Source organism: Bacillus sp. MC1252 (assembly GCF_056838025.1).
On the sequence record NZ_CM166369.1, the window covers coordinates 2,352,323 to 2,409,993 of the forward strand.

The 57,671-nt window shown below is 41.8% G+C and carries 60 protein-coding genes, 1 other RNA gene, 1 pseudogene and 2 other annotated features (2 of these 64 running past the window's edge); of the genes and pseudogenes, 8 read left to right on the forward strand and 54 right to left on the reverse strand.

Going from position 1 to position 57,671, the window contains the following annotated elements; genetic code table 11:
* The 18 genes and pseudogenes from hxlB to ACYH0L_RS12190 form a co-directional block, all read right to left on the reverse strand.
* On the reverse strand, positions 1–305 hold the 5' portion of the coding sequence (hxlB, locus tag ACYH0L_RS12105; RefSeq protein ID WP_099727712.1) for a 6-phospho-3-hexuloisomerase. Its footprint begins 253 nt before the window's first position; 305 of the gene's 558 nt are visible here — the first part of the coding sequence; it begins with the start codon at positions 303–305; the stop codon falls past the left edge of the window.
* Complete coding sequence (gene hxlA, locus ACYH0L_RS12110) at positions 302–934, reverse strand: 3-hexulose-6-phosphate synthase (RefSeq protein WP_099727713.1); 633 nt, start codon at positions 932–934, stop codon at positions 302–304. Before hxlA ends, hxlB begins: the two co-directional genes overlap by 4 nt.
* A gap of 303 nt (positions 935–1,237) precedes the next feature.
* Positions 1,238–1,594, reverse strand: coding sequence for a transcriptional activator HxlR (gene hxlR / locus ACYH0L_RS12115; RefSeq protein WP_029708013.1), 357 nt, complete (start codon positions 1,592–1,594; stop codon positions 1,238–1,240).
* Between the two features lie 75 nt (positions 1,595–1,669).
* Complete coding sequence (locus ACYH0L_RS12120) at positions 1,670–2,539, reverse strand: alpha/beta hydrolase (RefSeq protein WP_099727714.1); 870 nt, start codon at positions 2,537–2,539, stop codon at positions 1,670–1,672.
* 248 nt (positions 2,540–2,787) lie between these two features.
* Positions 2,788–3,135 carry a YxiJ family protein gene (locus tag ACYH0L_RS12125; protein WP_099727715.1) on the reverse strand — a complete coding sequence of 116 codons (348 nt, stop codon included), beginning with the start codon at positions 3,133–3,135 and terminating at the stop codon, positions 2,788–2,790.
* A 191-nt stretch (positions 3,136–3,326) separates the two neighbouring features.
* Positions 3,327–3,797 (reverse strand): hypothetical protein, encoded by a 471-nt coding sequence (locus ACYH0L_RS12130; protein ID WP_099727716.1) that lies wholly within the window; start codon positions 3,795–3,797, stop codon positions 3,327–3,329.
* A gap of 85 nt (positions 3,798–3,882) precedes the next feature.
* Positions 3,883–4,506 (reverse strand): hypothetical protein, encoded by a 624-nt coding sequence (locus ACYH0L_RS12135; protein ID WP_099727717.1) that lies wholly within the window; start codon positions 4,504–4,506, stop codon positions 3,883–3,885.
* Positions 4,507–4,617: 111 nt separating this feature from the next.
* Positions 4,618–5,406, reverse strand: coding sequence for a BPU family class D beta-lactamase (gene blaBPU, locus ACYH0L_RS12140; protein WP_099727718.1), 789 nt, complete (start codon positions 5,404–5,406; stop codon positions 4,618–4,620).
* Positions 5,407–5,530: 124 nt separating this feature from the next.
* A complete protein-coding gene (locus ACYH0L_RS12145; RefSeq protein ID WP_099727719.1) occupies positions 5,531–6,694 on the reverse strand; it encodes an acyl-CoA dehydrogenase family protein in 1,164 nt (387 codons plus the stop codon).
* A gap of 282 nt (positions 6,695–6,976) precedes the next feature.
* Positions 6,977–7,807, reverse strand: a complete 831-nt coding sequence (locus ACYH0L_RS12150) for a manganese catalase (RefSeq protein WP_099727804.1) — start codon at positions 7,805–7,807, stop codon at positions 6,977–6,979.
* A 122-nt stretch (positions 7,808–7,929) separates the two neighbouring features.
* Positions 7,930–8,973, reverse strand: a complete 1,044-nt coding sequence (locus tag ACYH0L_RS12155; protein ID WP_099727720.1) for a 2,3-butanediol dehydrogenase — start codon at positions 8,971–8,973, stop codon at positions 7,930–7,932.
* A 70-nt stretch (positions 8,974–9,043) separates the two neighbouring features.
* On the reverse strand, positions 9,044–10,264 hold the full coding sequence (locus ACYH0L_RS12160; RefSeq protein WP_482354074.1) for an MFS transporter: 1,221 nt from the start codon (positions 10,262–10,264) through the stop codon (positions 9,044–9,046).
* Between the two features lie 373 nt (positions 10,265–10,637).
* The gene (locus tag ACYH0L_RS12165) at positions 10,638–11,387 is read right to left on the reverse strand and encodes a glucose 1-dehydrogenase (protein ID WP_482354075.1); all 750 of its coding nucleotides are present in this window, start codon (positions 11,385–11,387) and stop codon (positions 10,638–10,640) included.
* Positions 11,388–11,690: 303 nt separating this feature from the next.
* Entirely contained in the window at positions 11,691–12,848 is a 1,158-nt protein-coding gene (locus ACYH0L_RS12170; RefSeq protein WP_482354076.1) for an iron-containing alcohol dehydrogenase, read from the reverse strand.
* Positions 12,848–13,827, reverse strand: a pseudogene (locus ACYH0L_RS12175) (alanine/glycine:cation symporter family protein); the annotation flags it as partial. The gene ACYH0L_RS12170 and the pseudogene ACYH0L_RS12175, both read right to left, overlap by 1 nt.
* Complete coding sequence (locus tag ACYH0L_RS12180) at positions 13,805–14,641, reverse strand: ABC transporter ATP-binding protein (protein ID WP_482354077.1); 837 nt, start codon at positions 14,639–14,641, stop codon at positions 13,805–13,807. The pseudogene ACYH0L_RS12175 and the gene ACYH0L_RS12180, both read right to left, overlap by 23 nt.
* Positions 14,642–14,846: 205 nt before the next feature.
* Positions 14,847–16,061: a formaldehyde dehydrogenase, glutathione-independent gene (gene fdhA, locus ACYH0L_RS12185; RefSeq protein WP_099727725.1), complete on the reverse strand. Its 1,215-nt coding sequence runs from the start codon at positions 16,059–16,061 to the stop codon at positions 14,847–14,849.
* Between the two features lie 628 nt (positions 16,062–16,689).
* Positions 16,690–17,292 (reverse strand): class I SAM-dependent methyltransferase, encoded by a 603-nt coding sequence (locus ACYH0L_RS12190; RefSeq protein WP_326839039.1) that lies wholly within the window; start codon positions 17,290–17,292, stop codon positions 16,690–16,692.
* A 267-nt stretch (positions 17,293–17,559) separates the two neighbouring features.
* Between ACYH0L_RS12190 and ACYH0L_RS12195 the strand changes: the two genes are divergently transcribed.
* Entirely contained in the window at positions 17,560–17,685 is a 126-nt protein-coding gene (locus ACYH0L_RS12195; protein ID WP_099727727.1) for a YjcZ family sporulation protein, read from the forward strand.
* Between the two features lie 43 nt (positions 17,686–17,728).
* Here the strand turns inward: ACYH0L_RS12195 and ACYH0L_RS12200 are convergent, their stop codons facing one another.
* The 7 genes from ACYH0L_RS12200 to ACYH0L_RS12230 all read right to left on the reverse strand — a co-directional run bounded on the left by ACYH0L_RS12200 (position 17,729) and on the right by ACYH0L_RS12230 (position 22,410).
* On the reverse strand, positions 17,729–17,896 hold the full coding sequence (locus tag ACYH0L_RS12200) for a hypothetical protein (RefSeq protein ID WP_180275522.1): 168 nt from the start codon (positions 17,894–17,896) through the stop codon (positions 17,729–17,731).
* A gap of 159 nt (positions 17,897–18,055) precedes the next feature.
* Positions 18,056–18,190: a YrzI family small protein gene (locus tag ACYH0L_RS12205; RefSeq protein ID WP_008342648.1), complete on the reverse strand. Its 135-nt coding sequence runs from the start codon at positions 18,188–18,190 to the stop codon at positions 18,056–18,058.
* A 445-nt stretch (positions 18,191–18,635) separates the two neighbouring features.
* Positions 18,636–18,866 carry a YrhC family protein gene (locus ACYH0L_RS12210; RefSeq protein ID WP_099727728.1) on the reverse strand — a complete coding sequence of 77 codons (231 nt, stop codon included), beginning with the start codon at positions 18,864–18,866 and terminating at the stop codon, positions 18,636–18,638.
* 72 nt (positions 18,867–18,938) lie between these two features.
* Entirely contained in the window at positions 18,939–20,087 is a 1,149-nt protein-coding gene (locus ACYH0L_RS12215) for a bifunctional cystathionine gamma-lyase/homocysteine desulfhydrase (protein ID WP_482354078.1), read from the reverse strand.
* Position 20,088: 1 nt separating this feature from the next.
* Positions 20,089–21,012 (reverse strand): PLP-dependent cysteine synthase family protein, encoded by a 924-nt coding sequence (locus ACYH0L_RS12220; protein WP_249705022.1) that lies wholly within the window; start codon positions 21,010–21,012, stop codon positions 20,089–20,091.
* Positions 21,013–21,057: 45 nt separating this feature from the next.
* Positions 21,058–21,753, reverse strand: coding sequence for a 5'-methylthioadenosine/S-adenosylhomocysteine nucleosidase (gene mtnN / locus ACYH0L_RS12225; RefSeq protein WP_099727731.1), 696 nt, complete (start codon positions 21,751–21,753; stop codon positions 21,058–21,060).
* Positions 21,754–21,768: 15 nt separating this feature from the next.
* Complete coding sequence (locus ACYH0L_RS12230; protein ID WP_249705021.1) at positions 21,769–22,410, reverse strand: class I SAM-dependent DNA methyltransferase; 642 nt, start codon at positions 22,408–22,410, stop codon at positions 21,769–21,771.
* A gap of 186 nt (positions 22,411–22,596) precedes the next feature.
* On the opposite strand from ACYH0L_RS12230, the gene ACYH0L_RS12235 reads away from it, so the two are divergent.
* Positions 22,597–22,800, forward strand: coding sequence for a YrzA family protein (locus ACYH0L_RS12235; RefSeq protein WP_008358500.1), 204 nt, complete (start codon positions 22,597–22,599; stop codon positions 22,798–22,800).
* A 90-nt stretch (positions 22,801–22,890) separates the two neighbouring features.
* Here ACYH0L_RS12235 and ACYH0L_RS12240 read toward each other — a convergent pair whose 3' ends face one another.
* From ACYH0L_RS12240 to ACYH0L_RS12315, 16 genes are all read right to left on the reverse strand, one after another.
* A complete protein-coding gene (locus ACYH0L_RS12240; RefSeq protein ID WP_099727733.1) occupies positions 22,891–23,556 on the reverse strand; it encodes a YrrS family protein in 666 nt (221 codons plus the stop codon).
* A 67-nt stretch (positions 23,557–23,623) separates the two neighbouring features.
* Positions 23,624–25,366, reverse strand: coding sequence for a peptidoglycan D,D-transpeptidase FtsI family protein (locus ACYH0L_RS12245; protein WP_099727734.1), 1,743 nt, complete (start codon positions 25,364–25,366; stop codon positions 23,624–23,626).
* Between the two features lie 50 nt (positions 25,367–25,416).
* Complete coding sequence (gene greA, locus ACYH0L_RS12250) at positions 25,417–25,890, reverse strand: transcription elongation factor GreA (RefSeq protein ID WP_099727735.1); 474 nt, start codon at positions 25,888–25,890, stop codon at positions 25,417–25,419.
* 639 nt (positions 25,891–26,529) lie between these two features.
* Positions 26,530–27,162, reverse strand: a complete 633-nt coding sequence (udk, locus tag ACYH0L_RS12255; RefSeq protein ID WP_249705020.1) for a uridine kinase — start codon at positions 27,160–27,162, stop codon at positions 26,530–26,532.
* A gap of 7 nt (positions 27,163–27,169) precedes the next feature.
* The gene (locus ACYH0L_RS12260; protein WP_482354079.1) at positions 27,170–28,438 is read right to left on the reverse strand and encodes a peptidase U32 family protein; all 1,269 of its coding nucleotides are present in this window, start codon (positions 28,436–28,438) and stop codon (positions 27,170–27,172) included.
* Between the two features lie 20 nt (positions 28,439–28,458).
* Positions 28,459–29,388, reverse strand: a complete 930-nt coding sequence (locus ACYH0L_RS12265; protein ID WP_099727738.1) for a peptidase U32 family protein — start codon at positions 29,386–29,388, stop codon at positions 28,459–28,461.
* On the reverse strand, positions 29,385–30,050 hold the full coding sequence (locus tag ACYH0L_RS12270) for an O-methyltransferase (RefSeq protein WP_099727739.1): 666 nt from the start codon (positions 30,048–30,050) through the stop codon (positions 29,385–29,387). Before ACYH0L_RS12270 ends, ACYH0L_RS12265 begins: the two co-directional genes overlap by 4 nt.
* Before the next feature lie 216 nt (positions 30,051–30,266).
* Positions 30,267–31,349, reverse strand: coding sequence for an endolytic transglycosylase MltG (gene mltG / locus ACYH0L_RS12275; protein ID WP_099727740.1), 1,083 nt, complete (start codon positions 31,347–31,349; stop codon positions 30,267–30,269).
* A gap of 73 nt (positions 31,350–31,422) precedes the next feature.
* A complete protein-coding gene (locus ACYH0L_RS12280; RefSeq protein ID WP_327925172.1) occupies positions 31,423–32,508 on the reverse strand; it encodes an acetyl-CoA C-acyltransferase in 1,086 nt (361 codons plus the stop codon).
* Positions 32,493–33,953, reverse strand: coding sequence for an acyl-CoA synthetase (locus ACYH0L_RS12285; RefSeq protein WP_249705071.1), 1,461 nt, complete (start codon positions 33,951–33,953; stop codon positions 32,493–32,495). Before ACYH0L_RS12285 ends, ACYH0L_RS12280 begins: the two co-directional genes overlap by 16 nt.
* Positions 33,953–34,522, reverse strand: a complete 570-nt coding sequence (locus ACYH0L_RS12290; RefSeq protein ID WP_230030503.1) for a biotin transporter BioY — start codon at positions 34,520–34,522, stop codon at positions 33,953–33,955. Before ACYH0L_RS12290 ends, ACYH0L_RS12285 begins: the two co-directional genes overlap by 1 nt.
* A 152-nt stretch (positions 34,523–34,674) precedes the next feature.
* Positions 34,675–34,956, reverse strand: a complete 282-nt coding sequence (locus ACYH0L_RS12295) for a DUF1292 domain-containing protein (RefSeq protein ID WP_099727744.1) — start codon at positions 34,954–34,956, stop codon at positions 34,675–34,677.
* A gap of 15 nt (positions 34,957–34,971) precedes the next feature.
* Positions 34,972–35,388 (reverse strand): Holliday junction resolvase RuvX, encoded by a 417-nt coding sequence (gene ruvX, locus ACYH0L_RS12300; protein WP_099727745.1) that lies wholly within the window; start codon positions 35,386–35,388, stop codon positions 34,972–34,974.
* 3 nt (positions 35,389–35,391) lie between these two features.
* Complete coding sequence (locus tag ACYH0L_RS12305) at positions 35,392–35,658, reverse strand: IreB family regulatory phosphoprotein (RefSeq protein WP_024718370.1); 267 nt, start codon at positions 35,656–35,658, stop codon at positions 35,392–35,394.
* An 89-nt stretch (positions 35,659–35,747) separates the two neighbouring features.
* Complete coding sequence (gene alaS, locus ACYH0L_RS12310; RefSeq protein ID WP_230030504.1) at positions 35,748–38,384, reverse strand: alanine--tRNA ligase; 2,637 nt, start codon at positions 38,382–38,384, stop codon at positions 35,748–35,750.
* An 80-nt stretch (positions 38,385–38,464) separates the two neighbouring features.
* Positions 38,465–38,673: a binding site (T-box leader), on the reverse strand.
* 43 nt (positions 38,674–38,716) lie between these two features.
* Entirely contained in the window at positions 38,717–39,781 is a 1,065-nt protein-coding gene (locus ACYH0L_RS12315; protein ID WP_099727747.1) for an AI-2E family transporter, read from the reverse strand.
* A 224-nt stretch (positions 39,782–40,005) separates the two neighbouring features.
* Between ACYH0L_RS12315 and ACYH0L_RS12320 the strand changes: the two genes are divergently transcribed.
* The 4 genes from ACYH0L_RS12320 (at position 40,006) to ACYH0L_RS12335 (ending at position 42,957) form a co-directional block, all read left to right on the forward strand.
* Positions 40,006–40,734: an amino acid ABC transporter ATP-binding protein gene (locus ACYH0L_RS12320; protein ID WP_099727748.1), complete on the forward strand. Its 729-nt coding sequence runs from the start codon at positions 40,006–40,008 to the stop codon at positions 40,732–40,734.
* A gap of 13 nt (positions 40,735–40,747) precedes the next feature.
* Positions 40,748–41,557: a transporter substrate-binding domain-containing protein gene (locus ACYH0L_RS12325; protein ID WP_283775112.1), complete on the forward strand. Its 810-nt coding sequence runs from the start codon at positions 40,748–40,750 to the stop codon at positions 41,555–41,557.
* An 80-nt stretch (positions 41,558–41,637) separates the two neighbouring features.
* Complete coding sequence (locus tag ACYH0L_RS12330; RefSeq protein ID WP_099727750.1) at positions 41,638–42,291, forward strand: amino acid ABC transporter permease; 654 nt, start codon at positions 41,638–41,640, stop codon at positions 42,289–42,291.
* A 15-nt stretch (positions 42,292–42,306) separates the two neighbouring features.
* Positions 42,307–42,957, forward strand: coding sequence for an amino acid ABC transporter permease (locus tag ACYH0L_RS12335; RefSeq protein ID WP_099727751.1), 651 nt, complete (start codon positions 42,307–42,309; stop codon positions 42,955–42,957).
* A 36-nt stretch (positions 42,958–42,993) separates the two neighbouring features.
* Here the strand turns inward: ACYH0L_RS12335 and ACYH0L_RS12340 are convergent, their stop codons facing one another.
* The 8 genes from ACYH0L_RS12340 to cymR all read right to left on the reverse strand — a co-directional run bounded on the left by ACYH0L_RS12340 (position 42,994) and on the right by cymR (position 49,815).
* On the reverse strand, positions 42,994–43,125 hold the full coding sequence (locus tag ACYH0L_RS12340) for a YrzQ family protein (protein ID WP_078061693.1): 132 nt from the start codon (positions 43,123–43,125) through the stop codon (positions 42,994–42,996).
* Positions 43,126–43,145: 20 nt separating this feature from the next.
* On the reverse strand, positions 43,146–43,337 hold the full coding sequence (locus tag ACYH0L_RS12345) for a hypothetical protein (protein WP_003216308.1): 192 nt from the start codon (positions 43,335–43,337) through the stop codon (positions 43,146–43,148).
* Positions 43,338–43,350: 13 nt separating this feature from the next.
* Positions 43,351–43,809 carry a PRC-barrel domain-containing protein gene (locus ACYH0L_RS12350; protein ID WP_230030506.1) on the reverse strand — a complete coding sequence of 153 codons (459 nt, stop codon included), beginning with the start codon at positions 43,807–43,809 and terminating at the stop codon, positions 43,351–43,353.
* A gap of 91 nt (positions 43,810–43,900) precedes the next feature.
* Positions 43,901–46,285, reverse strand: coding sequence for an SF1B family DNA helicase RecD2 (gene recD2, locus ACYH0L_RS12355; RefSeq protein ID WP_099727752.1), 2,385 nt, complete (start codon positions 46,283–46,285; stop codon positions 43,901–43,903).
* 19 nt (positions 46,286–46,304) lie between these two features.
* Positions 46,305–46,958 (reverse strand): tetratricopeptide repeat protein, encoded by a 654-nt coding sequence (locus ACYH0L_RS12360; RefSeq protein WP_230030507.1) that lies wholly within the window; start codon positions 46,956–46,958, stop codon positions 46,305–46,307.
* A gap of 62 nt (positions 46,959–47,020) precedes the next feature.
* Positions 47,021–48,139 carry a tRNA 2-thiouridine(34) synthase MnmA gene (gene mnmA, locus ACYH0L_RS12365; protein ID WP_230030508.1) on the reverse strand — a complete coding sequence of 373 codons (1,119 nt, stop codon included), beginning with the start codon at positions 48,137–48,139 and terminating at the stop codon, positions 47,021–47,023.
* A gap of 95 nt (positions 48,140–48,234) precedes the next feature.
* Positions 48,235–49,377 carry a cysteine desulfurase family protein gene (locus tag ACYH0L_RS12370; protein ID WP_099727755.1) on the reverse strand — a complete coding sequence of 381 codons (1,143 nt, stop codon included), beginning with the start codon at positions 49,375–49,377 and terminating at the stop codon, positions 48,235–48,237.
* 18 nt (positions 49,378–49,395) lie between these two features.
* Positions 49,396–49,815 carry a cysteine metabolism transcriptional regulator CymR gene (gene cymR / locus ACYH0L_RS12375; protein ID WP_099727806.1) on the reverse strand — a complete coding sequence of 140 codons (420 nt, stop codon included), beginning with the start codon at positions 49,813–49,815 and terminating at the stop codon, positions 49,396–49,398.
* Positions 49,816–50,022: 207 nt separating this feature from the next.
* On the opposite strand from cymR, the gene ACYH0L_RS12380 reads away from it, so the two are divergent.
* Positions 50,023–51,288 (forward strand): replication-associated recombination protein A, encoded by a 1,266-nt coding sequence (locus ACYH0L_RS12380; protein WP_099727756.1) that lies wholly within the window; start codon positions 50,023–50,025, stop codon positions 51,286–51,288.
* Between the two features lie 32 nt (positions 51,289–51,320).
* Here the strand turns inward: ACYH0L_RS12380 and ACYH0L_RS12385 are convergent, their stop codons facing one another.
* The 5 genes from ACYH0L_RS12385 to ACYH0L_RS12405 form a co-directional block, all read right to left on the reverse strand.
* Entirely contained in the window at positions 51,321–52,085 is a 765-nt protein-coding gene (locus ACYH0L_RS12385; RefSeq protein ID WP_099727757.1) for a tRNA threonylcarbamoyladenosine dehydratase, read from the reverse strand.
* A 92-nt stretch (positions 52,086–52,177) separates the two neighbouring features.
* A non-coding RNA gene (gene ssrS / locus ACYH0L_RS12390) (6S RNA) lies at positions 52,178–52,358 on the reverse strand.
* A gap of 77 nt (positions 52,359–52,435) precedes the next feature.
* A complete protein-coding gene (gene aspS, locus ACYH0L_RS12395) occupies positions 52,436–54,214 on the reverse strand; it encodes an aspartate--tRNA ligase (protein ID WP_099727807.1) in 1,779 nt (592 codons plus the stop codon).
* A gap of 18 nt (positions 54,215–54,232) precedes the next feature.
* Positions 54,233–55,507 carry a histidine--tRNA ligase gene (hisS, locus tag ACYH0L_RS12400; RefSeq protein WP_099727758.1) on the reverse strand — a complete coding sequence of 425 codons (1,275 nt, stop codon included), beginning with the start codon at positions 55,505–55,507 and terminating at the stop codon, positions 54,233–54,235.
* Positions 55,508–55,580: 73 nt separating this feature from the next.
* Positions 55,581–55,820 (reverse strand) — a binding site (T-box leader).
* Positions 55,821–55,878: 58 nt separating this feature from the next.
* Positions 55,879–56,049, reverse strand: coding sequence for a YrzK family protein (locus ACYH0L_RS12405; protein WP_180275524.1), 171 nt, complete (start codon positions 56,047–56,049; stop codon positions 55,879–55,881).
* Positions 56,050–56,210: 161 nt separating this feature from the next.
* Here ACYH0L_RS12405 and ACYH0L_RS12410 point away from each other — a divergent pair, with 161 nt between their 5' ends.
* Positions 56,211–57,671, forward strand: the 5' portion of a protein-coding gene (locus ACYH0L_RS12410) for an N-acetylmuramoyl-L-alanine amidase family protein (RefSeq protein WP_482354487.1). It continues 99 nt past the right edge of the window; the window shows 1,461 of its 1,560 coding nt (coding positions 1–1,461); the start codon lies at positions 56,211–56,213; its stop codon lies beyond the right edge, outside the window.

Genomic DNA, 57,671 nt, shown 5'->3' on the forward strand with positions numbered 1-57,671 from the left:
CTTGCCTTTTTTGTGAGCACAAGCAATGTCTCTGTTCGACCAGAGCCAGTTCCGACAATCAAGAGATCCTCTTTTGTAAAGGAAGGCGTATTCGTTTCGCCGATGACATAGGCACGGATGCCAATATGAGTGAGTCTCATGGCAAATGATTTCCCCATCAAACCGGACCTGCCTGCCCCTGCCACAAAGACCTTTCGTGCAGCTAAAATGCTTGTGACAAGCCGATCTGCTTGTTCGTCTTGAATGGCTGACGAGGACTCAGAAAGCTCACTCAAAATGGCTTTCACATAGTCACTTGTGTTCATGATTGCCAGATCAACTGCTTCATTTGTGCAGCCACTTCTGCTTTATTGTCCTGGCTTGCGATACCGCCGCCGACAATGATCAAATCAGGGTTTAATTTCACGACTTCAGATAAAGTATCAAGCTTAATACCGCCTGCAATCGCTGTTTTCGCCTGTTTGACGACTTGTTTAATGGTCATGAGGTCAGCAAATGAGTTTTGACCAACCGCTTGCAGGTCATAGCCTGTGTGCACACAAATATAATCTACTCCAAGCTCATCCAGCTCTTTTGCACGGCCTGCGATATCTTTAATGCCAATCATATCGACTAAAATTTCTTTGCCTCTTGCTTTCGCTTCTTTCACCGCTCCTTGAATGGACATATCTTCTGCCGCTGCAAGAATGGTGACGATATCCGCTCCAGCTTCGGATGCCTGCTGCACTTCATAACCGGCAGCATCCATGATTTTCAGGTCAGCGAGTACACGTAAATTCGGAAACGCCTGTTTGACTTCTTTTACAGCACGCAAGCCTTCATTGATCACAACAGGTGTCCCAATTTCGACCACATCAATGGATGCTTCTACTTCTTTGATCAGCTCAATCGCTTCCGGTATATTCACTAAATCTAATGCTAATTGTAATTTCATCAACTTTCACTCCCGTTTTTTCATCTCATCTTCAAGAGCTCCGCGGATGGTGCTTCTTGAACGATGAAATGAGTATAACAACAGGATTGAAGCAATCCAAGTACGCACTTTTTTTTTACATACTATACTTTTTTGCATATGGTTACAAAAAAGATACTGTCTTTCGGCCAGTATCTCAGCTGTCACATTCGCTCCGCTCCAGTACTCGTCCTTCCTAGACTGCAAAGGTTTTCTATCACGCTGAAAAGAAGACAAAGGGCTAAAATAAAGTTCATTTTAGCCCTTTGTCTATCGTAGGTATTTCTATTTATCATCCTTTAAAAAATTGCTGTCGAGATATTGTTTTCCCCAATCATACATCGCCTCTAAAATCGGCATTAAGCTTTCTCCTAGTTCTGTGAGAGAATACTCAACCTTTGGAGGAACGACAGGATAAACCTCCCGATGCACAATGTGATCTTCCTCTAATTCTCTTAGCTGATTGACAAGCATTCTTTGCGTAATCCCAGGCATTAACGACTTTAGCTCACCAAATCGTTTTGTCCCTTCTCTGCCAAGGTGCCATAAAATCAGCATTTTCCACTTACCGCCGATAATATTCAGCGTCAGCTCTTTTTCGCAATTGAACACTTTATTTTCCATACGTGATGACAACAACATACACTCCTTTGATTACAAACCATTTACGCATTATCATATACTGCGGCAAAAGGAATGCCTAGCATACGGTCTTCGTTATTGATTTTGTTTTTTGACAAAAGCCATTACAGTTCTTGTCATATCTTGCGCTTCTTTTGGCGCCCTGTCTGATCCAAACCATTTATTCAAGTCACTGTGGCTCAGCGAATGAACCCGAAAAACAAACCGAGCGCCTTTATCATGATTCAGTTTTTCAGCAAATCGGTACACCTCTGGATTTTCCCAGCCTGTGACCAAAAAAACAGGCGGTACATTCGCTTGATTCATATAAGTGACAGGTGATGCCTTTGTCCAGTTCTTCTCTTGTTTGCCAAATACTTTTTTATACGATGGAATGGCTTGTATAAATTGATTGAGGTTTAAAGGACCATCTAAAATCACGATGGAATTGATCGTTTTTGGCGACAGCCCCACACGTTTTAAGTAGGTCGAATCTGTGGCAACCAATGCCGTCAAATGACCGCCCGCTGAGTGACCCATGACATTAATTTTTGATGAATCGATTTGATATTCATCCGCATGATCCTTGACCCATTTAATAGCGTTTGCCGTATCATCTGCCATCTGCTCATAGTTGGCATTAGGGTGAAGCCTGTAATTCATTGAAACAAACACATACCCTTGACCTGTAAAATAATCAGCCTTTGAAGCGACTCTATTCTTATCGCCGCCTGTCCATCCGCCGCCATGGAGATAGATCATCACTGGATGCTTCTTCTTTTTGTCTTCATCTTTGCCCTTCGGCATATACATATCGAGTGTTTGCTGTTTGTTTTGTGTGTCTGCATAATGGATGTTTGTCGTCGGCTTAGGCTGGTTTAAACGGAACACAAAGAATGCGCAAACCAATAAGCCAGCGATGACCGCCGCAAATAAGAGCCATTTCAAGATTCGATTCAATGTCATTGCACCTTTCTATGTTGGGATGGGGAAGTATGAGTAGCAGATATGTAGGGAAACTAGCAAGATTCATTCGATACTAAATTCATATGGGATGTGCACGAGCAAAACAATTGGTCAAGTCGTCATATTCATTATACTCCTTAAAGTAGTGAAATTCATTGATTTGCTTTAGATGGTTGATATCGAAATCAGGGAATTGCTTCTGGATTTTTTCATCTAAAAACCATGTCATTGTTTGTCCTCCAAGAGAATTATTGTATAAATGCAATGATTCGTTTTCTTGTTTCTTCATGGTACTGGATATAGGAATGTAATAAAGGATACGATTCAAGGATATGTTGATATGTTTTGATTTGTGGATATTGCTCTTCAAATGACTGACGTAGCACGTTTAACTGTTTTTTTGGTATTCGTTTATTATCGATCACATAACTTAAGCTGCCTGTCACAAGTGTGAAAAACATATAAAAATCTCCGGAGTACATTCTGGTTTCTTCCTCAAAAGAGGCGATATCATCTGGATAAGCGGAATGAAATAAGTATTGATAGCGCTGCTTCAAATCATTGATTAAGCCTTGTTTATCTTGGCTGAACTTCATGGATCTTTCCCCTTTCTCTCATTGTTTTTAAATTCTCATCTAGACTTTTATGTTAAATAGAAAATTTGCATTTACATCAAATTCTTCAAGTAGTTCATTGTTCAAGTGCCATATCTCATGAGGATGGTAGCTACATTCGCCCCATCTTTCTAAACTACTAAACATCTCATTCAATCTCCTAACGAATCATGTCACGGAGTTTGTAAATATTCTTCAAATGAAATAAAGTCCGCTTTTTTTCGAAATTCACTTAAGATTTTCTGATCTCCTGTAAAAATAATATCTGTCGAATCAAAAAAACCGATTTCAAACACAGCTTGAGGAATAACGGGTGTATAATTTACGTTCCAATATTGTTCATTATCTTCAATTTGAGGTATTGAGTTGATATTCAAATGATGTACATGACGAGGCAATGCGGTCAAAACAGCGAATATAAATGAATAACAATAGTCTTTTAAGAATTTTTTGAAATGTTCACCCTTTAGAAATAAAAAATCCGTATAATCCGGCATTACTTCTGAATGGAATTGATTTTGTCGATCATGAAGCATTGTGAGTGTCACATCGCTTATGACCCAGTTATACTCTTCTACGTTTAAATTGATTTTCTTTATTAATTCATTTGCTTGAAATAAATCTTCAGCTAATACGATTCTCATATACTTTCTCCATCTCATGAAATGATAAATTTTAAAAATAGTGTAAATTCCCATAAATATGTGTTACCTTCTTCAGTAAAAATCTTCACTCTAAGTCGGAATAATTAGATTGAAATTGAGAGAAATATCCATTAGATAATTTCTCTTGATTAAATAACAGTTCTAACCAATTTGCTAAAACAGGGTGATCCAGTGGCTTCCATCCTTCTTCTAATAAAATATTTTGGGGACAATCTTTTTTTGATACCATACCTATTATACAAATTTCCATATCTCTATCTGCCCAAATCGCCCACTGCAAAGAACGGGATAACCAAACCACAATGTTTGAGTTCGTAATTATATTATCAGCTATAGAACCTTTTGGGTTCGTCCATAGTGCATTTACATAATCCTCACCTGAAATGCTCACACTCGCTTTCAGCCAATTGTAATAACCAAACTCCTTCAAATAGTAATCAACTGGATCTGGCTTAAGGACTGCGGTCAAAAATTCTCTATCACTTGTTGAATTTAATAAATCCTTGATTGTAGGTAAAATATCATCACTTAATGCCCACTCAAACTCTTGAAACAAAAAACAATCAAAATTCTTACGGAAGACTTGTTGTGGCAGCCTTTTATTTTGATCAAATACATGATCCACTAAATCCTGATAGAACCTGTATTCTTTTTCTGAGCGAACAAATAAGTGCTCAGACTGGTTCAAGCAAAAGCCCCCTTTCTACAACACTCATGTGATTTCACTTTAATTTTCCTAAAACTAACCCATATATCATCAACTTATCAATATATCCCCTTTTTTATATAAAAAAGCACCCTAAACGGATGCTTCAATCAAATGATATTTTTTCAATATACGATAGGTGATTTCTTTTGCTTCTAGTCCGGTGCCTTCGATATTTGTGGCGAAGATGTAGGTTTTGTTTTCATGTTTGATAAAGCCTACATACCAGCCGATGCCTGAGCCAGATCCTGTTTTTCCGTATAGGGTGGCATATTTCTCTTCTTCTTGTATCATCATTCGTTTGACCGTTCTCATGACAGATAGGTCAAATGGGAGCCTTTCTTCATATAGCTGTTTGAGAAAATGGACTTGTTCTACTGGAGAAATGCGCAACGAACTGCTTAACCAAAATTGATCGATTCCGCCAGATATGTCTTCATTCCCATAATGAATGGCTTTCACCCAATGATTCATGCGTTCTTCTCCGATGTCACGTGCCATGGCTTGATAGTACCAGACGACTGAATCTCTCATGCCAGAGCCCAGTGTATGATCCTTATTCCAGTTATCAATTTCTCTTTTTATTCCGTCCCAATATTTGATGTCATATTCATCTCTCACCGCGCCTGTTTGGAGGCCGATGAGGGCATTTGCCACTTTAAATGTTGATTGTGGGGCAAAGCGCTTGTTCGCTCTTTTTTTGTTATATACCCATGGCGATTTTTCTTTTACCTCTTGAATCACAAATGTGCCTTCCCGGTCTTTCATGAATTCATCTACTGACCACGCTGGAGATGTTCCCTCACTTGATGAAGGCTGGCCGATACAAAATGCTAACAGCATGATAGTGCAAAACAGCCATTTTATATGATTTTTCTTCAAAAAAATCGCTCCTTTTCCCATGATTTATATTGATTGTAGCATGTTGGGCGATGAGACATAAGGTACGCTTGTCCTCTTTTCTACCAAATAAAAAAAGCCGGTTTCATCCGGCTTTCTGATCATATTAGCTTTCTTTTTTCTCTTCAATGGCCTGCTTCGCGATTTTGGAAATCGTCATATCGTCCATTGGCGGGTTATGAAGTCCAGCACGAATGTCTCGATAGTAACGCTGAAGCGGGCAACCAAGGCTTAAGCTTTTTGCGCCGACTAACCGCATGGCTTTATCGACAATTTGCAGACTATGATTGACGACTATATGCTTCACAGCGCCGAACTCATTGGATAAAAGCGCTCTTTTCTCTGGCTGCTCATACAATTTAGTCGTTGAATAAATGACGTGACGCGCTTGTTTTAACAGTAAATCGATTTCGCCAATGAGAGTTTGAACATTTGGCAGATCACTAATGGTTCCGCTGATGCTGTTCGGTGAATGTGTGATGGCATACTGAACAGCATAGTCTCTTGCCGCTTGCGCAATCCCTAAATAGCAGGAAGGGATATGAGCGATCCAAGGATTTAACGTACCGCCTCGAGGCCCCTTTTGTACTTCAACGAGCATGTCATCTGAGACTTCAACCTGATCCAAAATCAAATCATGGCTTTCTGTTCCTCTCATGCCAACAACATCCCACGTTTCTTCTATAGAAACACCTTTTGTATCACGATGAATTAAAAAGAAGCCGAGCGCTTCTTTTTCTTCGATCCACACACCAACTAAAAAGTATGTGAGCGCTGGTGACATCGTTGTGAAAATTTTGCGTCCATTGATCACCCATTGATCACCTGATTTAGTTGCTGTTGTCCCGGGTTTGCCCCCTCTTGTTGGACTGCCTGTCTGCGTCTCACTCACAGCCCGGTTGACAAGGGCACCCTTCTTCACTTCTTCAGCAAAAAATTGCAGCTGCTTTTCACTCCATTGTTTCTTTTCATAAATTTCGCCTACAACCCCTTGGTGCCAGCCGATCGATAAGGCAGTCGCTCCATCCATGCTGCCGAGCGTCTCTTGAAATAGAACCATATCCGTCACAGATTGACCTCCGCCTCCATATTCAACAGGCAGAGACAAGGCCGTATACCCCATTTCCACTAAGGCTTCGATATTCTTTTTGGGGAAATGAGCACCTTCATCGTGTTCTTTTGCAGTTTGTTCTATCGATTGACGAAGTGATTCCAATTGATTGAGCCATGTTTTTTGAAAGTCTGTATCAACAAATAATGCTTTAGACAAAACATTCCATCTCCTCTGTTTCTCTCTATCTATGACATGCTTATTTTTACATCAATAAAACACACTTTACTTATAGGATTTAATGCGTTAAATTTTATCAATAGTCAGTACATATGTCAAAAGAACGTGCTCCTCCTATCATCGCAGCTACTAACCCTTCAAAGATGGCAGACGCATACTCGCTTTTGCTATCTTAGAAAAAACGATTGAGCGTGCGGAAGATCTCTTTGACGATAAAAAAGTCGAACAGGCACGAGCACCTGATCGACTTTTCTCATTCATTTACTCACTTTTTTTCGGTGTGTTAAACAGTTCCTTTGGTGCCGGTTTCAGTTTTGGTGCAGAGCCGAACACGACAGGTGCAGAAATATATCTGAACTCTCCCTTTCCATCCATGCTTCGGCCATGTGCCCATCTGCCTTCCTTGCTTTCTTCCCCTCTTGAGAAGTTAAACAGATCATAGGATACTTGCTGTTTTTCTAGTGAGCGCGGGAAGGTCGTTGGTACAACAACATCGCCTTCTCTTTCCTCTAATTCTTTAATTGCCGCAATCCACATATTTTGATGATATGTATCACGAGCAATGAGAAAGGAGAGCATATCCTTAACCCCGCGGTCATCGGTCATTTCATATAGCCTTGTAACCTGAAGTCTCCCTTGTGACTCTGCATTCAAATTCGCCCGGAAATCAGCCATTAAATTTCCGCTTGCAATGATATATTTTGCATTCCACGGATATCCTTGACTATCCGCTGCCATTGCTCCTAAGCCTGCAACAATTGCATGTTGAGGGTTCATTCCCCCCATGACAGCTGCAAGTGCTGGATCACTTTGATACGCCTGTTCTTGTTCTTTGACCGGTGCTTTATCAAGTAATCGTGCAATCATCGTCGCCAGCATCTCGACATGACCAATTTCCTCTGTTCCAATGTCAAACAATAAGTCTCTATATTTTTGATCCGCTCGGCAATTAAAGCCTTGAAATAAATATTGCATCATCACGCTGATCTCTCCATATTGACCGCCTAATACCTCTTGCAATTTTTTCGCATAAAGTGGATCAGGCTTAGAGGGCTTTGCTTCATATTGCAGTTCTTTGATGTGATAAAACATGATGTCATCTCCCTTATTTAAAAACATCTTTTCAATTATCACTATTCAAATGTACCCCTCTTTATGAAAACGGACAGATCATATAAAAAAAGGGAATAGCTTATGCCATTCCCTTCGGTGTCTTATGATTCAGCACTGACTAAAATTTTCACTTGATCTTTTTCATTGATTAATGCATGGAAGCCATCCTCGATCACATCGTCCAGCTTGATTTTTTTCGTGACGAGTGTATCTGCGGAGAAATAGCCTTTTCTCATTAAGTTTAATACAGATGGGAATACGTCTCTGTAGCCGATAATTCCTTTGACTGTACGTTCTTTAATGACAATGTCATTCGGCAGAATCTCTGCGCCTTTTTCCCAAATGCTTACAATGACAGTTTCACCTGAAATTCTAGTTGATTGGATTGCTTGCTTCAATACAACAGGTACACCTGTCACTTCAAAAGAAACATCGACCCCGCCGTTTGTACGGCGTGCGATTTCTTGTACAACATCTTCATACTGAGAAGGATCAACAATGATCGCTCCAAGCTCTTTTGCTTTTTCTTGGCGTTCTTTTGATAATTCAACTGCGTAAATATCTGTAGCGCCAGCTGCTTTTAAAGCTTCAATGACAAGTAAGCCAATTGGTCCGCAGCCAAACACAGCCGCTGTATCTCCAGCTTGTACTTTACTAGAACGAACAGCATATAAAGCAACTGCAGAAGGCTCTACAAGAGCGCCTTGCTCATATGATATTTCGTCTGGTAATAAATGAAGTAATTCTTCATCGACTGATACATATTCAGAGAATCCACCGCCGCCTCCGGCAAGTCCTAAAAAGCCCATGTTTTCATCTAAGTTATAAGCACCTTGATGCCCGTGAGTCGCGAAAATAGGTTCTACAACCACTCGATCGCCTACTTTGTAATGGCTCACACCTTCTCCTACCTCAACAACCTCACCAGAAAATTCATGTCCCAGTGTAACGGGTGCCTTTTCTTTTGTCAGTGGATGAGGCTCATTCACTGGAATGAAGATAGGTCCTCCTAGATATTCATGTAAATCACTACCACAAATGCCGCACCATTTTACTTTTAGTTTCACTTTTCCTGGAGCAACTGTTGGTTCGTCAATTTCCTCTAGTCGAATGTCCTTTTGATCGTGCCAGCGTAGTGCTTTCATTTGTAAGTCTCCTTTTTTCATCAATTTAATTAACTTACTTAAATAATGATAACATAATTTTTTTAATTTTCTAAGTACGACGCACTATTTTGTTGACAGTCAATGGACGAAAAATGACAAAACATAGAAATAGACAAACTAGAAGCATACACATACTCCCTAATATGACGGACGTTCGTATAGATAGAACATGTGCTAAAACGCCAAAGATGCCTGTCATGCCAATCGTCAGAACGGCTTCGCACAATGCATAAAAGCTTGCAACTCTCCCCATGACCTCTACCGGGATATTCGTTTGATAGAACGTCATAAAACCTGTATTGGCAAACGCTAAAAAGAATGCAAGAACAAAAAAACCAATAGCCGCTGCGGTCAATGTGCTAGAAAAAGCATAGATGAGATAGCCAAAAGTGACAAACAGACTGCCGATCGCTAGCATGATGAAAACAGGCAGCCTCTCGACAATAGCCGAATTGAGACTTGCGCCTGCAATAATTCCCGCTCCAGCCATACTGACAAGAAGTCCATATTCTGTATCAGTCAGCATCAGCACTTCTTTGGCAAAAGCTGCTTCAAGTGAGTCAATAGCAGTAGGCAGTACCGTCATGGCAGCACTAAATAACAAATACACAGCCATCACATGGCGTGACGTCAGACTAAATCGAAGAACAAGCTTCGCATCCTCTTTTAACATTGAAAGGGATAAGCCCTTTTGCTCAGCATCTTGTTTTAGCAAATTTGGTAAATACATCGTCAAAAAAGCAGAGATCAAAAGGCAAATCGCATTTACATAAATTGAAAAATCAGGTGTGCCGATTAGAAAAAGCAGACCTGCGACTGCGGGTCCAAGTAAAAATCCACCCGATTGTAGTAAAGACCTTATGGCATTAAACCGTTTGCGGTGACCCGCCGGAACCAGCCCTGTCATATACACCATCGACGCTGGATGAAATATTGCTTGTGCCATATGAATGACAAACACTATGACATATACGATCAGCAAATGTCCTGAAAATAAGGCAAAGGGTATACATGCAATCAGAATCGCGCGGGTTATATCTAAACTGATCATCACATTTCGCTGATTCAGCCTATCGATCAAACTGCCAGACCAACTATTTGTCAAAAGAGCAGCGGCTGGTCTTAGCATATAGACAGCTGTTATAGCAAGCACAGAGCCTGTTTCTTGAAAAATGAGCAGATGGAGGGCAATCATATAAATCCATTCTCCTATGTTCGCAATGCCGATGGCTCCAAGTAAAATACTCATATCCCGCCAATGTTTTTTCATCATTGTCCCCCCAATTTGTCATCAAAAAAATCCCGCCCCCAAGACATTTCTGTCTTGAGGACGGGATTTACTCCGCGTTGCCACCTCAGTTCATTCATCTGTTGCCAGATGAACCTTAGCAGGTCACATGAACCCTTCTCTGTAACGTGAGAATATCGCTACACCACCATCCGAAGGAATCCGGTGCAGAGCTAAGAGGCTTGGTTCCATAACGCTCCCCAGCTCCTTCTCAGCTCAACGGAGTTCTCTGTGTGAGGCAGTGATTATGTACTCTTCTCTATTTGCGCTTTGTTTTCTTTTTTTACACGATCTTCAGCTGAATTGTTACATATTATACTGCGGCTGAACCAAAGCGTCAATGTTTTTTTCATATTTAATCAGCATATATCATCTTTCTTGTCATGCCGCCATCAACGACTAAATCTGTGCCCGTCACAAATTGATTGTCCTCATCGGTTAAATAAAAGCAAGCCTTCACAATATCCTTTGGCGTGCCGACTCGATTGGAAAGATGCTGCTGGTGATCGATCTCTCGAAGATTCTCCTCATCCTTCGTTTCAATCCATCCAGGGGAAATGCTATTCACCTTTATGTGATCCTGACTAAAGGAAGCAGCCAGGGCATGAGTAAGCGCTGATATCCCGCCTTTTGATGCCGCATACGCTTCTGCATCAGGTTCTGACATTGTCGCGCGAGTGGATGAAATGTTCACAATCGAACCGCCTTTTTGATTCTCTTTTATATAACGTGCCGCCTCCCTTGCACATAAAAAAGCACCTCTTAGATTCGTATGTAACACATGATCAAACTCATCGACCGTTAATTCATAAGGGGATTTTGTACACATGACACCAGCATTATTGATCAGAATATCTATCGTTTTGTAACGCTCCACGGCAAACGACATTAAACTTTGAATATCCTTCTCTTGTTTTACATCCGTTTTTTTAAAATAGGCTTCATAGGACCCCTTTCTTAGCTGCTCTTCCAAATACTTGCCTTTCTCTTCATCGATATCCGCAAGCACCACACGTGCTCCTTCTTTCGCATAACCGTATGCGATTGCTTCACCAATTCCATTTGCTGCGCCGGTGATGATGACTGTTTTATGCTGAAAGTTCATCGTTTATCAAACCCTTTCTACATGAGATGTTGTCGTCTATCATACCACTTTGATGAGATAACATGTATAGACTATACCTAGTCAAATGGGACATACAAGAACACCCTCCTAATGAACACTTAGGAGGGTGGATTATTTGTGTCTCATTCTGCCGTGTCAGACTAGCCCCATAAATCATGTCGAACTTCTACATCACTATTGTCGTTTGCTTTTTATATAAAGTCTGTAAAAGACTCGTGTTTGTATTCTCTATTAGTAGAACTGATGTGTCATTCTATTATTCTCTTTTTCTGTATCGTTATTTTAAAAAGCAGTCTTTAAAATTTCTAAGTAGTCAGCTTTCGTAACAGGACGAACATTGCTTGGTGTAGAGTTGTTTTGTTCTGCTAATTCAGCCATTTTGTCAAAATCCTCTTCTTTTACATAAGATAATTCTTTTAGTGTTGGAATGCCTAAATTCTTTGTAAATGTATAGATCCCATCAATCAATTTTTGAATCGCCACATCATCTGAATCCGTTTTATCTGCAAAGCTCATCATTTTTGCAAGTTCTGCGTGTAATGACTCGTTTTCAACTGCATTAAATTGCATCACATATGGTAAAAATACAGCGTTTGCGATACCATGTGGTGTGTCATAAAGACTGCCAAGCGCTTCTGCTAAACAATGTATGGCTGCTACATCGGCTGAACCGAAACATAAGCCAGCAAGTAAACTACCTTCCTGCATTTTATATCTTGCTTCTAAATCAGCTCCGTTTTCATATGCCTTCGGTAAGTATTTCACAATTGTTTCCATTGCACTTGCACCCATTGCTTTCGAAATAGGGTTTGTTACTTTACATGTATAGCCTTCAATAGCATGCACCAATGCATCAACGCCTGTTGCGGCTGTTATGCTTTTTGGCACTGTCGCTGTAAGAGCAGGGTCTAAAATCGCAATGGTTGGTCGAAGCAAGGTATGTTTTAATGTGATTTTTTTATGTGAAGCAGCTAACGTAATGACAGATGAACGCGTCACCTCAGAGCCAGTGCCAGCCGTTGTTGGAATACAAATTAATGGCGCTATATTTGTATACGCCTTCTTTCCTGCTATATAATCTTCAGGATTGCCGCCATTTGGACCTAATAACGTAATGGCTTTTGCTGTATCCATTGGACTTCCTCCACCAATAGCAATAACCGCTGATACTTGTTCTTTTCTAAAGAGCTCTGCACCAGTTAGACATTCAGTATCTCTAGGGTTTGGAGATACTTGGTCAAATACGATAACGGAATAACCAGCTTCTTGTAAATGCGTTTCAATAGGCGTAACTAATCCTGCGTTTTTCACACCAGAGTCAGTCACAATCATAACTGTTGCACTAGGCACTACAATGTCCTCTAGTATAGATGCAATTTCTTTTGATTTGCCAGTCCCCATCATCATTTTTGTATTACAAACATATTCAAAATTCATCATTATTTTTCTACTCCTTCATTTGTATTTGTTGAGTTAGTAGCTTGTTTTTCTGCTCCCCACCATTCTATTTCTATTAAACCTGGTATGGTAGAGGCATAAAAAATAGGATTTTTACCTAACATTCTTTGTCCAATGTAATCATCTAAAGCTGTAAAAGCAAATTTGCCTAGAATCGCAATCGCAATCAAGTTTACAATAGCCATAATGACCATCGACAAGTCGGCTAAAGTCCACACAACTTGTAAGTTGGCTACAGCACCAAACATCATCATGATTAATACAGTCATTCGATACACTAATAAAGCTGCTGCACTGTTATGAATAAAACCGATATTGGCTTCACCATAATAGTAGCCACCTACAATAGAGCTAAATGCAAAGTAAATATGGCAAAAGCTAAGAAAATACTAGCCCAAGAGCCGAAATGCTGCGCCATCGCAGCTTGTGTAATTTCGATACCAGATAATTCACCTGTTGTTTCTACTGTCGATAGCATAATAATAAATGCCGTACAGCTACAAACAACTAATGTATCAAAAAACACTCCTAATAATTGAACAAATCCTTGTTTTACTGGGTGCGAAACATTGGCGGCAGCAGCGGTATTTGGGGCACTTCCCATTCCTGCTTCATTGGAAAATAACCCACGTTTTACACCGTTCATAATCGCAGCACCTATGCCGCCTCCAACGATTTGCTCTAATCCAAACGCACCTTTTATAATACTTGCTAATGCTGCGGGTACATCAGCGATATTTGTGACAATCACATAAAGTGCTAAGGCAATATAAAACGCTGACATAACTGGGACAATGATTTGTGTAAAGTTAGCAATTCGCTTTACACCACCAAAAATAATGAAAGCAGTAAGAATTGTTACAAATACCCCCATGCCAATCGGACTGATACCAAATGAATAATGAAAGGCATTTGTAATTGTATTCGTTTGCACAGCATTAAAAATTAGACAACTGCTGAGGGTGTTGATCGAATATTTTGATTTGATTTCCTTGAACCACAATTTCCTTTATCGGGTCATATTCATGTATGTATTGACGCACTCGATCTATTTCGTTTTGTCCATGTTCACATTTGATGGTGAAAATAATCTCTCTTTGATTTTCGACAAGTTCACTTAATTCACGTTGATCCCCCATAGCAATGATAGAGCCATGATCCATAATGGCCATTCTTTCGCATAAATATTCGACTTCCTCCATGTAATGACTAGTATAAATTATTGTCATTCCTTCACTATTTAGCGTTTTGACAGTTTCTAGTATATGATTTCTAGATTGGGGATCTATACCTACAGTGGGCTCATCCATGATTAATAGTTTCGGTCGATGCAAAATGGCACATCCGATATTCACTCTTCTTTTCATCCCTCCTGAGAATACTTTCACTTTATCATTCGCTCTATCTTCAAGACCGATTAACTCAAGCGTTTCTTGTACTCTGCTTTTTAACTCCTTTCCTTTGAGTCCGTACATTCTCCCCCAAAACATTAAATTTTCCTTTGCTGTCAAATGTAAATATAAAGCGATCTCTTGCGGAACAATGCCAATCAATTGCTGCGCATGTTTTGTTTCTTTGTTTAAATCTTTACCTCCAATCGTCACAGTGCCGCTTGCTGCACGAATAAGCCCTGTCATAATGCCAATTAATGTAGATTTCCCTGCACCATTTGGTCCTAATAACCCAAACGTTTCTCCTTTTTTTAACTGAAAGGACACCCCTTTTAGTACCTGTTTATCCTCATAATTTTTTTTGATGTCATTTACTATAAGCAATGATTTCTCTCCCCTATTTTTCCTATAGTCAAGCAGAATATATGGTATGACCTTCAACTAAAGAATAATATTTCCAATTCATTCATTTTAACATGTTACAAAATGCAGGAGAATAGTACAGGTCTGTTTAAATTTGAAAACACAAAAAAACTTACAGGATCTGCTTTCCTGTAAGTTATTTCTCCAGCTTATTTTAAATGGATCATTATTTTGAAATCATCCCATGCGGGTCAATCACAAATTTCTTCGCCACACCCGAATCAAAATCACTATATCCTTTAGGCGCTTGATCGAGGTCAATGACGGTTGCATTGACGGCTTTGGCGATTTGTGCCCTTCCACTTAAAATGGATTTCATGAGACTGCGGTGATATTGCATGACAGGGGTTTGGCCTGTCACAAAGGTGTGCGCTTTGGCCCAGCCAAGTCCAATTCGTACTTTAAGAGAACCAACTTTTGCATCCTCATCCACTGCACCTGGATCTTCTGTGACGTAAAGCCCTGGGATTCCAAGTTTACCGCCAACTTTTGTAATATCCATAATGGTATTTAAAACGGTCGCAGGTGCTTCTCCCTGATCTCCATGACCTGAAGCTTCAAAGCCGACACAATCGACGGCACAGTCGACTTCTGGCTCTCCTAAGATATTCGTGATTTGTTCGCCGATTCGATCATGCTTTCGTAAATTGATCGTCTCGCAGCCAAAGCTTCTGGCCTGCTCCAGCCTTTGCTCATTCAGATCGCCAACGATCACAGCAGAGGCGCCAAGGAGCTGAGCGGAATGTGCTGCTGCAAGACCTACTGGCCCTGCACCAGCAATATATACGGTAGAGCCCGGCTTTACTCCAGCCGTATAAGCACCATGAAAACCTGTCGGGAAAATATCAGAAAGCATCGTCAAATCCAGTATTTTTTCCATTGCCTGATCTTTGTCCGGGAATTTGAGCAGCTGGAAATCTGCATATGGAACCATGACGTACTCGGATTGACCGCCAACCCAGCCGCCCATATCCACATATCCATAGGCGGAGCCAGGACGATCCGGGTTTACATTTAAGCACACATGGGTTTTTTGTTCCTTACACATGACGCAGCGTCCGCAAGCAATATTAAACGGAACTGACACGAGATCACCTTTTTGAATAAACTCCACATCTCGTCCAACCTCAACGACTTCACCTGTAATTTCATGACCAAGGACAAGTCCCTCAGGTGCAGTGGTACGCCCTCTCACCATGTGCTGGTCACTTCCGCAAATGTTTGTTGTCACCACTTTTAAAATGACGCCATGCTCACATTTGCGCCCAACATTGGCTTTAGGTACACCCGGGCCATCCTTTAAGACCAAATCAGGGTATCCAATATCCTCAACTGCTACATTTCCTGCCCCTTTATAAACGACACCTTTGTTTCCCGACATGTTTCCATTCCTCCCTTTTTGTTTAAAAATGAAGTCTCTACAATTTTCTCTATTTCTCGAGCAATTCCCTTCTTCAAACCGCACATTGACTCAAAAAGAAGGAACCAAATGTCTATCAGGGAGAGAAAGATGTATCTTCCAGTCAAATAAAAAAGAAAATATTGAAAAAAAAGCTAAACTTTTGCAGAACGGTGTCGATATAAGGAATAAGCCAGACAGGTATCCTTAATCGACAAACAAATTCCTTATATATACTATCATTCCTTACACACCTGGCTGGCCCCTTTATATGAAATGAATGCAAAAGGCTCAGGCTCTTCTCATGAAGAGCCTTTATTTGTTGACAAAGGGCTAAAATGATCTTTATTTTAGCCCTTTGTCTTCTTTTCAGCGTGATAGAAAACCTTTGAAGTCTAGGAAGAACGAGCACTGGCGCGGAGTGAATTTGACATTCGTGAGCACCAGCGCGCAGGACTGACAACGAATGCGAGGGTTTGTCTACACGCTGCAGGCTCTTCTCATGAAGAGCCTTTATTTGTTGACACTGTCGCCTTCACACGCAAAGAGGCTCCTCTGACGAAGAGCCTCTTTTTTGAAGTGCTTGTTCATTACCTGGGAAATATTTTCATCATTTTAAGGCTTTGATACAGATGTATGTATCATAGTGATAAACCGAGACGTCTCTAAAGTGATACGCTGAAAATAGGCGGCTGATCTCTTGTTCACTGTACGATGAGAAAGACTGTGACCGTTTTTGTTCCTTCATCAGCTCCTGTTTTTGAAAAGATAAGAATACTTCTCCATCCACTTGAAGGACGCGGTACACTTCCTTCATCACCTGTTCGATATCCGGCAAGTAATAAATGGTCTGCACCGTAAATAATTTATTGAATGATCTGTCTTCAAAAGGTAAATGCTCAGCCTTACCAAAAGTAATGACGGCTTTGTCCTGTTCCACAAGCTTCTTATTTTTTCTTTTTGCATATTTGATCATATGACGAGAGGCGTCCACTCCGTACACTTTTCCTCGGTCGAGTTTTTCTGCTACTTTTGATAATGTCATGCCTCTTCCGGTACCGATTTCTAAAATTCGGTCATTTTCTTGTATATTTAAGAGTTGAATCGTCCATTGATTGATATTATGATGATTTTTTTCCATATAGCGGGCAACCCATTTTGAGAACAAGCCTTTTGGTTCTCTCATTTGTTTTCCAATCCAGCTTTGAATCAATGTTAACACCTGCTTTACACCAGTAAATAAAACTATTTACGAATTTTCTTACTTTTCATATCGGTTCTCACCTAACAAAAGTTAAGACCTAGTCCTAATTTATTTGTCCTTTATTAGACGGCACCTTTTCAGAAAATGTTTCGCATGACTTAAAAAATATTTGATTGAATAGGCGTTTTCATTAATTGTGCAAAGATTGCTTTCGTTTTCTGCATGAGCTGCATATTTTATGAATGTATCTTGATTAGATAAAGGTGGTGCTAGATTATGGGCTTTGGCGGTTATTCTGGAGGCAACTGCGGTGGCTACGGTGGCGGTTTTGCAGGCGGATTCGCATTGCTTGTTGTACTCTTCATTTTGTTGATCATCATCGGTGCAAGCTGGATTTGCTAATGTAAAAGGAGCAGGAAACGTCATTGTTTCCTGCTCCTTTTCTTTAATACCAATAAGTTGGATAATTGTAATTGTACATATAGCGTCTGAGCATTTCTTGCTGCTCTCTTTGCATTCGGTATGGATTGCCGTACCCGTGCTTTAAGGAATGCGGAATGGACGCATACCCGTGCCCCACTGACGGAAACCTCATATATGGTGACATCGACATTCATTGATCACCTCACAATCTCCTTTTACGGTTATCATATGTGCAGGTGATCAATGTGGAGCGTGTCTAAACCTGGTCCTTCTCCCTTGTATAACAATCAAGCATTGCAAGCATCATAAACATGTCAATCTCCTCCTTTTCATCTTTTTTCTTTTCCTTTTAGTTCATATACTTTAGTTGTTTCTGCTTCATTTCTTCATAAAAAGTTTCGACTTGCTGTTCATAAAGAACGGTTTCAATGTCTTTGTATTTACGCTGAATAGTCAATGTAATAAAAAATAAATGGATTGTCATCTACGCTCACCTCCCTTCAGTTCGCAACACGCGAAATAGCCCGCAGATCTTCTTTATCAGTTGACCTGCGGGCACACAAAAATGCAGATCAAAAGACAGTGTCTTTCAACCTGCGATGGATGATGCGTGAAAAATCCTCGTTTACTTAAACAGTTTTGAAGCGTGCACCGTAATAGGTAAAGGAAGGACACGAGCTCTTCCACAGGCTGATGACATGATGAAATTGTTTGTTGAATTGATCACAAGTAGATACGAATAACATATTCTTCAGCCTCCTTTACATTTTTTAATTACTTTGTAAGTATATCCAGCAAGCACCATTTTGTAAACCTGTTTTTAGTCATTTAGGTGTTTTTTGTGTTTTTAACTAAATTTCTACAGTCATTCTTGTCCCTTTGTCCAATCAATAAAAAAGCCCCCTCATCACATGAGGAGACTTTTCGAATTAATCTTCATCTAGTTCTTGCAGTTTCTTTTGAAAAAAGATCGCACGTTTTACACAAAGAAAAGCTGCTAATAAGAACATACAATCTACTGCCATCATCAGCATTTTTGGAGATGCTTCGATGTGCTGGTTAGGTAAGATCGTACCAATATATAAAAAGGTGCTGACAGCAAGCAAAATAAAAGCGTACTGCTTGTAATCTGTCACTAAACCACTCCACTTTTTCTTCACTTGTTTCACCTTCCCGTATTCAATGTCTATTCATAGCTTAACATAGTGAAAGAAAGCGAGGAGCATGTAAATCTATCCATTCGCTAGTGCGTCAAGCCCTTGTTCGATATCATGCAGTAAATCATCAACATCTTCAATGCCGACTGAAATACGAATTAAACCATCTGTGATGCCAAGCTCTTCTCGTCGATCTTTTGGAATGGACGCATGGGTCATTCGAGCAGGGACAGAAATTAAGCTTTCAACCGCTCCAAGGCTTTCTGCTATTGTAAACAGCTTAAGCTGGCTTAAAAACTCATCAACATTTTCTTCTTTTCCAATATCAAAAGAGATCATTCCGCCGAAGCCTGTTGCTTGTGCTTTCGCCAGTTCATGACCTGGATGAGTGCTCAGACCTGGATAATAGACACGTGTGATCGCTGGATGTTGTTCTAAAAATTCGGCGATTTTCTGCGCATTTTGTTGATGTGCTTCCATTCTTAGTCCAAGCGTTTTCATCCCTCTCATGAGAAGCCACGAATCCTGCGGTCCAAGAATACCGCCTGTCGAGTTTTGAACAAAGTGCAGTTCTTCTCCAAGCTCTTTCGTTGCTGTCACGACAAGTCCGCCCACAACATCACTATGGCCGCCTAAATATTTTGTGGCACTGTGCAGGACAATGTCAGCCCCATATTCAATTGGCTTTTGGACATACGGCGTGAAAAATGTATTATCCACAATCATCAAAATGTTGGCTTCTTTTGTGATGTGGCTGATGGCTTTTAGATCGGTCATTTTGAGTAAAGGATTAGTCGGCGATTCAATGTAAACGGCTTTTGTTTCAGGTAAAATCGCTTTTTTCACCGCTTCAGGATCACTTGTATCAACAAAGGTAGCCTCAATGCCAATACGATTGAGCACCTTCGTGATCACGCGGTAGGTCCCGCCGTACACGTCGTCTGTCAGAACAATGTGATCCCCGCTGTTAAACAGCATCATCACTGCTGTAATAGCAGCCATCCCGGAACCGAATGCGTAGCCGTTTGCTCCTCCTTCAAGTTCATTTATGACTGTTTCCAGTGCTGTTCTTGTTGGGTTCGCTGTTCTGGAATATTCATATCCTGTATGTTCGCCTGCTTTCGGCTGCTTATAGGTGCTCACTTGGTAAATGGGTACAGACACGGCGCCTGTTTTTTCATCACCAGTTGTTCCGCTGTGAATCATCATTGTTTTTGGTTTCATTCTATTTTCCTCCCTCATAAATTCCTTTACTTAAATACCGCTCACTGCTGTCAGGAAAAATGGTGACAATGACTGTGCCAGGTGCTGCCTTTTTGGCTTCTTCTAAAGCGGCAAATAACGCGGCGCCAGAAGAGCTTCCTAGCAGAATGCCTTCTTTTTCAGCGGCTTCCTTTACCATTCGGAACGCATCATCGTCACTGACGGTGTAAATCTCATCAAATAAAGACGATTCCATATAATCTGGAATAAATTCAAGGCCAATTCCTTCCGTTCTATGGGGACCTGGCTTTCCGCCATTTAAAATGGATCCTTCTGGCTCAACAATAACCGTTTTTAACGCCTGATGTTGCTCTTTTAAATAGGCGGCACATCCTTGAAAAGTCCCTCCAGATCCTGCTCCTGCCACGAAAACATCGATGTTCCCTTGTAAGTCAGACCATAATTCTGGTCCGAGCGTTCTGTAGTAAGTCAATGGATTTACTTGGTTTTTAAATTGTAAAACACAATAGGCATTGTCAAGGCTTGCCTCTAGTTCAAGGGCTCGATTAATCGCACCTTTCATGCCCTCTTTTCTTGGTGTATGAATAATGTCTGCACCAAGCGCCTTCATCAGCTGTTGTTTTTCTTGACTAAAATGTTCTGGTACACAAAAAATGGTGCGCAATTGATGCTTCCTTGCGTTTAAGGCAAGCCCAATTCCTGTATTTCCAGCAGTTGCTTCAATAATAGTTCCGCCTGGCCGCAATTTGCCAGATGCCAACGCCTCTCTTATAAGCATGTCGCCTAAACGATCCTTAATACTTCCACCTGGATTCATCATTTCAAGCTTTGCATACACGTCAACACCTGCCGGAACCCCAATCCCTGACAACTTTAGAAGTGGTGTGTGACCAATTAATTCTGTAATATCCTTTATGACAGCCATATGTTTCCCTTCCTTTGCATGGAAAAGAAGGGGGAACCCCTTCTTTTATTGTGTTTGCTTTATCATACGCAGGACAAGATCTGTTGAGTGAATCGCTGCTTGCTCAAGAAATTGATCAAAGGAGATATTGGATTCTTTCCCCGCAATATCCGATAGCGCACGAACGACAACAAATGGCGTTCCAAAGAGCTGGCATACTTGTGCAACGGCCGCTGCCTCCATTTCCACCGCATATAGCTCTGGAAACTTCTCTCTCACAAACGCTACACGATTCGGATCATTCATAAACGAATCTCCTGTTGCAATCGTTCCTTTTGCCACTTGAATATGATCGATCTCTAAAGCAGATTCCTCTGCCAGTTTCACAAGCTTTTCATCTGCGACAAAAGCAGCTGGCAATCCTGGCACTTGTCCGTATTCGTAATCAAAGATTGTGACATCTACATCATGATGTCTGACATCTGTAGATATGACAATATCACCTACATTTAATGAGTGATGGAAACCGCCAGCAGATCCAGTATTGATCACATAATCTGGCTGAAAGCGGTCAAGCAGCAGTGTTGTGCTGACCGCCGCATTCACTTTTCCAATTCCTGATTTTAATAAAATCACTTCTTTATCTTCATAAACACCTGTTGTAAATTCACACCCAGCGATGTTTTCTTGTGCTGCATTCTTTAGTTGATCTCTTAAAATCGTGACTTCTTCTTCCATTGCACCTATTACTGCGATTTTCAAATCAAAAACATCCTTTCATTCCCTTTTCTTCGCCTCTACGATCCAAACAAAATCATTCATTTGATGAAAGGATGTGCTAAAACCTTCTTCTTCGAAGATTTGCTTTAACACATCAATGGATGGATAGTATTCCGTTTCTAAATCCTCTGCAAGCTGGTCGAATCCAGCAGCTTTGGCTTTGTCGATTTCAGCTTGATGTGCTGCTTGATTTTGAAACATTGTATCAGCAAAGACTATTTTACCACCTGAGTGAAGGAAGTTGCCATAGGTGTGAATGGCTTGTTTTTTTTCTTCGTCCGTTAAATGGTGGAAAGCATATGAGCTGACGATCGTATCGGGCTCAAATGGTGGCGCTGGAAACGATAAAAAGTCCCCATCATGAAACACATTTGGTACTCCTTTTTGAAGAGCCGCTTTCTTCATGGCGTCTGATGGTTCAACGCCAAACACGTTCTTATCTGCTGCAAGCAGCACCGTCGTTAGATTACCCGTGCCGCTTCCAAACTCAAGGACATATTGACCCGAACGTCGAGCAATCTCATTTAGAATGGCCGGATACCGGCGGAACACTTCTTCATACTGCTCGTCATGACCACTTACAGTGTCGTCATAAGACTCAGCCCAATGATCAAATAAAGAAAGAAACTCACGTCCCATTTTCTTCCCCTCCACTTTATCTATTTATTCCTATGTGTATAGTATGTTTTATTCCGTCGAACAGTTCCTATCCTACCACAACTTCTGTTTCTTTCCTACTAAAAAATACAGGGAGGGGTAGAAAAATATTTGCCCTTTTGAAAGAGAGAGATTAAGATGAATGAAGAGCATGGAGGGGTGAATGAAATGGATTTTCAACTGGATTTTTTAAAGGACAAAATTGAATTTTTTGAGGCAGCGTCTTTAAAAGAGCTTGAACAAAAGATCCAAAAACAAATTGAACATAATCAGGCGATCCTGCTAACCGTTCATTCAGTGAGTCATCAAACAACTGTGATCGATGACCGGATTTTGTATACAGCGGTTGTTCATTTTAAAGCGAATGTCTAAATAAAAAAGAAGACAAAAGGCTAAAAATAAAGATCATTTTAGCCCTTTGTCAACAATCTGAGATAGCATGTCTGCTATCTTTTTTCATGTTTATTTTAATTTTTCAACCTTCACAGGTTTCCAGCCTTTTTCATCCACCCACGTAATTTCCACGCGGTAGCGCTCACCTGTTGATTTATCACGGATGGTTCCCTTTGCATCTTGAGGTCCTCCGTTATTTCCTAACCAAAGAACAGTCATTTGATCCTCTGAAATTCCTGTCGCATAGGACATGGCTTTGATCATTTCTTTCCAGTCTTTTGATTTAGAATCATAGGTCGCTGTATGTGAACCGGATTGCTCTGTTCCTACAGGCTCCCAGTCATCGTTTTCGTATGTTTTGTCTACGTCACTCGTTTTACCGCCGTCTGTTTCTTTGGCGTCTTTTAACGCATCTTTGCTCGGCTCGTTTTCATCATCCGTTTTCTTTGTATCGTCGTCTTGATCGGATGAGTCATCTTTTTTTGCATCTGAATCATCGGATGTATCTTTCTTTTGATCTTTCACATCTTCTTCTGAGTTTTGTTTATTTTCACTCGATGCAGGCGCCGTTTTAGATGGTGCATCCGCTACATCTGGATCTTTCGGTTTATTAAAAATTAACAAACTCGATGCGACAACCAAAATAAGCACTACAACAATACCAATTAATATGTTAAGCACCATATTCGCCTTTCTGCGCTTATCACGATGTTCAAATCGAGAATTTCTACTCAAAATCTCTGCACTCCTTTGCCTCTGTTCCCTAAGTCGTTACTATTCTAACATGACATGAAGGGATGTTCTATGTCTGTTTCTTTTCAATTTCATTGACCTTTTTTACAATATCATAAAACGCATCATTTGTCTTAGCCCGTCCACTTGTCTCGTCAAGGTGAACAACGACAAGGGCGTATTTTGGTTTTTCCACCGGAAAGTATCCAGCAAACCACTTATGATAAAGGGGATTCCCCTTTTTGTCTTTACTGCCGGTTTGAGCAGTGCCTGATTTCCCCGCCATATCGAATGGCAAATCTTGAAACCTTCTTCCTGTTCCTTTGTCAGACGTCACCACCTGCCTTAAGTACTTTTGCAACTTTTGAGCTGTATAGCGGTCAATGCTGTCTCCTTCAGATCGTTTGTTTTGAAAGGATAGCATCGTTGTTCCGTTTTGATACAGCACTTTATCTGCAATTCTCACTTCTTTTCGTTCTCCGCCTCTTGCGATCGTTGCCATCATATTGGCGATTTGCAACGGAGTCGTTTTGACATTTTTTTGACCTATCGCTGTTTGCGCAATGGCTTTTTTGACATGCTTGTCTCTTTTATCTCCCCACACACTGCCTGTTTCTTCACGATCAAACTGTTTGAATTGCTGCTTATGGTATACCTCCCCTTCCCAGCCAGCTCGATCAATAAGTCCAAGCTTTGAAGCCGTCTTTTCGATGATTTGATCATCTGTTTGGATGAGCTGACCGGCGAGTGTTGCAAAGGTATAGTTACAGCTTTGCGCAAAGCTCTCAGACAGATTCAGCACTTCCTGTTTTCCTTCTGGCTCTCCATATAAATTCTTTCGACAGTCATACATGGTTTGTGGCTGGTCGAGGTTTTTTTCGATCGCTGCGGCAAGCACAGCGGTTTTAAATACAGAGCCTGGTGCAATGGCTGTCAGCATGTAATTTCTTGCTTCATGCCGGTTTTTGCTTGTGACATTCGGAGCACTCGCCATGGCCAGCACACTGCTGTTTTGAATATCGAGCAGAACAGCTCCGCCTTTTTCAACGCCTTGTTCTTTGAGAACCTTCTCCATTTCGGCTTGCATGTCTTCATCCATTGTTGTCTGAACCTGAAGTGGATAAAACGAATGAGCTTCTGCTGTATATTTGACGTCCATCCCAAACAAAGGGTTTCCCCTTCCGTCCACATGATATAACAATTTTGTGTCTTGCTCGGGTAATAGAAATTCGTCAAAGGTACTTTCCAGCCCAAATGTGCCAATTTCTGTTCGGATGGAAAGCCCTTTTTTATCAGGATAACGCTTTCTCAGTAATTCTGGATTCTCGCTTGTGAAACCTAATGTGTGGAGGGCAAGTCTTTTTTTGTCCTTCTCTTTCATATATACGCCGTAAACACCTGAATATTTCATATCATTGATGTCTTTCAGCTTTTTTTTCGTCATGTCCTCTTTTAGAATAAGAGGTTTTTTGGTTTCTGTTAGCTGTTTTTTGAGTTCGTCTTCTTCCATTTCAAGAATAGAGGCGGTTTGCTTTAAGTGAGGAAGATCATATTGCAAAAAAGGAAATAAGATGATCGCTGGCTGTTCTTTTGTGAGAAGTGCTTGGCCATTCCGATCTAAAAATTCGCCGCGTCCGTCTGAAATGACCACTTCTTCTGTTCGCTGTCTGACACTTTCTTGTATTAAATTGATATCAAGCTTTGAAAAAGATTCTGTGAAAAACAGCTGAATTTCTGCCAGTCTGATAAGAAGACCGAGCAGCAGCATAAAAATAATGGCACCTGTCCATTGAATTCTTCTTTTTTTGCGCATAAAAACACCTCGTCCCTATTGTGGACGAGGTGTTTATCGTATAAACGTGATTATGAAATTTTTACAATTTGGACGAACATTTCTCCGCCAGGTGTTTGAACGGTTACTTTGTCATCTACTTGTTTGCCTAATAGGCTTTTTGCAATTGGTGAGTCGTTTGAAATCTTTCCTTCAAACGGATCAGCTTCTGCACTTCCAACAATCGTATAAGATTCTTCTTCTCCGTCCGGTAATTCAACGAATGTCACCGTTTTACCAAGTGAGACAACATTTGAGTTCCCCTCATCCTCGATAATTTTGGCATTACGAATCATATTATCAAGCGTTGTGATACGACCTTCTACAAACGCTTGCTCTTCTTTAGCAGAATCATATTCCGAGTTTTCAGAGAGGTCTCCGAAGCTTCTAGCGATTTTAATACGCTCTACAACCTCTTTACGTTTAACCGTTTTCAAATGTTCAAGCTCTTCTTCTAATTTACGCTTTCCTTCTTCTGTCATTGGAAATACTTTCTCGTGTGCCATGAATCATTCACTCCTTCTATTAATCCTCATCATACAAGCTTTCTGCACGTGAGTGACGACTGAAATATACAAGAATGAGGACATGTGCAGGCCCTCATTCTTTCTGTCCCATATTCGTAAAAGTCCATCTTACATGGCGTCCCTTTTAGATGCAACTATTATGCCTTTTATTTTGGCAGGACCACTCGCGGTTTAAAGATAATTTATCTTCATCGCACAAACTGTGGAAAGGCACAGGAAGCTCCTGTACCTCGTTCGGCCATTTCGATCATATGTAGAAGAATAGCTTATCCATTCTTCATCTTTCAATACATAATATGGTCAGTGTACGATATGTCTATGCTATATTATTACAAAATTGCATTTTGATCAAGAATTGTTTGAAAATTTGTGATGATTTGTTTGTCATTTTTTCAATATACTTTTACAACTTCATTCTTTCACTATATGATGGTGATTTTTCCACTTCTGCTTTTCTTCATTGTTTTCCTATCATATCAAATCTTTCATTCAATGTTTTACTTCTCAAAATGCTCAAATATCATCTACCACTAGAAATAAGTGAAATATTGGTTTTAACTCTCTTTTTGTGATCATGATGCTGAAAAGACCTTTACATTGTAAAGGCCTCTTCACCATTTATTCTCCGCGGTTTTGAAGAATCGTTTGAATTTTTGTCACCATGAGATCAATCGCCACATGGTTTTGACCGCCTTCTGGGATGATGATATCGGCGTAACGCTTTGTCGGTTCAATGAATTGATTATGCATCGGTCTGACAACAGATACATATTGTTCGATCACGGAATCGATAGAACGGCCTCTTTCCTTCGTATCACGTAAAATACGGCGAATGATGCGTAGATCTGCATCAGTATCGACATACAGTTTAATATCCATTAATTCTCTAAGACGTTCATCTTCTAGTGCAAAGATGCCTTCAACGATGATGACATCCTTTGGTTCAACATGTACCGTCTCTTCTGAACGTGTATTTAGTTTAAAATCATAAATTGGTTTTTCAATGGATTCGTATCTTAGCAGCTGTTCCAAGTGCTCAAACATGAGATCATTGTCGAATGCAAGCGGATGATCATAGTTCGTGAGCAGGCGCTCTTCAAATGGCATATGACTTTGATTTTTGTAATATAAATCTTGTTGAAGCATGAGGATGGAATGTCCTTTAAATTTTTCATAGATGGAATTGGTGACGCTCGTTTTACCTGAACCCGAGCCGCCAGCAATTCCGATCACAACTGGTTTTCTCCTCATGGGCCTGTTATTTCCCCTTTCTCATCATGTTGCTAGGGTATACTTTTTGATCAAGCTTAAATTTCACAATTTGCAGCGGATGACGAGCGGCATCTAGCTCATTTCCTTTTTCATCCCAAATCGTCTCAATTTTGAATGTGAAATTCTCAATTTCTGGTCCGAAGAATTCGACTTCATCGCCTGCTTTAAAGAAGTTACGCTGTTGCAATGTCACGATATGTTCTTTTTCATCATAATGAAGAACGAGACCAGCGAAATCAAATGTCGTTTTCTTTCCATGAATGCCAAACATTTGTTCATCCGTTCCCGGTACGCCTTCGAAAAAGGCTGGCGCTGTGTCACGGTTTGCACATTTATCTAATTCATCTAACCATTCCTGCTGAATGACAAAATGATCTGGATCTGCACAATAGGCATCGATGACTTTACGATACACACTCACGACAGTCGCCACATAATGAATCGATTTCATCCGTCCTTCGATCTTTAAGCTGTCAATCCCCATTTCGATCATTTGAGGAATGGATTCGACAAGCTTTAAGTCTTTTGGACTCATCGCAAATGGTGCATCTTCTTCACCGAATAATGGTGCTTCCTCAGAACCTTCTAGTTTATAAAGATCATAATCCCAGCGACAAGACTGACAGCAGCCTCCGCGGTTAGAATCTCTCGCGGTCATATGGTTACTGAGCACGCAGCGGCCAGAGTAAGCAATACACATCGCGCCGTGAATGAACGTTTCGATTTCTATATCGACCTTTTCGTTCATTTCTCTAATTTCTAGCGCACTTGTTTCACGTGCAAGCACCACACGCTCAAGCCCTTCTTCCTTCCAAAACTGAACAGCTTTCCAATTTGAAAGAGATTGCTGCGTGCTTAAGTGAACTTCCAGCTTTGGCGCCACACGTTTACATGTTTCAATGATCAGCGGATCAGCCACAATTATTCCCGCTACACCAGCGCCTTCAATCCCTTGAAGGTATTCCTCTAGCCCGTCCATGTTTTCATTGTGGGCAAAGATATTTGTTGTCACATAAATCCGTGCGCCGTATTTGTTTGCAAATGCGACGCCTTCTGCCATTTCTTCAATTGAAAAGTTATCTGCATTTGAGCGAAGTCCAAACTCTTTCCCGCCAATAAAGACGGCGTCTGCTCCGTAATGTACAGCAATTTTCAGCTTTTCCAGGTTCCCTGCTGGTGCAAGCAGTTCTGGTTTTTTTGTAATGACACGTTTTCCATCAATCATTTCAGAAATACCATCCTTTAAAAGTGCCATTTCCTCTGCCTCCTCTTATGTTAATAAACCGTTTCTTTAAAGAAGAATCCTGTATCAATCGAACGATTGACTGGCTGAATGTCTTCAATCTGCTTCACCCAATCATCTTTCTGATCTTCATAAGCCTCTTTGTCAGTCGTTAGCAAATCAATTGCTTTTCTATATAGAGACGTCACCTCTGTCATATAAGAAAGTGACTTTAAAATTCCGTCAATTTTAAAAGAGTCAACACCTGCGTCGACAAACTCCTCTAATTCATCAATCATACACACATCATTTGGACTCATAATATGAGTGCCGTTTGCATCCTCGAAAATAGGGTATTTGTTTTGACGCTCTTGGTCATGAAGGAATAGTCCTTCCCCCATATGACTGCCTTCCACGTCCATTTGTTTGCCCTGGTATTCAAAGTAGTTGCCGATGAGCGTACGTTTCGATTGGAACATACATGTCATGCCATGGACTTGAATTTCGATCTCCACCTCAGCATTTTCTTTGATGTCGATCACACTGTCCATATTCAGCTCTTTGGCAAGAACAGCACGCGTTGCACCTTTTCTGCCCCAGTAGTTACAAGTGTAATAGTTTGTCCCAGTCGTTTCTGTACTCCAGTGAAGATTCAGGCTGACCCCTGTTTCCTTTGCGGCCATGATCACTGCTGGGTCTCCAAAGACGACACCATCCACGTTTAATGCATCGAGAAAGGTTAAATAATCTCCAAGCAGCTGAACACGGTCATTATGAAAAATCGCATTCATGGCCACATACACTTTTTTGTGATGTGCATGTGCAAGCTGAACCGTTTGTTTCACATCTTCTCTTGAAAACTCGCCTGCAAGGCGAATGCCGTATGTCTGTTCGCCTATTAAAAATGCGTCAGCTCCCGCCTCGATTAATGGCAGTACGTCTGACACTTTGCTTGGCGTCACAAGCAATTCTGGTTTTTTCATGATTGGTCACCTCTTTTTGTACTAATGGCGATCCCATCTCCAACTGGAATGATACATGTTTGGAAGTCAGGATTTGACATCAGCCATTGATTGTATCGATCAATTTTTCCAATTAATTGTTTTTTTCGTTTATCTTCAATTTCTTCTTCATAATTTGTCGCGACTAAGCCTTTGAATAATACATTGTCTGTAATAATCATTCCGTCATGAGCCAGCATCGGTTCAAACAGCTCAAAAAAGCGTTTATACTGCCCTTTTGCGGCATCAATGAAGATCACATCATAGGGCGCCATCGTTTGGACTGTTTTAGCCGATTCCATGGCATCACCAAAGAACACGTGTATTCTTTCTTTTAATTTTAATTCCTCAATGTTCCGTGTCGCTTCTTCATAGCGTTTCGCATTCCGCTCAATCGTGTAAATCTCAGCATCTGGGAGAGCTGTCGCCATTCTAATCGCCGAATAGCCAATTGCTGTCCCAACCTCAAGAATTTTCTTCGGCTTTTTCATAGAAAGCAGCTGAAGTAAAAGTTCGATGCTCACCTTTTCCATGATTGGCACATGATGCTCTTTTGCATATATCTCTAATTGAGCGATTGCATCAGGACTTGGTTGAATTAAATGTTCAATATAATCATTTATTTGATCATCTTCGATAGTCATTATATGTCTAGCTCCTTCATGACCTGAAAAAGAAGAGTCCTGCCTATTGCAGCTCTCTTTCTCGTCAATCAATCTTTCGTTCATCTAAGTAAAAACAACCCGATATATTTTACCACAAAGAAGTGGTAATTGCGAACCTATAAAATGGATATTTCAACGAAAAAAACTGCAGGCAATCTGGCTATTGTCTACAGTCTTTTCCGTTTCACATGTGCGTTAATTGCTGCCTGTGATGTATTTCGCTTTCGCTTTATTGTGCTCATTTAACGTTTTCGTAAAGACGACTTCTCCATTTTTCTTCGCAAGGAAGTAAACAAAATCCGTTTTCTCTGGATGCAGTGCTGCTTTCCATGAAGATTCACCAGCATTTGCAATTGGACCAGGTGGCAGCCCTTTGTTGATATACGTATTATACGGAGATTTCACCTTTAAGTCTTTGTAATAGACACGGGATTTATGCTCACCAAGTGCATAAAGAACTGTTGGGTCTGTTTGGAGCGGCATGTCCTTTTTCAACCGGTTATAAAACACACTTGAAATTTTTGACCGATCCGTCTTTTCCGTTGCTTCCATTTCAATCAGTGATGCCATTGTTAACACATCGTGTATGGACATGTTTCTCTTTTTCATGTCTTTTTCATATGTTTTCACATATTGATCCGTGTGTTTAATCATTGTATCAATGATTGTTTCGAGTGATTCATCCTCACGATAAAATGGATACGTAGCAGGGAATAAATATCCCTCTAACGGATGTTTGACCTGTTTTCCATCAACCTGTGATGTCACCGTTTTCGGATATTTTTTCATTAACTTTTGAATAAAAGCTGGATCATCCAGCTTCGCTTCAACTTCCTTCGCTGAAAAATTCGTCTGGTTGGCAATGATCGTTGCAATATCAGACAGCTGTTTTCCTTCAGGAATCACAAGCTGAAAGGCGTAATCTGTGCCGCCAGATGTCAGCTTTTGAATGAGCTGGCCCGCGTCCATTGTTTGTTTTAAATGAAAGTATCCTGCTTTAAAGCCGGAAGCTTTTTTGTATTTTGCATAGTAAGTGAAAATGGTGTCATTCGAAATAAGCCCATTTTCTTTTAGGATGCCCGCAATCGCACGGACAGAAGTCCCATTTGGAATATGAATATTAATTGTTTGTTTGCTTTTTTGATCGACCGGTCCGAGTGCTGATTTAACATATAAAAAGCCTGATAATGCTGCAATGATGATTACAGCAAGTACAGATAACAGGACGATCCCCTTTTTTCTTTTAAAGAATGGTCGTTTCTTTTGTTCTGAAAACATGCATGGCCCTCCTCACATCTAGCCTTTATAGTACATGATTCGACGGAGTTCGGCAATTACTTGCCCATGCATCTCATGACAGAACTTGACATAATACGGCTAAACCAACACCACCGCCACTGCCAATGGCAGCCATGACATAGCTTCCTTTCGGTAAGGCGTGAGCTTCGTAAAATAACCTCACCATCATAGCAGCTCCCGATGCGCTGTACGGATGCCCAAGACAAAGTGCACCGCCTCTTCTGTTGATCCGGTCATAAGGTATTCCTAGCGTCCGAGCAATCAGCGCCACTTTCAGCGCAAACGCTTCATTGATTTCAAACAGCGCCACGTCTTCTATCTTCATCTGTTCCCTATGTAAGAGTTTCTTGATCGCATCAATGGGTGAAGCAGCAGGAAAATGCGGATGCATCGCCGTCACAGCACTTCCGACATACTGTAACTTAGGCTTTAAGCCTTTGGCCTCTGCTTCCGCTCTTTCCATCACAACGACTGCGGCTGCGCCGTCGGCTTCCTTACAGCTATTGGTTACAGTCACAGTTCCTTCTGATAAAAAGACAGGCTTTGCCCGCTTAATCAGCCTTGCGATCGGTCTTATTTTAGCGGCCGCTTCATCTGTGCTCAGCCCGTCAATCGGAACAATTTCTTCTGAATACGTTCCTTGTTTGAATGCCTCTATACTTCTCTCCCAGCTTAAAAGCGCATAGTCATCTTGTTCTCTTCTCGTGACAGAAAATCTTGATGCGGTCAGCTCTGCTGCTTCTCCCATATGCGGATCTCCTATCCAATCCGGCGAAAAGCGGGCTCTTTCTTTCATCGGTGATCTGGAAATGCTCTCAGTCCCGCCAGCAATATACATTGATCCCTCCCCCGATAGAACCATGACACAAGCCGTTCTAATCGCTTCAAGACCAGAGGCACACTGCCTGTCAATGGTCATGCCGGGAATGTGTCGAGAAAGCCCTGCTTCTAATGAGGACAGGCGAGCAATGTTTCCGCCACCCCCTACCACATTACCTAAAATCACGTCATCTGGCTTCCTCAGCTGAGACAAATGCTGAATAAGGGGCGCCGCTAAATGCTCTGGGCGATAATCCTTCAGCATCCCGTTTTTGTCACCGAAGGGTGTTCGTTTTGCTTCCACTATGACTGCTTGCATGACAATTGATCCTCCGCCCACTTTTTCATGCTGGCACGAGCGATTTTCCCGCCGGATGTTTCGATCATTTGGTCAATGACAAGCCATTTTTTTGGTATCTTATAAGCCGCCAGTTTTTCTTTGGCAGCTTGCCTAATGCTCTTTGTCTGCTGTACTTGTTCAATAATGGCAACAGGGATTTCACCCCAATATGGATCAGGAAGGCCTATTACGATCGACCGTTTCACCTCTGGCTGTTCATTTAGCACACGCTCAATTTCCTCTGGAAAAATATTCAGTCCTCCATAGACGATCATGCCATTCTCACGGCCGCTCATATACAAATACCCATCTTCGTCCAGCCACCCCATATCATAGACCGTCAGCCACTCCTCTGGCTGTTTTTCCTCGTGTAAGTAACCTGAAAAAGACATCGGGCTTTTCACATAAATTCTCCCTGTTTCATTTGGCTGACAGACGGTTTGATCTGCTCGTCTCACTTCAACTTGAATCGTAGAGAAAGGCCGTCCAACAGAAGTAGGTTTTTGCAGAAAATCATTTGAAGATAAATAGGAGACAAAACTCAACTCTGATGTTCCATAAAAATCAAAAAATGTGACATGTGGATCGTTGGTTACTAGTTGTTTTTTTGAAGAGATTCCCCAATCCGCCCCAGAGGATATGACGAGAAGCGGAGTGTCTCCGAAAGCATCAATTTGCAGTAATGATTCTGTCATGGTAGGGACCGTATAAACAGCAGTGATGTCTCCCCTTTCTAAGGCAGCCTTTCCTTTCTCTGGCGTGAATTTTTGTAATAGCGTCACCGTGCCGCCAAAGTATAGTGTACTGATGGCACCATATAAAAAATGAGAGGATAAAAGTGTGCCTAAAATGAGAACATGATCTTGATGAGTGATCCCAAATTCAGAGGCCGTCATTCGAAAGCTCTCGATCCATGAATGCTGACGCCTCATAAAGGCTTTGGGTGAACCCGTTGATCCTGAAGTAAACCCCATATAAAAGGCAGGATCTTCCTCGGTATCGTGTTTGTTAGATTGAACGTGTGTGATAAGGCTCATTCTTTCTTTCCATTCAGATAAAGAAAGAACAAGCATGTCTACCTTGATCTTTTCAAATCTTCTCATATATCGATCCTCAATAATGACGAGATCTGCTTCACTTAACAAGAGCTTTTCTACACATTCTTCATGACTCCACCTCGGATCAAGAGGAACGGCTGTCCACCCTGCGCAAGCCGCTCCAGCAAATATTTGTAGAAAAGAAGCACCATTTGATACTAAAAAAGCGACTCTTTTTTGCTGATGAGCCGTTTCATTTAGCCACTGTGCTGATGTCTGCACACGCTCATGCCAATCTTGATAAGTGATGCTCTCTTGTTCATCTATGATGGCGATATGATCTGGCTTCATTTTTGCATGTGCTGCATAGCTTTCAGTTATTCTAATCAAACCGCTCGCCTCCCTTTATGTATGTCCCTTTTTCGATATGACATTGCTTGGATGATTTTCATCGTGAAGACGGCACACATTCCAGCTTTGATGAGATCACCTGGGATATAGATCAAACTGAGCAGAGCTGCCTGTGTGACCTTTATATGCATCATCATGGCTTGAAAAGGAATGCCGCATACATACAGAATCCCGATACTGCATACCGCATAGATCATAAAAAGACGCAGAGCGGTCACTTTTTTCAGCCGGTTCAGCCACAGGCTGATCATAAAGGCAGCCACTGGATAAGCCAGTAAAAAACCACCGCTTGGTCCAAAAAAGACCCCAATCCCGCCTCTTCCTCCAGATAAAAGAGGTGCGCCTGCTGCCACAATCAGGAGAAAAAGAAGTAAACTGATCAGCGCTTGTTTTGGCTTTAACAGCCCCCCAGCAAGCAAAAGACCTGCAGTTTGCAATGTGATTGGTACTGGTGTAAACGTAAGTAATATCGGCGGGATCAACCCTAACATCCCGACGACTGCTGTCATTAACGCCATTTGCATCATATCTTGAATTTTCAACATTCATGCCCCTCACTCGATTCCTTGATAAAAATAGAGTAAAAGCTCGAGTGATTTATGTCAACCTAAAATTTATTCAAGTTAACATATCAGGCGTAAAAAAAACCTGTGAAAAAAGATCACTTAAGATCATATTCACAGGCCTTTTGTTTGTTCTATTCTTCGTCTTCTTGATCTAAGAACGTATTTAACGTTTCTTCGATCATGTCCCACTCTTCATCTGTTTCAATTGGCTTTAGCTCGCCATCTTCACCGTCTTCGTTCGGTGTGAAGCTTGATGCATGAATTTCGATTTCTTCGTTGTCCTGCTCAGAAATTGGGTAGTAAAGGACATATGACTTGTTAAAATGGTCGCTTTCAAAAGTAAATAGTACTTCGCAAAGCTGTTCATTTCCATTATCATCAACGATTGTAATTTGCTTTTCTCCGTGTTCCATTTGATTCACCTCATTTTAATTTAAGCTGTCTAAGTACCCTTGAAGGATCATGACAGCCGCCATTTTATCAATGACTTTTTTACGCTTTTGTCTGCTCACATCTGCAGAGATGAGCATTTTTTCCGCTGCCATTGTCGACAGACGCTCGTCCCAAAGCACAACAGGAACATTGTACGTGTTTTCTAACACTTTCGCAAATGATTGGCTGGCTTCGCCTCTAGGACCGACCGTACCATTCATATTCTTTGGAAAGCCAAGTACGATTTTATCCGCTCCGTATTGCGCAATGATCTCAGACAGGCGGCTGAGACCAAAGTCTCCGCCTGCTTCATTAATTTTAATTGTTTCAATCCCTTGCGCTGTCCATCCCATTTCATCACTGATCGCAACACCAAGGGTTTTCGTGCCTAAATCTAAGCCTAAAATTCTCATGTTTTACGCCTCTTTATGTGTCTCTAAGTACGATTTAACCAATTCCTCAATTAATTCGTCTCGTTCTAGTTTACGAATTAGGTTGCGTGCATCCTGATGTCTTGGAATATATGCAGGGTCGCCTGACAGCAAGTATCCGACAATTTGATTGATCGGGTTATATCCTTTTTCTTGGAGTGCATCATAGACTGTAATGAGCACTTCATTCACATTGGTTTCAGCTGAATCATCAGAGAAGTTAAACTTCATTGTCTTATCAAATGAACTCACTGCTTCTTGCACCTCTCTTCCAACATTCTACTAGCAAGCTTTTTTCTAACCGCTCATCTAATACCATTATTCTACACTACATTGCCTGATTATAAAACGGATTTGACAGATTCTTCGACAATTGCCAGTGCTTCTTCAAGTTTTTCTGGTTGTTTCCCGCCTGCTTGCGCCATGTCTGGACGTCCGCCTCCGCCTCCGCCGCAGATTTCAGCTGCCTGCTTGACAAGCTTCCCTGCATGAAGACCTTTTTCGATAACGTCTTTTGTCACTCCTGCTGAAATGTTTACTTTTCCATTTTGAACGGCTCCGAGCACAATGACAGCTGACCCTAATTTGGCTTTTAAATCATCTACCATTGTTCTTAAATGGTTCATGTCTTTGGCGTTTACTTTTTCTGTTAACACTTTCACTCCGCCAATGTCTTTGACTTTTTCTAAAATAGAGCCTGCTTCGGCCTGACTTAGTTTCGCAAGAAGAGATTCGTTTTCTCTTTGAACCTCTTTTAAATCTGCCTGCAATGAAGCGATGCGTTTTGGTACATCTTTCGTATTTGACTTAAGCTCACTAGCTGCCTGCTCTAAAATGGCCAGCTGGTCATTTAATTCTTCGTAGGCACCTTTACCAGTCACAGCCTCAATACGGCGTGTTCCAGCACCAATACCCGATTCAGACGCAATTTTAAACAAACCGATTTCCGCAGTATTTTGAACGTGACAGCCGCCGCATAGCTCGATGCTGTAATCGCCTACCTGGACAACGCGGACAATATCGCCATATTTCTCACCAAACAGCGCCATTGCGCCCATTTCTTTTGCTTCAGCGATCGGTTTTAGGTCAATCGCAACAGAAATGCCTTCCCAAATCTTTTCGTTGACGATTTTTTCAATCTGTGACAATTCTTCTTTTGTCACTTGTCCAAAATGAGAGAAATCAAAGCGAAGTCTGTTTTCGTTCACCAGCGAGCCTGCTTGGTTGACGTGGCTGCCTAATACATCTTTTAGCGCCTGATGCAAGAGATGCGTCGCTGTATGGTTTTTCACAATGCCTTTTCGCAGAGCTGATTCCACTTCAGCAGTCACTTCAAGTCCTTTTTGAGCCGTACCGCTTACGACCACTCCTTCATGGACATGCTGACCATTTGGCGCCTTTTTCACATCTTTGATTTCAATGATGGCTTCTGCGCTTTTTAATGTCCCTTTATCGGCTACTTGTCCACCACTTTCAGCATAGAAAGGTGTTTCATCTAATAAGATTTGCACCGTTTCTCCTTCATGTGCTTCCGCGACAATTTCACCATTTTGAAGCAATTCGACAATGCGGGATGCCGCAGTTAAATTTTCGTATCCAACGAAGGTACTCTCTACTTTAATATCACCTAGAGCCCCGCCTTGAACCTGCATACTGCCGACATCCTGTCTCGCATTTCTTGCACGTTCACGCTGCTTCTCCATCTCCGTCTGGAAGCCTTCTCGATCGACTGTCATGTTCTCGTCTTCTGCATATTCTTCTGTCAGCTCGACAGGGAATCCGTACGTGTCATACAGCTTAAATACATCTTCGCCTGAAATCTGTGAGCTGCCATTGTCTCTTTCTTTTTTGATCACTTCTGACAAAATGGCTAGCCCTTCATTCAGTGTTTCATGGAAACGTTCTTCCTCGTTTTTGATTACTTTCGCAATAAATTCTTCTTTTGCTTGTACATCTGGATAGAAATCCTTCATAATCTCAGCAACAACTGGCACTAGATCATACATAAATGGACGGTGAATATGGATCGTTTTTGCATAACGCACGGCACGGCGCAGCAAACGTCTTAACACATATCCGCGGCCTTCATTGGAAGGAAGCGCTCCGTCACTTACGGCAAAGGCAACAGTCCGGATGTGGTCAGCAATAACTTTAAATGCTGTATCCTTTTCCTTCGTCTCCCCATAGCTTTCTCCAGAGATGGTTTCTACAGCACGAATAATCGGCATGAATAGATCTGTATCAAAGTTCGTCGGTACGTTTTGAATGACAGATACCATTCGTTCAAGACCCATCCCTGTATCAATGTTTTTCTTCGGCAGTGGTGTGTATGTACCATCTGGATTATGGTTGAATTCAGAGAACACAAGATTCCATACTTCTAGATAACGCTCATTTTCCCCGCCTGGATATAATTCTGGATCGTTCAAGTCGTGACCATATGCTTCGCCGCGGTCATAGAAAATTTCTGTATTCGGCCCACTCGGCCCCTCGCCAATATCCCAGAAGTTGCCTTCAAGGCGAATAATACGTTCTTCAGGTACACCAATTTTATCTCTCCAAAGAATATACGCTTCTTCGTCCTCTGGATGTACAGTGACAGATAACAGATTCGGATCAAAGCCAATCCACTCGTCACTCGTTAAGAATTCCCAAGCCCAATCAATGGCCTCTTCTTTAAAATAGTCACCAATAGAAAAGTTGCCAAGCATTTCAAAGAACGTATGATGTCGGGCTGTTTTCCCAACATTCTCGATATCATTCGTACGAATAGATTTTTGCGCGTTACAAATACGCGGATTGTCAGGAACCACGCGGCCATCAAAGTATTTTTTTAATGTCGCAACCCCGCTGTTAATCCATAAAAGTGTTGGATCATCGTGCGGTACGAGGGACGCACTCGGTTCTACAGCATGTCCTTTTTCTTTAAAAAAGTCTAAAAACATTTGACGTACTTGAGCAGAAGTTAAAGTTTTCATTTAAAAATCCTCCCTTTTCATTTCATCAATCTCCACACAAACGAAAAACATCCCGCCCTATGCAAGCATAAAACTACTTACACAGGGACGAGATGTTCTCGCGGTACCACCCTGATTATAGACATATTCGTCTATCACCTTCACATCCGATAACGCCGGAAGAGAGCGGCAGTGTTTATCTGCACTCAGGACTAGCTTCCGTTAAAGGTCTGATAAGGCTTTTCTCAGCAAAATAAAGCCTCTCTCTGCAACAGCTTTTTAACGTACTCGGGTCCATCATTGAATTCAATATGTATGAATCGAAATTATTATAGACAACTCGGCTCGTCTTGTCAATGAACGCTTCGTCTCATCAGGATATATTGCACAATCATGACCCTGATAATAGCGGCAGTTGGTACGGCTAAAATCATCCCAATTAAACCAAACAACTCTCCTCCTGCGAGCAAAACAAGCATAATAACGACAGGATGCATATGGAGACTTCTCCCAACGATGATCGGACTGAGTATATTACTTTCCAAAAATTGCAAAACAGCCACTGTGATCAGCACAATCATCACCGACTTCACCGAAATGGTAAAAGCAATAAAGACAGCAGGAATCGCCCCAATAATCGGACCAAAGTACGGAATCACATTCGTTGCCCCAATCAGCATGCCAAGGACAAGCGGATACGGAATATGAAACAGCCAGAGAACAATGGCTGCTGCCCCCCCAATTAAAGAACAGACAAGCAATTGTCCTCTAATATAATTACCAAGCGAGTCGTCCACCGCTTTCACAAAAGCGTGGCCTCTCTTTCGGAATCTCGATGGCGTTAAATACCATGCAGCCCGCTTCATTGTATTCATATCTTTCACCATATAAAAGACAAGAAAAGGAATAAGCGCTGCGACTAATGCGTAATCCAATAATACTTTACAGCTAAGAATCATCCGCTCTGCCCCATTTGCTGCATATGTTTCCGATTGAACAATCAAACGATCCAGCCGATCGTGAAGCCCGTCAGGCCAATGGCTTGTATGACGATGAATATGAGATAAAGCGCCATTATAGGTTTCGGCAAGCACAGGGATTTGTTCTGACAGCTCATTTAACTGCGTAATCATGACAGGCGCCCCTTTGTAAACCGCAAAACCAATCCCGCCAAAAAACAGCACATAAATCAATAAGAGACTGACTGTTCTAGGCCAGCCTTGCCCGTGCAGTCTTTCGATAATAGGATAAAGCAGATAAGAAATAAAAATGGCGATGAGCAGCGGAATAAGAACCGCTTTTAGTAATAAAAAAATGGGCATCCACAATTCGTCGAGCTGAACCAAAATGAGTAAGGATGCAAGGACAAGCAGTACACCTGCAGCATATATTAGAAATTGGATCGGACGTTTCTTCACCTTTTTCACCTCTTTTCTTATTGTTTAACCATCTTCTGCAATTATCCATGTAAATAAAATTTGTCCTAACTTTGTTAAAAATGAATATACATGAAACATACAGCTCCATCCAACGTCACTGTTTGCTGTAAAATCTCGTCAGAAAACATTCCATTTTTTACTTCTTTTCACACAAGGTATGCTAGTATCCACTTTAGCCAAATAAACACAAGAGGAGGTTCTTCATGATCACATTCGAAGAAGTCAACAAGCATTATGGCCAGTTCCATGTACTTAAGGACATGAACCTACATATTCAAAAAGGTGAGGTTGTTGTGATCATCGGTCCTTCAGGGTCTGGTAAAAGCACTATGCTCAGGTGCATCAATCGTCTCGAAAGCATTGATGAGGGAAAAGTACTCGTCAACCAAGTGTCTGTCCAGCATCCGAAGACCAACATCAATCTTGTCAGGCAAAATATCGGGATGGTGTTTCAGCACTTTCATCTTTATCCGCATAAGACAGTGCTTGAAAACATTATGCTTGCGCCAATGAAGGTCAAAAAAGTGAGCAAGGAAGAAGCAAAGGAAACAGCTGAATTTTATTTAAATAAAGTCGGCATTCCTGAAAAAGCAGACACCTATCCTTCAAGACTCTCCGGGGGACAGCAGCAGCGTGTTGCCATTGCAAGGGGACTCGCTATGAAACCTGAGGTCATGCTTTTCGATGAACCAACATCCGCTCTTGATCCAGAGATGATCGGTGAGGTACTAGATGTGATGAAACAGCTGGCCCAAGAAGGAATGACCATGGTTGTCGTTACGCACGAGATGGGGTTTGCCCGGGAAGTGGCTGACCGCATTGTCTTTATTGATGAAGGCAGAATCCTTGAAGAATCAACACCCGCTGCATTTTATGAAAAACCGCGTGAGAAACGTGCTCAGTTATTTTTAAGCCGTATTTTAAATCACTAGGGGGAATGGTTTGATGAAAAAATTGAAACGTTTTGGTCTATTACTTTTTATGACTTGCTGTATGGCCGCTCTGGCTGCTTGTGGTTCTACTGAAAAAGGCTCGACTGATGCGAAGCAAGGAAGTTCATTAGAAGCCATTAAGAAAGACAAAAAAATCATTTTTGGCGTAAAAAATGACACACGTCTTTTTGGTCTAAAAAATCCTAGCAGCGGAGACATCGAAGGATTTGATATTGATATTGCAAAAGCCATCGCAAAGGAAATGCTGGGCGATGAAGGAAAAGCAGAATTCAAAGAAGTAACATCTAAAACAAGAATCCCTTTGCTGCAAAAAGGTGATATCCATGCAATTGTTGCTACCATGACCATTACAGAAGAGCGCAAAAAAGAAGTCAATTTCTCAGATGTGTACTTTGAAGCAGGACAATCACTGCTTGTGAAAAAAGGAAGCGGCATTCAATCAATTGATGATTTGAAAAAAGGGACGAAGGTGCTTGCAGTGAAAGGCTCTACTTCGTCTCAAAACATCCGCGAGAAAGCACCTGAAGCATCTGTTTTAGAATTTGAAAACTATCAGGAAGCCTTTACAGCACTAAAATCAAACCAAGGGCAAGTGCTTACAACAGATAATGCCATCTTATTTGGTATGGCAGACGAGGATTCAAATTACGAAGTCGTCGGCGGCACCTTTACAGATGAGCCTTATGGCATTGCTGTGAAAAAAGGGGATCAAGAATTGACAGATGCCATTAACAAAGCGTTAAAGACTTTAAAAGACAATGGAGAGTATGACAAGATTCATAAAAAATGGATCAAAGAATAATCGTTTGACTAAGTCAAGATCAATGCCCACAGGTGAGCCGCTCATTGGCTCCCCTGTTGACCAGGAAGGAAGTGAACTGATTGCTGCGGTTTTCAATTTTAACTGAAAACTTCAATCTTTATTTAGAAGGGTTTAAATATACCATTAGCGCAAGTGTCATTGCTTTGATTGGAAGCTTTTTGATCGGTACACTCATTGCCATTATGAGAATTGCTCCACTGAAGCCGCTCAACTGGTTAGGAACGGCTTACGTGGAATTTATTCGGAATATTCCGTTATTATTAATCACATTTGTTTTCTTCTTTGGTTTACCTGTGCTTGGTATTGTGGCAGATGGCTTCACAGCTGGAACCATAGCTCTTTCCATTTATACTTCTGCATTTATTGCTGAAGCCATTCGAGCAGGTATACAAGCTGTACCGCTTGGGCAAATGGAAGCAGCACGGGCTTCTGGTCTTTCATACGGCGGGACGATGCGATATATTATTCTTCCGCAAGCGATTAAAATTGTCGTCCCCCCTCTTGGGAATCAATTTATTAACCTTGTCAAAAACTCCTCTATTCTAGGTGTCATTGCAGGGTTTGATCTCATGTATCAAGGAGACCTGATCGCTTCTAGAACATTTGTGACATTTGATGTCTACATCTTTGTTGCCATGTTCTATCTGCTATTAACGATTCCGCTCAGTTTAGGCGTTGGTTATTTAGAAAAAAGATTAGCAAGAAGCCACTAGAAAGGAGGAAACATAATGGATTTTATAGGTGCCTACCAGCCTGATCATCTCGCCTTTTTACTTGAAGGATTTGCTGTCACCTTAAAAGTGGCTTTTATCTCCATCATTTTGAGCTTTCTCATTGGATTAGTCATTGGCACATTGCGGTTCGCTCAAATTCCGGTTTTATCAAAGGTGCTTGCGGTCATCGTAGAAACCATTCGGAACCTGCCGCTTTTGCTGATCATCTTTTTTACGTATTTTGCACTGCCTGAAATCGGCATCAAACTAAGCATTACAGCCTCTGCCATAGCAGCTTTAACCGTGTTTGAATCAGCCATGCTGTCAGAAATTATTCGGAGCGGTCTAAAATCAATTGATAAAGGTCAGGTCGAAGCTGCCAGGTCTTCTGGTTTAACCTATATCCAAACGTTAAAAATAATTATTATGCCGCAGGCTTTACGCCGAATGGTACCGCCGATTGTGAGTCAATTTATTTCACTTTTAAAGGATACATCGCTTGCCGTTGTCATTGCTCTTCCAGAATTATTGCATCACGCACAAATTTTAAACGGTCAGAGTCAATCGTACTTACTGCCAATTTTCCTATTAGCGGCGATGATGTATTTTGTCGTCAATTTCAGCTTATCCTTACTTGCACGCCGTTTAGAATACAAACAGGCATAAAAAAGGACATCCGCTCATGGTGGATGTCCCTTTTGTTTAAAGCATACGCATAACACGTTTTCTTAGCTTTTTCATATCCCGCTTCGATGGCATATCATATCGACTCGCAAAGTGATATGCTAGTGCACCTGCACCAAGCGTTAATAGTGAAGAAGTCATTTTGCCCATTCGAAATTCCCCCTTAACACTTATAGTTGAATTGAACGTTCATCATCACTAAACAGATCATCTAAACTGCTTAGTGTACCGTCTTCCTCCACTTGGTGTGTAGATATTTTACCTTTTGACAGCGTCAATTCAATAAAACAGCCCCAGCAATAATATTGATTGACCCCAATTTTTCCGATGTCTTTACATTTGCAATTTGGGCAAATGAGCATAATCAGCACCTCTTTACGTTCGGTTTAGAACAAGTGCTTCCTTTTGAACGTTCATCAAGGTTCCGGCAGCATGCAGCTGTTTTCGAATCCCTGATAGCTCTGTAAAGAAGCCGTCCGAGAGTTCATATGCTACGATTGTGCCCGAATTTGCGCAAAAGTATACATCTTCCAATATGCCTAAATTTTCACCCTCAGGTGATTGCATCATTTTCTTTTTCAATTTCGAAAATAATAAGGATGGGACAGAGGAATCTATTCCTACTCCCTCCTGGCAGCTCACATATAGACCTTTGTCTGTCAGCTTATCGCCAGCTGAGAATGGAATGAGTGCACAGTCTTTCTTTTTCCCATCTAACACATATCCCCCGCAGCTGCCGCCGGCTAATAAGCAAATATCTTTGATGGCACCAAGTGAATGAGACTGCTCACCTGTATAGATCGACATTCCTTCAAGCTCTCGACATGTTCTCAAAATGTGCTCAACCACCTTTTGCGGAACAGTCTTATCGTGTGCGTTTGTTTCATGACTCATACGAAGAAATGGCTTCCATGAAGGAAGCCATTTACTCTTGCATAAAATCAAACGGAGTGATTCCCTCCATGCCAATATTTGCGTCATGTACGCTAAACGGAAGCTCTTTTTGGAGCGCTGCAAGCTCCGCATCCATGACCTCTTCGGTTTGAACAAGGCGCCTCGTTAAGGACGTTTGTCTGAGGGAATCCTCATTATTTTTCACGCCCCACTCCAGTGCTGATTCTTCGCCGCACAGAATTAAAAACTTTTTGCTTCGTGTAATGGCTGTGTACAGCAAATTTCGGCGAAGCATTCGGTAATAGCTTCTTACGACTGGCAGCACAACGATGGGAAATTCACTGCCTTGTGATTTGTGAATGGAGCAGCAATAGGCATGGGTAAATTGATGAAAATCTTTTTTCGTAAAGGTGATTTCGTTCCCATCAAAGGAAATCACAGCCATGTCTTCTTTTTCTGTGTTTTCTTTCGCATAAAAAATCGAGACAATTTCACCAATGTCACCGTTAAAAATGTTGTTTTCCGGCTGATTCACAAGCTGCAGCACCTTATCTCCCGTCCGGTACACCACATCACCAAACGGGATTTCTCTGCCTTTTGGCTTTTTAGGATTCAAAATGTGCTGAAGCATTTTATTGAGCTCATTGATGCCTGCTTTTCCTTTATACATGGGCGCCAGCACCTGAATATCTTTTGCTGAATAGCCTTTTTGAGCAGCATTGCTGACAACTTTTTCAATGACTTCTTTCATTTGATCAGCTGAACATTGAATGAAGGACCGATCCTTCGAGCGTGCAGTGATATCTTTTGGCAGGACGCCATTTTTCATATCGTGTGCAAGTTCAACAATGGTAGAACCATCTGCCTGCCGGTAAATATCAGTTAACGTAACAGCTGGTACAGCATGTGACGCAAGTAAGTCTCTTAAGACTTGGCCCGGTCCGACAGACGGAAGCTGATGTTCATCTCCTACCATAATGACTTGAATGTGATCAGGGATCGCTTTAAACAAATGATTCGCAAGCCAAATATCTAGCATACTCGATTCATCAATGATGACAAGCTTTCCTTCAATCGGCTGTTCCTCATCATGTGAGAAGCCCTCTGATCCATTCCAGCCTAGCAGGCGGTGAATGGTCACAGCTGGAAGCCCTGTTGATTCTGTCATCCGTTTAGCCGCCCGTCCAGTTGGCGCCGCAAGCACAAATGGAAAGGATTCATCTTTTTTATAATCACTCGGATCAAGAGATACACCGTGAAGATCGCTATAGAGCTCGACAATTCCTTTAATGACGGTTGTTTTCCCTGTCCCAGGCCCGCCTGTTAAAAGCAGCATCGGGGACATGAGCGCCTTTTGAATCGCTTCCTTTTGTGTCGGAGCATACTGCACGCCTAGCCTTTCCTCCAGCTCACCAAGTGCAAGAAGGAATTCTGATTCAGGAAATTGATCTGCATATTCCGTTTGGGAGACGATTTTTTGAATGCGTTTGGCGACACTTCGCTCCGCATAAAATAAGGACGGATGATAACAGCGGTCATCTTCAATGATCATCTCTTTCCCTTCGCCAAGTGCCAAAATCTGATTGGCAACGTCCATTTCAGTCACTTTGTACTCATTGCTTGTTTGATTGAGCAGCTTACGGGTTTCAACGATCAGATCTTTTGTTTGTATGTACGTATGACCGTCCTGAAGGCTCGCTGTCTCGACTGTATATAGCAAGGCTGCACGGATTCGCTCTGGGTCATTTCCTGATATCCCTGTTCTAGCACCGAGCTCATCTGCTTTAATAAATCCGATCCCCTCTACATCTTTGACGAGCTGATAGGGATTTTCCTCGATCTTTTGCAAGGTTTCACTCTCGTACACTTGATAAATCTTCATACTGAGCTGCGGGCCAAAGCCATATTGATTCAGGCTGATCATAATTTGTTCCAGCCCTTGATGCTCCTGAAGCGCTGCAGCCAGCTTATCTGCTTTCTTTTTTGATAGGCGCGGAACGTCATACAAAACTGACGGGTCACGCATAATTTTATGAAGCGTCTGATTGCCGAGCTGCCCCACAATGTCTTCCGCTGTCTTTTTCCCTATCCCTTCGAATAAGTCACTTGAGAGATAATGAATAATCCCTTGCTTTGTTGTCGGCACTTCCTTTTGAAAATGAGTCGCCTGAAACTGTTCACCAAATTTCGGATGGCTTGTGACTTTGCCGTAAAAGGTGTAGGTTTCGTCTTCATGAAGTGCTGGGAAGTAGCCTGTGACAGATGCTGTTTTTTCCTCTAAGTTTTCAGATGTTTCAATGACTTTCACCTTTAACACCGAGTATAAATTACTTTCATTATGGAAAATAACAGCTTGAACCGTCCCTTTTAAAAACGGCTCGTCCTCAAGCTTCATTTGATCTGGATGTTCCTGCACAGGTCTTCCCTCCTTCCGTCTATTCTGCCTCTTGAATCAGCTTTTGCGCATGTAGTGCCAGCATATGGTCAGGCTGCACGTCAATGGCTTTTTCTAGCATCTCAAGCGCTTCGTCCTTTTTCTCTAAATACGCATACGCAACTCCTAAATTATAAAAGGCATCTGCATGCTGCGGATCACGTGCGACGACTTCGGTAAAGGCCGTCACCGCTTCTTCCAGCATGTGTTCATTGGCTAAGCACATGCCAAATTGAAATCTTGCTTCATTATCTTCTTCGTTTAGCTCAATCGCACGCTGAAGGTACGGCATCGCAAGCTTTGGCTGCTCTAATTTGATGAGCGTCTGCCCTAACATATAAAACAAATCACTATTTTCCATTCCAGCTTTTAGTGCTTGTTCAAAGTAGTCTTTCGCTTTCATAAAGTCTTCTTTTAATGTGTACACATTTCCTGCTCCATAATAGGCCGCAGCTGCCGTGCTATCGAGTTCAATCGCTTTTTGAAAGAAGTTTAAAGCGCGGTCAAATTCATTGATACTTGACAGTAAGTTTGCAAAGTTAATATATGGAACTGGATCCTTTGGGCTTTTTTCAATGGCTTTTGTAAAAGCTTCAGCTGCCTTTTCGATGTTCCCTTGATTTAAAGCTTCTATGCCGATCTCGTTATGGTTCATTTGCTCTCATCATCCTTTCATTAAAAAACCTCAACAGCGACGTTGAGGTTTTTTAAAACATGTTACACATACGACAGCTTTTGACCGTCTTTAAAGACATCGTCAATTGTACCGCCGCCAAGACATTCTTCACCATCATAAAAAACAACCGCTTGTCCTGGGGTGACAGCACGAACGGGTTCTTCAAAGATGACCATCGCTTCTTGCTCACCTGTCATTTTGACTTTCACATGATGATCTTCTTGACGGTATCTGAATTTTGCTGTGCATGTTAATTCACCGTTTTCGTCAACAATATGAGGACGAGTCCAGCTTATATTAACGGCTGAAATACTTTCAGAATATAAAAGGGGATTGTGGAAGCCTTGTTCTACAAACAATACATTTTGCTCCAAGTCCTTCCCGACGACGAACCAAGGATCACCGCTTCCGCCAATGCCAAGTCCTTGGCGCTGACCGATCGTGTAATACATCAGTCCATCATGTTCACCTTTTACTTCTCCGTCCATCGTCTGCATCACGCCAGGCTGTGCAGGCAAATATTGGCTGAGGAACGTTTTGAAGTTTCTTTCCCCAATAAAGCAAATGCCAGTTGAATCTTTTTTTGTTGCTGTAGCGAGCTCTGCTTCTTTTGCTAATTCACGAACCCTTTTCTTCTCCAAATCACCGATTGGGAACATCACTTTATCAAGCTGTTCTTGAGTCAGCTGATTTAAGAAATAGGTTTGGTCTTTATTTGCATCAAGACCTCTTAGCATTTTGACTTCATCGCCAGTTCTATCGACACGGGCATAGTGGCCTGTTGCTAAATAATCTGCACCGAGTGACAATGCATGCTCAAGAAATGCTTTGAACTTAATTTCTTTGTTACACATGACATCTGGGTTTGGCGTTCTGCCCGCTTTATATTCATCAAGGAAATATTGAAACACTTTGTCCCAATATTGCTTCTCGAAATTCACTGCATAATAAGGGATTCCAATTTGGTTACAAACGCGAATGACATCCTCATAGTCCTCCGTTGCTGTACATACACCATTTTCATCTGTGTCATCCCAGTTTTTCATAAATATGCCGATTACATCATAGCCTTGCTCCTTTAACATAAGAGCAGCAACTGATGAATCGACTCCTCCGGACATACCGACCACAACTCTTGTGTCTTCTGGTCTTTTTGTCATCTTCATCAACTCCAATTTCAATGAAACAACGTGCGCGTTTCGTTCTTCAGGTGCCTGGCTGCTTCATTTTTCACACACGAACAAAAGGAGAGCATTTATTTGGCTAGGCGTTTAACAACAGCCGCTATTTTGTGCGCCGCCTGCTTCACATGATCCTCTTCATTTCCAAGACCGAAGCTTATTCTGACTGAGGACGTCAGTTCTTTTGCTTCTTCGCCATACATGGCGCTTAAAACGTGCGAAGGAAGGACAGATCCAGCCGTACATGCAGATCCGCTTGAAACAGCAATCCCTTCCATATCTAAATTTACAAGTAACGATTCAATGGAGACGCCCGGGAAATGAACATTTAAAATGTGCGGCAATGTCTCTTTTGGATGTCCATTGATAGAGAAATCTAGTGATTCCTCTTCGAATACTTGCAGCATGGTTTCTTTGAGCTTACCATAATGTATTGCTTTTTCTCTTCTATTTTGCTTTGTTAATTGAACAGCTTCTGCAAGTCCCACGATTCCTGCCACATTTTCAGTACCAGCACGGCGTTTTCTTTCTTGTTCTCCTCCAAATGACTGCGGAGAAAGTTTCACGCGTTCGTTGACATATAAAAAGCCTGTTCCCATCGGACCATTTAGCTTATGGCCAGAAGCAGATAAGAGATCGATATGAAGATCTGCTGCATCAATTGGTATTGTGCCAAACGCCTGCACCGCATCTGTATGAAAATGAGCAGCGTGATCTTTTAGAAGTTCGCCAATGTCTTTGATCGGCTGAATCACACCTGTTTCATTATTGCCGTACATGATGGTGACAAGAATCGTATCATCTCTGAGTGTTTGTTTTAATTGATCAAGTTGAATCAATCCAGTGTGATCAACGTCTAAATACGTCACTTCAAATCCAAGCTTCTCTAAGCGTTCACATGTATGCAGCACCGCATGATGCTCTGTTTTCGCTGTGATGATATGTTTGCCTTCATGCTGCCTTGCCATTGCAACACCTGTGATGGCAAGGTTGTCCGCCTCTGTTCCTCCACTTGTGAGGATGATCTCCTGCGGTTTACAGTGTAATTCTCCTGCAATGACTTCTCTTGCTTCATCGAGCCACTTTCTTGCCTCGCGCCCATATGAATGAATACTAGAGGGATTGCCAAATATCTCTGTAAAGTAAGGCATCATCTTGTCCACAATACGCTGATCCATAGGCGTTGTGGCCGCATGATCTAAATAGATTCGTTCCATTTCCGGTACACCTCTGATCTAAATATAGAACATATACGCGTCTTGATCCCCGTCATCTGTGTAGCTTGCCAAGTCTTCAAGAGTTGTATTGTCCAGTACGTCTTTTACTGCATCACGAATACGAATCCAAAGTTCACGCTTTGCTGGTTCTTCGTTTTCGATGACTTCGACAGGACTAATAGGTCCTTCTAATACACGAATAATATCACCGGCTGTGATCTCGTTTGGTTCATGGGCAAGAACATAACCCCCATATGCCCCGCGGATACTTTTCACAAGACGGGCATTTCGAAGCGGTGATACAAGCTGCTCTAAATAATGCTCAGACAAATTATTGTTTTGAGCGATTGATTTTAATGATGTAGGGCCTTCGCCATGTTTTTTGGCTAATTCGATCATGATCGTCAGACCATATCTGCCTTTAGTTGAAATTTTCAAGTTAAACACCTCTGCGTTTCCTATTCTATGTCATCAATTATTTTTCTGATTTCATATACGCGATATATAGACCAAAAGCAATTATATCATACTTTAAGCCAACTTTCATTTGCGGGTTCTGAGCTCTAGAGGAGGACGCATCCCTTTTCTATTTGAAGAAATTTCGGTACTCTATACAAACAAGACATTGCTTTAGGAGAGATAATCATGAAACCTTTAGCTTATCGGATGCGCCCAAGCCATATTGGAGATATCATTGGGCAGGAGCATCTCGTTGGAGAAGGTCAAATTATTAGACGGATGGTCGAGGCGAAACATTTATCCTCGATGATTTTATACGGACCGCCGGGCATCGGCAAAACATCAATTGCGACTGCGATCGCCGGGAGTACAAGCATTGCTTTCCGGACATTGAATGCGGTCATTCATAACAAAAAAGATATGGAAGCTGTCGCCGCTGAAGCGAAAATGAGCGGGCAGGTGATTCTCATTTTAGACGAAGTCCACAGGCTGGATAAAGGAAAACAGGATTTCCTTCTTCCTTATTTAGAAAATGGCATGATTATTTTAATTGGCGCCACCACAGCCAACCCCTATCATGCGATCAATCCTGCCATCCGAAGCCGGACACAAATATTTGAGCTGAAGCCGCTTGAAACAGAGCAAATCAAAACCGCGTTAACAAGGGCATTACAGGATGAACATCGCGGGCTTGGCGGCTATTCGGTGACGGTCCATGATGAGGCAATGAATCACTTTGCTAGTGGATGCGGAGGAGATGTACGCTCTGCTTTAAACGCGTTAGAACTAGCGGTCTTATCGACAAAAGCAGATGACACTGGACACATCTTCATCACACTTGCCGCAGCAGAAGAATGTTTACAAAAAAAGAGCTTCTCGCATGATAAAAACGGTGATGCTCATTATGATGTCCTGTCAGCTTTTCAAAAATCCATCAGAGGATCTGACGCAGATGCGGCGCTGCATTACCTTGCCAGACTGATTGAAGCAGGAGACCTTGAAAGCATTTCAAGAAGATTACTCGTGATGGCTTACGAGGATATTGGCTTAGCAAGTCCACAGGCAGGCCCCCGCGTATTAAGTGCTGTCCAAACAGCAGAGAGGGTCGGCTTCCCCGAAGCCCGTATTCCGCTGGCCAATGCCGTCATCGAGCTCTGCCTCTCTCCAAAATCAAACTCGGCTTATAAGGCGATTGATGCGGCGCTGCATGACATTCGTACAGGGAAAATCGGTGAAGTCCCTGTTCATTTAAAAGATGCTCACTATAAAGGGGCAACAGCACTCGGAAGAGGCGTCGATTATTTATATCCACACGATTATGACAACGGCTGGGTGAAGCAGCAATATTTACCTGACCCGCTTAAAAACAAGCAATATTATGAACCGAAGCAAACAGGGAAATTTGAAGGTGCACTGAAGCAGGTCTATGAGAATTTAAAACGACAAAAATAAAACAGCCCCCTGCGTTTTAGCAGGCGGGCTGTTTATTTATCTTTCACACGTGTAATCGGAATATCTTTTAAAAGCTTCATAATGACATGACCACCCATGATCAGCCCGGCAACAGATGGGACAAATGCATTGGATGACGGCGGCATTTGCGCCTTACGAATCTTCGCTTCATCATTTCCAACTTCTTTTCTGACATCTTCACGAATGACAATTGGACTTTCATCAGAGAAAATGACTTCAATCCCCTTACGAATGCCTTCCTTGCGCAGACGTGTTCTCACGACTTTTGCAATAGGGTCCGTATGTGTTTTTGATATATCATCAATTTTGAAGCGTGTCGGATCTGTTTTGTTTGCAGCACCCATACTCGAAATGATGTTCACATTGCGGTTTAAACATTCTTTCATTAAATGAATTTTATAGTGAATGGTATCTGACGCATCAATGACATAATCAAGTGGATACTCAAAAAATTGCTCGTATGTTTCCTCTGTATAAAACATCTTTAAGGCAACAACTTCACATTCTGGGTTAATATCAGCGATTCTAGCCTGCATTAAGTCAACCTTTGGCTGACCAACCGTTGAAAGTAATGCCGGCAGCTGGCGATTCACATTTGTAATATCAATATCATCTTTATCAACAAGAACAATACGGCCAACGCCTGAACGAGCGAGTGCCTCTACTGCAAATGAACCAACGCCGCCCACTCCAAGCACTGCAACTGTACTGTTTTTTAATATATCTAAGCCTTCCTTGCCAATGGCAAGCTCGTTTCTTGAAAACTGATGTAACAAGTGCCTCACTCCACCTTTATTTAAAATGAATCGAAAGAATCATATCATATTCAGACTTCTCCGTCATCCTTCTCAAAAAGAAAAAAACACAAAAAAGTCCCGATGACGCCGCCAGCTTTTCCTTCGTTTTGAACCCCGCACCATGCAGGTGGGTGCTTTCTTCCTTTCTTTATAAGTCCTCTAATGAGGCATTTATGCAGAAAGGAAAGGCAAGCTCCCGTATAAAAAAATGTTCGGTCAAAACTAGGTAACCACCGTACGTATCAGGACTTTATTTATTGATTGATGAAAGCATATCATAGGCATGCCCTTTTTTCAAGCGTTTACATCCCTGTAAACATGCGCCTATTTTACTGTTTTACTTTTGTTTTAATGGCTAAACTCAGCTCATCAAGCTGCGCTTCGCTTACATGGCCAGGAGCATCTGTGAGAACGCAGCTGGCACTCGCGGTTTTCGGGAACGCGATCGTATCCCTTAGATTAGATCGGCCTGCAAGCAGCATCACTAAGCGGTCAAGACCAAGCGCGATTCCGCCGTGCGGAGGAACACCATGCTCAAACGCATCCAGAAGGAAGCCGAACTGATCGTAAGCTTCTTCTTTCGAAAAGCCAAGTAAACCAAACATTTTTTCTTGAATGTCCTTTTCGAAAATACGAATAGAACCTCCGCCAAGCTCATAGCCATTGAGCACAAGATCGTAAGCCTGCGCCTTCATGTCTTCTGGGCTTGTTTCCATTAATTCAAGATCATCGCGAACTGGCATAGTGAAAGGATGATGGGCAGCATAGAAGCGGCCTTCTTCTTCATCTTTTTCAAGCAGCGGCCAATCGACAACCCATAAGAAATTGAAGGCAGACTCATCAATGAGTTCAAGCTCTTTGCCAAGTTTTAGACGAAGTGCTCCAAGCGCATCATGGACAACAGATGTCTTATCTGCAACAAAGAGTAAAAGGTCGCCTTCTTCCACTTGCAGCTGATCCTTTAATTCTGCTTGCTTTGCTTCATCAAAGAATTTAGCTATTGGTCCTTTTAATTCTGTCCCTTCAGCCTTTAGCCAAGCAAGACCTTTTGCACCGTAGTTGGCTGCAAATGCACCAAGTGCATCGATGTCTTTTCTAGAGTAGTTGGCTGCAGCCCCTTTTACATTCATGGCTTTGACAGCTCCGCCATTTTTCACAGCTCCGCTAAAGACTTTGAAATCAGAGTCTTTTACGGTGTCTGAAATGTTGACAAGCTTCATCTCAAAACGTGTATCTGGTTTATCAGATCCATAAGAATTCATTGCTTCATCGTATGTCATACGTGGTAATGGCAATGTAAGCTCAACACCTTTGACATCTTTCATCACCTTTGACATCATCTCTTCAGCAAGCGTCATGATGTCCTCTTGACTCATAAAGGACATTTCAATATCGACTTGTGTGAATTCCGGCTGGCGGTCAGCACGCAAGTCTTCATCTCTAAAGCAGCGAGCAATTTGATAATAACGATCCATCCCTGAGACCATCAGCAATTGTTTAAATAATTGCGGAGACTGAGGCAAGGCATAGAATTCTCCCTCGTGTACACGGCTTGGAACAAGATAGTCACGCGCACCCTCTGGCGTACTTTTTGTTAAAATCGGTGTTTCAATATCTAGAAAGCCGTTGTCATCTAAGAAATGGCGGAATGCTTTTGTTACTTCATGTCGCATTTTCATCGTTTCAAACATCGCAGGACGGCGAAGATCTAGGTAACGGTATTTTAAGCGCACATCTTCTGATACCTCGTCCGCTTGATCTGAAATCACAAAAGGAGGGGTCTTTGCTTCGTTTAAAACTGTGACCGTTTCGACTTGAATTTCAATTTTACCAGTTTTTAAATTTGGGTTGATTGTTGCTTCCTCTCTTGCGACAACCGTTCCTTTAATATCAAGAACATATTCATTACGAATCGATTCTGCTGTCTCAAGCGCCTCTTTTGATAGGTCTGGATTGAAGACAGCTTGTACAATGCCTGTACGGTCACGCAGATCAATAAAGATTAATCCGCCAAGGTCACGTCGTTTTTGTACCCATCCTTTTAATACAACGGTTTGACCGATTTGGTCTTCTGTTACTTCTCCACAATAAAAAGTTCTACCAAACACAAACATTCCACTCCTTCTTTACGCTTTCTGGTGGGCTTTCATCATTTGAATCAGCTCATCAAGCTTCACTTCAATTTGTTCACCCGTTGTCGTATCTTTCACATTCACAATTTGCTGCGCCAGTTCATCTTCACCAAGAACGGCAATAAACTTGGCTTTCAGGCGATCTGCCGATTTAAATTGTGCTTTAAGTTTCTTCCCTGTATAATCCATTTCACTTGAAATGCCTTCTTTTCTCAGGCGGTTCAACAATGAAACAGCATAATCTTTTGCTTGATCTCCTAGTGCAGCAATGTATAGATCAATGCCATCTTGTAACGGCAGCTCAATATTTTCTGCATCAATGGCGGATAGGAAACGCTCAATACTCATAGCAAAACCGATGCCTGGTGATTCAGGGCCGCCAATTCCTTCAACAAGTCCATCATAACGGCCGCCGCCGGCTAATGTTGTAATGGCGCCAAAGCCTTCAGCATTACTCATGATCTCAAATGCCGTGTGATTGTAGTAATCAAGACCGCGTACTAAGTTCGGATCGACGACATAGTCAATGCCTACATCTGTTAAGTATTGTTTGACTTTTTCAAAATAAGTCCGTGATTCTTCATTTAAGTAATCCTGAATGGATGGAGCCGTTTCCATCAGCTCATGGTCACGATCCTTTTTACAATCAAGAATACGTAATGGATTTTGATGTAAACGAATTTGGCAGTCATGACAGAATTCATCAATTCTTGGCTCAAAGTGCTCGACAAGTGCTTTGCGGTAATCTGCTCGGCTCTCTTTGTCACCAAGGCTGTTAATGACGAGCTTTAAGTTAGAAAGACCTGCTTTCTCATAAACACTCATCGCAAGTGAAATGACTTCTGCATCAATGGCTGGATCCTTTGAACCGATCGCTTCAATTCCAAATTGATAAAATTGACGATATCTTCCCGTTTGCGGACGCTCATAGCGGAACATTGGTCCAATGTAATACAGCTTTGTTGGCTGCGCCGGCTGTGCAAATAGTTTATTTTCAACATAAGAACGTACTGTTGAAGCCGTTCCCTCTGGGCGAAGTGTGATGCTGCGTCCTTTTTTGTCTTCAAATGTGTACATCTCTTTTTGAACGATATCGGTTGATTCGCCTACTCCTCGTGCAAACAGCTCCGTATGCTCAAAAATCGGTGTGCGAATTTCTTTGTATTGAAAGGCTGCACATGTATCTCTCGCTATTTGTTCAACATACTGCCAGCGTTCTGACTCTCCAGGTAAAATATCCTGTGTGCCTCTTGGAATATTAAAACTCATTTTTCGTCCTCCTACGACCATCATTCATTTTTTATGTGGACATATAAAAAACCCCCGCCTCTACTATGTGTATAGTAGGGACGAGAGTTATACCCGTGGTGCCACCCTAGTTGGAACATGAACTAGCCATGTTCCCGCTCAAATCCTTAACGCAGATTCACGTTCTCCGCCTAATGACTCATTTTTAGAGTGTTCAGCAGGAAACCTACAGAGTGTTCTTTCGTGATAAATGCCATGCGGATTCGCTTTCAGCCTAAGGCGATTCCTCTCTGCTCACGCAATTTACCCTACTATTCTCTATCATCAGTTCCACATTTTAAATTTTCAAGTGTGTTGATTTATATTATAATAAGGTCGGTGCTGCCACTCTGTCAACCCTTGCCTTGCCTCTTTTTCTTTTCCAGCTCTTCTTTTGACGTACATCCATATTCAGATGCCGTTTCTTCAAGGAAGCCTGGTTGATCCATTTCGTCGTGCTGCCAGCGATCAATATCACGATGTCCATTATATTGCACTCGTCCTAATTTTCTGCTTAATCTCATGTTTGTACATCCTTTTATCACATTTTTATCTAGTATAAACAGATTGATTCATTTTTATTAGGGAAACTGCAAGGAATTCATCCATTACATAACGAATTAACATTCATCGGTTTTACAAGGGAGGGGAAAACACCGTTTTGAATCTGAAAAAACTCAATCAAATGATGATGCTACTCACTTGTTTTGTTCTCATTGCCAGTACTTGGCCTATGACACATGTTACTGCTCAAACAGATCAAGCTGTGGTCGCAACAGATGAAATCAATGTGCGAACGGGTCCTGGTTTAAGTTATGGGATCGCAGCTGTTGTGAAACGCGGGGAAAGCTATCCAATTCTTACTCAACAAGGGGAATGGGTGCAGATCGGGCTGTCGAACGGACAAAAAGGCTGGGTCGTCTCATGGCTGATCACCACATCATCTGACAAGCAAAAGACCGCTAAGCCAAAGACACAAGGTCAAAGCGCTGAAGGAAGCAGTACGATCACATCGACAGCCTCCGATCTTCGCATCCGGACAGGCCCTGGGACTTCCTATCAAGTCATTGGGACTTTTCCGCAAGGCGCTTCTGCTAAAAGATTAGAGACAAGCGGCGAATGGACAAAAATTTCGTATAAACAGGCGAAAGGCTGGGTCCACTCTGATTATATTTCATCCGGCAGGCAAAAAGCCGCTCAATCAAGCTCAGGCGAGGCCTCTCGTTCTAAACAGACAGGCACAGTCGGCGTATCCAGCTTGAACGTTCGACAATCGGCAGCACCGAATGCACAGGTGGTGGCTTCACTTGCCCGCAACACACAAATCACCATTTTAAGAGAGCAAAATGGCTGGTATGAAATCGAGGCCAAAGGGGCAAAAGGCTGGGTTGCCAGCTATTACATTGTCACAAGCCAAGGAGCAAGTTCGGCGCGTGAAAAGAGTTCGTCCTCTTCGGCTACTCAGCAGAAAGCGTATATTGTCTATGATGGCACCAACATTAGAAAAAGCGCTTCAACCTCTGCTGCAATTGCAGAAAGAGCAGCAAAAGGAGCGGCTTATCAAATTGTTCGAACGCAAGGTGACTGGTATGAAGTGACACTATCAAACGGCGGAACAGGATATGTAGCGAGCTGGGTCGTTCAAACGAAGAAAAATAGCGGCGAAGCGCCAAGACCTCAGCAGGATTCATCGTCTGGAACTGGGTCGTTAAAAGGAAAAACAATTGTTATTGATCCTGGTCATGGCGGAAAAGACAGCGGCACGATTGGCGCAGATGGTGCATTCGAAAAAAATATCACCATCAAAACCGCCAATTTACTGGCAGGCAAACTAAGGTCTTCTGGTGCAAATGTCTATTTAACAAGAAGTGATGATACCTTTATCAGCCTTCAATCGAGGGTGGCGACATCTCATTACCGCAATGCAGATGCTTTCATTAGTCTTCATTATGATAGTTTTATGGATCCAAGTGTCAGAGGAAGTACAGCGTATTATTATCAAGCATCGAAGGATCAAAATCTGGCGACAAGCGTTCATACTGAAGTCGCAAAGCGCTCACAAATCCCGGATAAGGGTGTGAAATTCGGAGATTATTTTGTATTAAGAGAAAATAAACGCCCTTCCCTTTTATATGAACTCGGCTAT

What these genes read in the sequence shown, in the direction of transcription:
- udk (WP_249705020.1), bottom strand. Translation starts at nt 27,162, where the DNA reads ATGAGGAGAAAACCAGTTGTGATCGGAATTGCTGGCGGCTCGGGTTCA.
- ACYH0L_RS12215 (WP_482354078.1), bottom strand. Translation starts at nt 20,087, where the DNA reads ATGAAACCAAAAACAATGATGATTCACAGCGGAACAACTGGTGATGAA.
- ACYH0L_RS12165 (WP_482354075.1), bottom strand. Translation starts at nt 11,387, where the DNA reads ATGAACTTTCAGCATAAAACAGTCATCATCACCGGCGCAGCAAATGGA.
- ACYH0L_RS12265 (WP_099727738.1), bottom strand. Translation starts at nt 29,388, where the DNA reads ATGAAAAAACCAGAATTGCTTGTGACGCCAAGCAAAGTGTCAGACGTA.
- fdhA (WP_099727725.1), bottom strand. Translation starts at nt 16,061, where the DNA reads ATGTCGGGAAACAAAGGTGTCGTTTATAAAGGGGCAGGAAATGTAGCA.
- ACYH0L_RS12245 (WP_099727734.1), bottom strand. Translation starts at nt 25,366, where the DNA reads ATGCGCAAAAAAAGAAGAATTCAATGGACAGGTGCCATTATTTTTATG.
- ACYH0L_RS12125 (WP_099727715.1), bottom strand. Translation starts at nt 3,135, where the DNA reads ATGAAGTTCAGCCAAGATAAACAAGGCTTAATCAATGATTTGAAGCAG.
- ACYH0L_RS12160 (WP_482354074.1), bottom strand. Translation starts at nt 10,264, where the DNA reads ATGAAAAAACATTGGCGGGATATGAGTATTTTACTTGGAGCCATCGGC.
- ACYH0L_RS12325 (WP_283775112.1), top strand. Translation starts at nt 40,748, where the DNA reads ATGAAAAAATTGAAACGTTTTGGTCTATTACTTTTTATGACTTGCTGT.
- ACYH0L_RS12130 (WP_099727716.1), bottom strand. Translation starts at nt 3,797, where the DNA reads ATGAGAATCGTATTAGCTGAAGATTTATTTCAAGCAAATGAATTAATA.
- ACYH0L_RS12280 (WP_327925172.1), bottom strand. Translation starts at nt 32,508, where the DNA reads ATGCAAGCAGTCATAGTGGAAGCAAAACGAACACCCTTCGGTGACAAA.
- ACYH0L_RS12370 (WP_099727755.1), bottom strand. Translation starts at nt 49,377, where the DNA reads ATGGAACGAATCTATTTAGATCATGCGGCCACAACGCCTATGGATCAG.
- ACYH0L_RS12155 (WP_099727720.1), bottom strand. Translation starts at nt 8,973, where the DNA reads ATGAAAGCACTACGCTGGCACGATCAAAAGGACATTCGACTAGAGGAA.
- ACYH0L_RS12220 (WP_249705022.1), bottom strand. Translation starts at nt 21,012, where the DNA reads ATGGCTGTCATAAAGGATATTACAGAATTAATTGGTCACACACCACTT.
- mltG (WP_099727740.1), bottom strand. Translation starts at nt 31,349, where the DNA reads ATGTTTTCAGAACAAAAGAAACGACCATTCTTTAAAAGAAAAAAGGGG.
- ACYH0L_RS12295 (WP_099727744.1), bottom strand. Translation starts at nt 34,956, where the DNA reads ATGGAACACGGAGAAAAGCAAATTACAATCGTTGATGATAATGGAAAT.
- ACYH0L_RS12335 (WP_099727751.1), top strand. Translation starts at nt 42,307, where the DNA reads ATGGATTTTATAGGTGCCTACCAGCCTGATCATCTCGCCTTTTTACTT.
- hxlR (WP_029708013.1), bottom strand. Translation starts at nt 1,594, where the DNA reads ATGTTGTTGTCATCACGTATGGAAAATAAAGTGTTCAATTGCGAAAAA.
- ACYH0L_RS12120 (WP_099727714.1), bottom strand. Translation starts at nt 2,539, where the DNA reads ATGACATTGAATCGAATCTTGAAATGGCTCTTATTTGCGGCGGTCATC.
- mnmA (WP_230030508.1), bottom strand. Translation starts at nt 48,139, where the DNA reads ATGACAAAAAGACCAGAAGACACAAGAGTTGTGGTCGGTATGTCCGGA.
- ACYH0L_RS12205 (WP_008342648.1), bottom strand. Translation starts at nt 18,190, where the DNA reads ATGACAATCCATTTATTTTTTATTACATTGACTATTCAGCGTAAATAC.
- ACYH0L_RS12340 (WP_078061693.1), bottom strand. Translation starts at nt 43,125, where the DNA reads ATGGGCAAAATGACTTCTTCACTATTAACGCTTGGTGCAGGTGCACTA.
- ACYH0L_RS12260 (WP_482354079.1), bottom strand. Translation starts at nt 28,438, where the DNA reads ATGGCACTTTTAAAGGATGGTATTTCTGAAATGATTGATGGAAAACGT.
- hisS (WP_099727758.1), bottom strand. Translation starts at nt 55,507, where the DNA reads ATGAGTTTTAATATTCCAAGAGGCACACAGGATATTTTACCTGGAGAG.
- ACYH0L_RS12200 (WP_180275522.1), bottom strand. Translation starts at nt 17,896, where the DNA reads ATGTCGATGTCACCATATATGAGGTTTCCGTCAGTGGGGCACGGGTAT.
- hxlA (WP_099727713.1), bottom strand. Translation starts at nt 934, where the DNA reads ATGAAATTACAATTAGCATTAGATTTAGTGAATATACCGGAAGCGATT.
- ruvX (WP_099727745.1), bottom strand. Translation starts at nt 35,388, where the DNA reads ATGAGAATTTTAGGCTTAGATTTAGGCACGAAAACCCTTGGTGTTGCG.
- ACYH0L_RS12290 (WP_230030503.1), bottom strand. Translation starts at nt 34,522, where the DNA reads ATGTTGAAAATTCAAGATATGATGCAAATGGCGTTAATGACAGCAGTC.
- ACYH0L_RS12360 (WP_230030507.1), bottom strand. Translation starts at nt 46,958, where the DNA reads ATGAACCATAACGAGATCGGCATAGAAGCTTTAAATCAAGGGAACATC.
- ACYH0L_RS12170 (WP_482354076.1), bottom strand. Translation starts at nt 12,848, where the DNA reads ATGATGAATTTTGAATATGTTTGTAATACAAAAATGATGATGGGGACT.
- ACYH0L_RS12270 (WP_099727739.1), bottom strand. Translation starts at nt 30,050, where the DNA reads ATGACTATCGAAGATGATCAAATAAATGATTATATTGAACATTTAATT.
- ACYH0L_RS12150 (WP_099727804.1), bottom strand. Translation starts at nt 7,807, where the DNA reads ATGTTTTATCACATCAAAGAACTGCAATATGAAGCAAAGCCCTCTAAG.
- ACYH0L_RS12380 (WP_099727756.1), top strand. Translation starts at nt 50,023, where the DNA reads ATGAAACCTTTAGCTTATCGGATGCGCCCAAGCCATATTGGAGATATC.
- ACYH0L_RS12235 (WP_008358500.1), top strand. Translation starts at nt 22,597, where the DNA reads ATGGATTTTCAACTGGATTTTTTAAAGGACAAAATTGAATTTTTTGAG.
- greA (WP_099727735.1), bottom strand. Translation starts at nt 25,890, where the DNA reads ATGGCACACGAGAAAGTATTTCCAATGACAGAAGAAGGAAAGCGTAAA.
- ACYH0L_RS12405 (WP_180275524.1), bottom strand. Translation starts at nt 56,049, where the DNA reads ATGAGATTAAGCAGAAAATTAGGACGAGTGCAATATAATGGACATCGT.
- ACYH0L_RS12345 (WP_003216308.1), bottom strand. Translation starts at nt 43,337, where the DNA reads ATGCTCATTTGCCCAAATTGCAAATGTAAAGACATCGGAAAAATTGGG.
- ACYH0L_RS12195 (WP_099727727.1), top strand. Translation starts at nt 17,560, where the DNA reads ATGGGCTTTGGCGGTTATTCTGGAGGCAACTGCGGTGGCTACGGTGGC.
- ACYH0L_RS12230 (WP_249705021.1), bottom strand. Translation starts at nt 22,410, where the DNA reads ATGGGACGTGAGTTTCTTTCTTTATTTGATCATTGGGCTGAGTCTTAT.
- ACYH0L_RS12320 (WP_099727748.1), top strand. Translation starts at nt 40,006, where the DNA reads ATGATCACATTCGAAGAAGTCAACAAGCATTATGGCCAGTTCCATGTA.
- alaS (WP_230030504.1), bottom strand. Translation starts at nt 38,384, where the DNA reads ATGAAAACTTTAACTTCTGCTCAAGTACGTCAAATGTTTTTAGACTTT.